Source organism: Vulcaniibacterium thermophilum (assembly GCF_007923255.1).
Classification (GTDB): Bacteria; Pseudomonadota; Gammaproteobacteria; order Xanthomonadales; family Xanthomonadaceae; genus Lysobacter_F; species Lysobacter_F thermophilum.
Map to the genome: position 1 here is coordinate 1 of NZ_VOHJ01000016.1, position 53,721 is coordinate 53,721.

At 71.5% G+C, this 53,721-nt stretch carries 57 protein-coding genes, 1 tRNA gene and 1 pseudogene; 35 read left to right on the plus strand and 24 right to left on the minus strand.

Annotation, left to right across the window (positions count from 1 at the left end; all coding sequences use genetic code 11):
* Together minC and FQY64_RS08025 are read right to left on the minus strand one after the other, a co-directional pair.
* Positions 1-438: pseudogene (gene minC, locus FQY64_RS08020) on the minus strand (septum site-determining protein MinC); the annotation flags it as partial.
* Positions 435-1,040 carry a GNAT family N-acetyltransferase gene (locus FQY64_RS08025; RefSeq protein WP_146473688.1) on the minus strand — a complete coding sequence of 202 codons (606 nt, stop codon included), beginning with the start codon at positions 1,038-1,040 and terminating at the stop codon, positions 435-437. The gene FQY64_RS08025 and the pseudogene minC, both read right to left, overlap by 4 nt.
* A gap of 170 nt (positions 1,041-1,210) precedes the next feature.
* Between FQY64_RS08025 and FQY64_RS08030 the strand changes: the two genes are divergently transcribed.
* The 5 genes from FQY64_RS08030 (at position 1,211) to FQY64_RS08050 (ending at position 5,691) form a co-directional block, all read left to right on the plus strand.
* A complete protein-coding gene (locus FQY64_RS08030; RefSeq protein ID WP_146473690.1) occupies positions 1,211-2,416 on the plus strand; it encodes a sensor histidine kinase in 1,206 nt (401 codons plus the stop codon).
* Positions 2,413-3,078 (plus strand): response regulator, encoded by a 666-nt coding sequence (locus FQY64_RS08035; protein ID WP_146473692.1) that lies wholly within the window; start codon positions 2,413-2,415, stop codon positions 3,076-3,078. Before FQY64_RS08030 ends, FQY64_RS08035 begins: the two co-directional genes overlap by 4 nt.
* 414 nt (positions 3,079-3,492) lie before the next feature.
* Positions 3,493-4,563 (plus strand): polyketide cyclase, encoded by a 1,071-nt coding sequence (locus FQY64_RS08040; RefSeq protein ID WP_146473694.1) that lies wholly within the window; start codon positions 3,493-3,495, stop codon positions 4,561-4,563.
* 73 nt (positions 4,564-4,636) lie between these two features.
* Complete coding sequence (locus tag FQY64_RS08045) at positions 4,637-5,014, plus strand: DUF423 domain-containing protein (RefSeq protein ID WP_146473696.1); 378 nt, start codon at positions 4,637-4,639, stop codon at positions 5,012-5,014.
* 2 nt (positions 5,015-5,016) lie between these two features.
* Positions 5,017-5,691 carry a DNA-3-methyladenine glycosylase family protein gene (locus FQY64_RS08050; RefSeq protein ID WP_146473698.1) on the plus strand — a complete coding sequence of 225 codons (675 nt, stop codon included), beginning with the start codon at positions 5,017-5,019 and terminating at the stop codon, positions 5,689-5,691.
* A 206-nt stretch (positions 5,692-5,897) separates the two neighbouring features.
* Here the strand turns inward: FQY64_RS08050 and FQY64_RS08055 are convergent, their stop codons facing one another.
* The gene (locus FQY64_RS08055; protein WP_146473700.1) at positions 5,898-6,719 is read right to left on the minus strand and encodes a M15 family metallopeptidase; all 822 of its coding nucleotides are present in this window, start codon (positions 6,717-6,719) and stop codon (positions 5,898-5,900) included.
* Positions 6,720-6,837: 118 nt separating this feature from the next.
* Between FQY64_RS08055 and FQY64_RS08060 the strand changes: the two genes are divergently transcribed.
* Positions 6,838-6,913, plus strand: a tRNA-Phe gene (locus FQY64_RS08060).
* A 56-nt stretch (positions 6,914-6,969) separates the two neighbouring features.
* Here FQY64_RS08060 and FQY64_RS08065 read toward each other — a convergent pair.
* From FQY64_RS08065 to FQY64_RS08100, 8 genes are all read right to left on the minus strand, one after another.
* Positions 6,970-7,362 carry a hypothetical protein gene (locus FQY64_RS08065; RefSeq protein WP_146473702.1) on the minus strand — a complete coding sequence of 131 codons (393 nt, stop codon included), beginning with the start codon at positions 7,360-7,362 and terminating at the stop codon, positions 6,970-6,972.
* An 88-nt stretch (positions 7,363-7,450) separates the two neighbouring features.
* Positions 7,451-7,750 carry a hypothetical protein gene (locus FQY64_RS08070; RefSeq protein WP_146473704.1) on the minus strand — a complete coding sequence of 100 codons (300 nt, stop codon included), beginning with the start codon at positions 7,748-7,750 and terminating at the stop codon, positions 7,451-7,453.
* 269 nt (positions 7,751-8,019) lie between these two features.
* Positions 8,020-8,937 carry a peptidylprolyl isomerase gene (locus FQY64_RS08075; RefSeq protein WP_146473706.1) on the minus strand — a complete coding sequence of 306 codons (918 nt, stop codon included), beginning with the start codon at positions 8,935-8,937 and terminating at the stop codon, positions 8,020-8,022.
* A gap of 60 nt (positions 8,938-8,997) precedes the next feature.
* The gene (locus FQY64_RS08080; RefSeq protein ID WP_146473708.1) at positions 8,998-9,216 is read right to left on the minus strand and encodes a DUF6289 family protein; all 219 of its coding nucleotides are present in this window, start codon (positions 9,214-9,216) and stop codon (positions 8,998-9,000) included.
* An 18-nt stretch (positions 9,217-9,234) separates the two neighbouring features.
* The gene (locus FQY64_RS08085) at positions 9,235-9,417 is read right to left on the minus strand and encodes a hypothetical protein (RefSeq protein ID WP_146473709.1); all 183 of its coding nucleotides are present in this window, start codon (positions 9,415-9,417) and stop codon (positions 9,235-9,237) included.
* A gap of 73 nt (positions 9,418-9,490) precedes the next feature.
* A complete protein-coding gene (locus tag FQY64_RS08090) occupies positions 9,491-9,751 on the minus strand; it encodes a TFIIB-type zinc ribbon-containing protein (protein WP_146473711.1) in 261 nt (86 codons plus the stop codon).
* 50 nt (positions 9,752-9,801) lie between these two features.
* On the minus strand, positions 9,802-11,049 hold the full coding sequence (locus FQY64_RS08095; RefSeq protein ID WP_146473713.1) for a polyhydroxyalkanoate depolymerase: 1,248 nt from the start codon (positions 11,047-11,049) through the stop codon (positions 9,802-9,804).
* Positions 11,050-11,122: 73 nt separating this feature from the next.
* Complete coding sequence (locus FQY64_RS08100; RefSeq protein WP_146473816.1) at positions 11,123-11,716, minus strand: class I SAM-dependent DNA methyltransferase; 594 nt, start codon at positions 11,714-11,716, stop codon at positions 11,123-11,125.
* Positions 11,717-11,774: 58 nt separating this feature from the next.
* On the opposite strand from FQY64_RS08100, the gene FQY64_RS08105 reads away from it, so the two are divergent.
* From FQY64_RS08105 to FQY64_RS08185, 17 genes are all read left to right on the plus strand, one after another.
* The gene (locus tag FQY64_RS08105) at positions 11,775-12,227 is read left to right on the plus strand and encodes a CopD family protein (protein WP_146473715.1); all 453 of its coding nucleotides are present in this window, start codon (positions 11,775-11,777) and stop codon (positions 12,225-12,227) included.
* Positions 12,228-12,272: 45 nt separating this feature from the next.
* Positions 12,273-12,806 (plus strand): LPS-assembly lipoprotein LptE, encoded by a 534-nt coding sequence (locus tag FQY64_RS08110; protein WP_146473717.1) that lies wholly within the window; start codon positions 12,273-12,275, stop codon positions 12,804-12,806.
* 1 nt (position 12,807) lies between these two features.
* Complete coding sequence (gene holA, locus FQY64_RS08115; protein WP_146473719.1) at positions 12,808-13,842, plus strand: DNA polymerase III subunit delta; 1,035 nt, start codon at positions 12,808-12,810, stop codon at positions 13,840-13,842.
* Positions 13,839-14,507 carry a nicotinate-nucleotide adenylyltransferase gene (gene nadD / locus FQY64_RS08120; protein WP_146473721.1) on the plus strand — a complete coding sequence of 223 codons (669 nt, stop codon included), beginning with the start codon at positions 13,839-13,841 and terminating at the stop codon, positions 14,505-14,507. Before holA ends, nadD begins: the two co-directional genes overlap by 4 nt.
* 39 nt (positions 14,508-14,546) lie before the next feature.
* Complete coding sequence (gene rsfS, locus FQY64_RS08125) at positions 14,547-14,960, plus strand: ribosome silencing factor (protein WP_146473723.1); 414 nt, start codon at positions 14,547-14,549, stop codon at positions 14,958-14,960.
* Between the two features lie 90 nt (positions 14,961-15,050).
* Positions 15,051-15,464 (plus strand): hypothetical protein, encoded by a 414-nt coding sequence (locus FQY64_RS08130; RefSeq protein WP_146473725.1) that lies wholly within the window; start codon positions 15,051-15,053, stop codon positions 15,462-15,464.
* Positions 15,465-15,718: 254 nt separating this feature from the next.
* Entirely contained in the window at positions 15,719-16,189 is a 471-nt protein-coding gene (gene rlmH, locus FQY64_RS08135; protein WP_146473727.1) for a 23S rRNA (pseudouridine(1915)-N(3))-methyltransferase RlmH, read from the plus strand.
* 88 nt (positions 16,190-16,277) lie between these two features.
* Positions 16,278-17,777: a sodium/proline symporter PutP gene (gene putP / locus FQY64_RS08140; protein WP_146473729.1), complete on the plus strand. Its 1,500-nt coding sequence runs from the start codon at positions 16,278-16,280 to the stop codon at positions 17,775-17,777.
* A gap of 22 nt (positions 17,778-17,799) precedes the next feature.
* Positions 17,800-18,774 (plus strand): tRNA (adenosine(37)-N6)-dimethylallyltransferase MiaA, encoded by a 975-nt coding sequence (gene miaA, locus FQY64_RS08145; RefSeq protein WP_146473731.1) that lies wholly within the window; start codon positions 17,800-17,802, stop codon positions 18,772-18,774.
* Positions 18,775-18,884: 110 nt separating this feature from the next.
* A complete protein-coding gene (gene hfq / locus FQY64_RS08150) occupies positions 18,885-19,178 on the plus strand; it encodes an RNA chaperone Hfq (RefSeq protein WP_146473817.1) in 294 nt (97 codons plus the stop codon).
* A gap of 111 nt (positions 19,179-19,289) precedes the next feature.
* On the plus strand, positions 19,290-20,585 hold the full coding sequence (gene hflX, locus FQY64_RS08155; RefSeq protein WP_146473733.1) for a ribosome rescue GTPase HflX: 1,296 nt from the start codon (positions 19,290-19,292) through the stop codon (positions 20,583-20,585).
* Positions 20,586-20,706: 121 nt separating this feature from the next.
* The gene (gene hflK / locus FQY64_RS08160; protein ID WP_146473735.1) at positions 20,707-21,807 is read left to right on the plus strand and encodes an FtsH protease activity modulator HflK; all 1,101 of its coding nucleotides are present in this window, start codon (positions 20,707-20,709) and stop codon (positions 21,805-21,807) included.
* Entirely contained in the window at positions 21,804-22,667 is an 864-nt protein-coding gene (hflC, locus tag FQY64_RS08165) for a protease modulator HflC (protein ID WP_146473737.1), read from the plus strand. The genes hflK and hflC overlap by 4 nt, the downstream gene beginning before the upstream one ends.
* On the plus strand, positions 22,667-22,855 hold the full coding sequence (locus tag FQY64_RS08170; RefSeq protein WP_146473739.1) for a DUF2065 domain-containing protein: 189 nt from the start codon (positions 22,667-22,669) through the stop codon (positions 22,853-22,855). Before hflC ends, FQY64_RS08170 begins: the two co-directional genes overlap by 1 nt.
* A 411-nt stretch (positions 22,856-23,266) precedes the next feature.
* Entirely contained in the window at positions 23,267-24,559 is a 1,293-nt protein-coding gene (locus FQY64_RS08175) for an adenylosuccinate synthase (RefSeq protein ID WP_146473741.1), read from the plus strand.
* Positions 24,560-24,705: 146 nt separating this feature from the next.
* Entirely contained in the window at positions 24,706-26,115 is a 1,410-nt protein-coding gene (gene gltX / locus FQY64_RS08180; RefSeq protein WP_146473743.1) for a glutamate--tRNA ligase, read from the plus strand.
* Positions 26,116-26,119: 4 nt separating this feature from the next.
* A complete protein-coding gene (locus tag FQY64_RS08185; RefSeq protein ID WP_146473745.1) occupies positions 26,120-26,599 on the plus strand; it encodes a transcriptional repressor in 480 nt (159 codons plus the stop codon).
* 352 nt (positions 26,600-26,951) lie between these two features.
* Here the strand turns inward: FQY64_RS08185 and FQY64_RS08190 are convergent, their stop codons facing one another.
* Positions 26,952-29,108 carry a TonB-dependent receptor gene (locus FQY64_RS08190; RefSeq protein ID WP_146473747.1) on the minus strand — a complete coding sequence of 719 codons (2,157 nt, stop codon included), beginning with the start codon at positions 29,106-29,108 and terminating at the stop codon, positions 26,952-26,954.
* 67 nt (positions 29,109-29,175) lie between these two features.
* On the opposite strand from FQY64_RS08190, the gene FQY64_RS08195 reads away from it, so the two are divergent.
* Complete coding sequence (locus FQY64_RS08195) at positions 29,176-29,571, plus strand: MerC domain-containing protein (RefSeq protein ID WP_146473749.1); 396 nt, start codon at positions 29,176-29,178, stop codon at positions 29,569-29,571.
* Positions 29,572-29,664: 93 nt separating this feature from the next.
* Positions 29,665-29,853: a 30S ribosomal protein THX gene (locus FQY64_RS08200; RefSeq protein WP_146473751.1), complete on the plus strand. Its 189-nt coding sequence runs from the start codon at positions 29,665-29,667 to the stop codon at positions 29,851-29,853.
* A gap of 316 nt (positions 29,854-30,169) precedes the next feature.
* Here FQY64_RS08200 and FQY64_RS08205 read toward each other — a convergent pair whose 3' ends face one another.
* Together FQY64_RS08205 and hutI are read right to left on the minus strand one after the other, a co-directional pair.
* The gene (locus tag FQY64_RS08205; protein ID WP_146473753.1) at positions 30,170-31,369 is read right to left on the minus strand and encodes a dipeptidase; all 1,200 of its coding nucleotides are present in this window, start codon (positions 31,367-31,369) and stop codon (positions 30,170-30,172) included.
* Positions 31,370-31,441: 72 nt separating this feature from the next.
* On the minus strand, positions 31,442-32,665 hold the full coding sequence (gene hutI, locus FQY64_RS08210; RefSeq protein ID WP_146473755.1) for an imidazolonepropionase: 1,224 nt from the start codon (positions 32,663-32,665) through the stop codon (positions 31,442-31,444).
* Between the two features lie 56 nt (positions 32,666-32,721).
* Between hutI and FQY64_RS08215 the strand changes: the two genes are divergently transcribed.
* The 4 genes from FQY64_RS08215 (at position 32,722) to FQY64_RS08230 (ending at position 37,759) form a co-directional block, all read left to right on the plus strand.
* Positions 32,722-33,969, plus strand: a complete 1,248-nt coding sequence (locus FQY64_RS08215; RefSeq protein WP_146473757.1) for a formimidoylglutamate deiminase — start codon at positions 32,722-32,724, stop codon at positions 33,967-33,969.
* A 126-nt stretch (positions 33,970-34,095) separates the two neighbouring features.
* Positions 34,096-35,739, plus strand: a complete 1,644-nt coding sequence (locus FQY64_RS08220; protein WP_146473758.1) for a serine hydrolase — start codon at positions 34,096-34,098, stop codon at positions 35,737-35,739.
* Positions 35,736-37,013, plus strand: coding sequence for a sensor histidine kinase (locus FQY64_RS08225; RefSeq protein ID WP_146473760.1), 1,278 nt, complete (start codon positions 35,736-35,738; stop codon positions 37,011-37,013). Before FQY64_RS08220 ends, FQY64_RS08225 begins: the two co-directional genes overlap by 4 nt.
* Positions 37,010-37,759 (plus strand): LytR/AlgR family response regulator transcription factor, encoded by a 750-nt coding sequence (locus tag FQY64_RS08230; protein WP_146473762.1) that lies wholly within the window; start codon positions 37,010-37,012, stop codon positions 37,757-37,759. Before FQY64_RS08225 ends, FQY64_RS08230 begins: the two co-directional genes overlap by 4 nt.
* Before the next feature lie 2 nt (positions 37,760-37,761).
* Here FQY64_RS08230 and FQY64_RS08235 read toward each other — a convergent pair whose 3' ends face one another.
* The 4 genes from FQY64_RS08235 to FQY64_RS08250 all read right to left on the minus strand — a co-directional run bounded on the left by FQY64_RS08235 (position 37,762) and on the right by FQY64_RS08250 (position 42,165).
* Positions 37,762-38,553, minus strand: a complete 792-nt coding sequence (locus FQY64_RS08235) for an isocitrate lyase/PEP mutase family protein (RefSeq protein ID WP_146473764.1) — start codon at positions 38,551-38,553, stop codon at positions 37,762-37,764.
* Positions 38,554-38,619: 66 nt separating this feature from the next.
* A complete protein-coding gene (locus FQY64_RS08240; protein WP_146473766.1) occupies positions 38,620-39,120 on the minus strand; it encodes a methylated-DNA--[protein]-cysteine S-methyltransferase in 501 nt (166 codons plus the stop codon).
* Positions 39,117-40,613 (minus strand): AlkA N-terminal domain-containing protein, encoded by a 1,497-nt coding sequence (locus FQY64_RS08245; protein WP_146473768.1) that lies wholly within the window; start codon positions 40,611-40,613, stop codon positions 39,117-39,119. The genes FQY64_RS08240 and FQY64_RS08245 overlap by 4 nt, the downstream gene beginning before the upstream one ends.
* 310 nt (positions 40,614-40,923) lie before the next feature.
* Positions 40,924-42,165 (minus strand): alkaline phosphatase family protein, encoded by a 1,242-nt coding sequence (locus FQY64_RS08250; RefSeq protein WP_146473770.1) that lies wholly within the window; start codon positions 42,163-42,165, stop codon positions 40,924-40,926.
* A gap of 143 nt (positions 42,166-42,308) precedes the next feature.
* Here FQY64_RS08250 and FQY64_RS08255 point away from each other — a divergent pair, with 143 nt between their 5' ends.
* The 4 genes from FQY64_RS08255 to FQY64_RS08270 all read left to right on the plus strand — a co-directional run bounded on the left by FQY64_RS08255 (position 42,309) and on the right by FQY64_RS08270 (position 46,443).
* Positions 42,309-42,845 (plus strand): YybH family protein, encoded by a 537-nt coding sequence (locus FQY64_RS08255; RefSeq protein ID WP_146473772.1) that lies wholly within the window; start codon positions 42,309-42,311, stop codon positions 42,843-42,845.
* Between the two features lie 101 nt (positions 42,846-42,946).
* Positions 42,947-43,261, plus strand: coding sequence for a hypothetical protein (locus FQY64_RS08260; RefSeq protein ID WP_146473773.1), 315 nt, complete (start codon positions 42,947-42,949; stop codon positions 43,259-43,261).
* Positions 43,262-43,554: 293 nt separating this feature from the next.
* Positions 43,555-45,231, plus strand: coding sequence for a urocanate hydratase (hutU, locus tag FQY64_RS08265; protein WP_146473775.1), 1,677 nt, complete (start codon positions 43,555-43,557; stop codon positions 45,229-45,231).
* Positions 45,232-45,297: 66 nt separating this feature from the next.
* Positions 45,298-46,443: an AAA family ATPase gene (locus tag FQY64_RS08270; protein WP_146473778.1), complete on the plus strand. Its 1,146-nt coding sequence runs from the start codon at positions 45,298-45,300 to the stop codon at positions 46,441-46,443.
* A gap of 68 nt (positions 46,444-46,511) precedes the next feature.
* On the opposite strand, the gene FQY64_RS15180 is transcribed toward FQY64_RS08270, so the two are convergent.
* The gene (locus FQY64_RS15180) at positions 46,512-46,640 is read right to left on the minus strand and encodes a hypothetical protein (protein ID WP_268245300.1); all 129 of its coding nucleotides are present in this window, start codon (positions 46,638-46,640) and stop codon (positions 46,512-46,514) included.
* Between the two features lie 577 nt (positions 46,641-47,217).
* Here FQY64_RS15180 and FQY64_RS08275 point away from each other — a divergent pair.
* A complete protein-coding gene (locus FQY64_RS08275) occupies positions 47,218-47,820 on the plus strand; it encodes an REP-associated tyrosine transposase (protein WP_229814899.1) in 603 nt (200 codons plus the stop codon).
* Between the two features lie 295 nt (positions 47,821-48,115).
* Here FQY64_RS08275 and FQY64_RS08285 read toward each other — a convergent pair whose 3' ends face one another.
* Positions 48,116-48,592 carry a VOC family protein gene (locus FQY64_RS08285; protein ID WP_146473780.1) on the minus strand — a complete coding sequence of 159 codons (477 nt, stop codon included), beginning with the start codon at positions 48,590-48,592 and terminating at the stop codon, positions 48,116-48,118.
* A 151-nt stretch (positions 48,593-48,743) separates the two neighbouring features.
* Here FQY64_RS08285 and FQY64_RS08290 point away from each other — a divergent pair, with 151 nt between their 5' ends.
* Complete coding sequence (locus FQY64_RS08290) at positions 48,744-49,790, plus strand: hypothetical protein (protein WP_146473782.1); 1,047 nt, start codon at positions 48,744-48,746, stop codon at positions 49,788-49,790.
* On the opposite strand, the gene FQY64_RS08295 is transcribed toward FQY64_RS08290, so the two are convergent.
* From FQY64_RS08295 to FQY64_RS08310, 4 genes are all read right to left on the minus strand, one after another.
* On the minus strand, positions 49,766-49,960 hold the full coding sequence (locus tag FQY64_RS08295; protein ID WP_222431769.1) for a hypothetical protein: 195 nt from the start codon (positions 49,958-49,960) through the stop codon (positions 49,766-49,768). The genes FQY64_RS08290 and FQY64_RS08295 overlap by 25 nt on opposite strands.
* Positions 49,933-50,853, minus strand: a complete 921-nt coding sequence (locus FQY64_RS08300; RefSeq protein ID WP_222431770.1) for a Crp/Fnr family transcriptional regulator — start codon at positions 50,851-50,853, stop codon at positions 49,933-49,935. The genes FQY64_RS08295 and FQY64_RS08300 overlap by 28 nt, the downstream gene beginning before the upstream one ends.
* Before the next feature lie 303 nt (positions 50,854-51,156).
* Entirely contained in the window at positions 51,157-51,561 is a 405-nt protein-coding gene (locus FQY64_RS08305) for a response regulator (protein WP_146473786.1), read from the minus strand.
* The gene (locus tag FQY64_RS08310; protein ID WP_146473788.1) at positions 51,554-53,470 is read right to left on the minus strand and encodes a PAS domain-containing sensor histidine kinase; all 1,917 of its coding nucleotides are present in this window, start codon (positions 53,468-53,470) and stop codon (positions 51,554-51,556) included. The genes FQY64_RS08305 and FQY64_RS08310 overlap by 8 nt, the downstream gene beginning before the upstream one ends.
* Positions 53,471-53,721: the final 251 nt, after the last annotated feature.

Sequence of the window (53,721 nt, forward strand, 5' to 3'; positions counted from 1 at the left end):
CAGCCCCGGTTGCGCGGCGGCGCGCGCCGGCGGCGGCGCGGCGCGCGCGGGGGCCGGTTCGGCCGCCGGCGCAGCGGGCGCCGGCGCCTCGCCCTCGCGCTCGTACTGGGCGCGGAACTTGGCCAGCAACGGCAGCCCCAACGCCTCCGCGAGGCGTTCCGTCTCGCTGGTGCCGTAGGCGAGGGCGACCGGCAGCACGCCGGCGTCGCGCAGGCCGTCGAGCAGCGTGCGCGCCGTGGCCGCGTCGGGCAGACGGGTCAGGCCGCCGAGATCGACGACCACCGCGGCGCGCGCGAACAGCTTCGGCGCGCGCTGCACGCGGCCGCGCATCTCCTCGACCAGGCGCGGCACGTCGAGCACGCGCACCCGCAGGTTGGCGATGCCCACCTGCCCGAACTTCAGCTCGCCGGCCTGTTCGTAATCCGCGGCCACGCTCACGGATGCGTCCCCGTCGACAGTTCCGGCATCGGCGCGGCGACGCGGCGCGGCTGCAGGATCCACGGCACGCGCGGCAGCGCCTCGCCGTAGGTCTCGCGCACCCACTCGTAGCTGCACAGCGGCTTCATCAGCATCGCCGCGCGCAGACCGGTCTCGGGCATCACGTGCTGGCCGACCTCGTGGAAACCGAAGCTGCCGTGGAACAGCAGCGCGGGATCGGCGCCGCCTTCCAGGAACACCTCGCAGGCGATCTGCGGATAGCGCAACTCCGCATAGCTCTGCGCGTCGGCGTAGAACGCCCGCCCCACGCCGCCGCCGCGACGGCGGCTGGCGACCACGATGCGGTCGATGTAGAAGAAGCGGGGATGCCGCTCGCGGAACCAGCGGAAATTGCTGCTGTCGTGATCGGACGCGCTGCCGAAGCCGACCATGAAGCCGGCCATCTGGCCGTCGCGCTCGGCGATGCGGAAGTATTCGGCGCGTTCGTGGAAATAGCGCAGGCGCGCCGCGTCCAGCGGCAGGATGGCCGGGCCGGCGGCGTTGTTGAGGGCCAGTACGGAATCCAGCTCGTGCTCGCGCACGTCGCGGACGACGATCGACATTCCACACTCCGTGAAGAGAACGGCCGTCCGCGGCGGTACGGCCGCGGCATTATCGCACGGCGACCGGCCGGGCCAAGGCCGGGGCCGCCGCGTCCTCGAGCCGAAGCGTTCAGGCGACGGCATGACTTTCGGACGGCTCCGTGCCGGATCGATGGGGCTAGCATGCGGCCATGCTGAGCCGGCTCAACCACATCCGCCTGCTGCGGTACGCCGGGCTGTTCACCTGGGCGATGGTGGGCTGCTGGCTGCTCAACATCTGGCTCGACCCCGGCTACCTGCAGTCCGAATCGCCGGCGGTGCAGACCGAGATGCGGCTGGTGATCCTGCGCTGGGTGATCGCGTACCTGACGTTCGGCGCGGTCTACTGGTGGATCACCCGTTCGCTCGGCCAGCGCCGGCCGGGCTACGTCGACCACGCGCTGCTGCTGCTGCTGACGCTGGCGGCGATCGGCGTGAGCTATTTCTCCAGCACCGGCCTTGCCAGCGTGCTGCTGATGGTGATGGCCGGCCTGTTGCCGTGGCTGCTGCCGCTGCGCGTGGGCGTGGCATGGCTGGTGATCAGCAATCTGGCGATCATCCCGGTGTACGTGAACGCGGTCGATTTCCCGCCGGTGATCGCGGTCGTACAGGCCCTGTTGTACGCCGGCTTCTCGACGTTCGTGTTCGTCACCGCGCTGGTGGCCAAGCAGCAGGCCGAGGCGCGCGAGGAACAGCGCCGGCTGAACGCCGAACTGCGCGCGACCCGCGCGCTGCTGGCGGAAAGCGCGCGGGTGAACGAGCGCACGCGCATCTCGCGCGAGCTGCACGATCTGCTCGGGCATCACCTCACCGCGCTCAGCCTGAATCTGGAAGTCGCCGGCCACCTGAGCGAAGGGCGCGCCAAGGAGCACGTGCAGCAGGCGCACACGCTGGCGCGGCTGCTGCTGACCGACGTGCGCGAGGCGGTCAGCCAGTTGCGCGAGGGCGGCGCGATCGACCTCGGCGCCGCCTTGCGCCCGCTGGCCGAGAACGTGCCGGCGCTGGACATCGCGATGGACATCGAATCGCCGCTCACGCTCGACGACCCCGAGCGCGCGCACGTGCTGCTGCGCTGCACGCAGGAGATCATCACCAACGCCGTCCGCCACGCCGGCGCGCGCCACCTGTGGATCACCGCGCGCCGCGACGCCGACCGCATCGCCATGACGGCGCGCGACGACGGCCGCGGCGCCGACCAGCTCACCGCCGGCAACGGCCTGCGCGGCATGCGCGAACGCCTGCAGCAGTACGGCGGCACACTCGACATCGACACCCGGCCGGGGGCGGGCTTCAGCCTGCACCTGAGCCTGCCGGCCTCGGCCTCCGCCAAGGCGGTCCGCGAAGGAGCCCTGCCATGACCCAGAATCCCGTTCCCGATCCGATCCGCGTCGTCCTGGTCGACGACCAGACCCTGGTGCGCCAGGGCGTGCGCTCGCTGCTGGCGCTCGCCGAGGGCATCGAGGTGGTCGCCGAGGCCGCCGACGGCCGGCAGGCGGTCGAGCTGATCCCGCAGGTGCGTCCGCACGTGGTGCTGATGGACATGCGCATGCCGGTGATGTCGGGCCTGGAGGCGCTGCAGACGCTCGCGCGCACCGGCCAACTGCCGCCGACCATCATCCTCACCACTTTCGACGACGACCAGCTCGTGCTGGCGGGCATCAAGGCCGGCGCCAAGGGCTATCTGCTGAAGGACGTCTCGCTCGAGCAGTTGGTCGGCGCGATCCAGACCGTGGCGGCCGGCGGCTCGCTGGTTCAGCCGGCGGTCACCCAGCGGCTGCTGTCCGGGCTGGAGCACATGCGCAACGAGTTCGTCAGCCTCGACCGCCCGGATCCGCTGACCGAGCGCGAGACCGAGATCCTGCGGCTGATGGCCGGCGGCTTCTCCAACAAGGAAATCGCCAACTCGCTGGGCGTGGCCGAGGGCACGATCAAGAACCACGTCTCCAACATCCTGTCCAAGCTCGGCGTGCGCGACCGCACGCGGGCGGTGCTGAAGGCGTTCGAGTTGCAGTTGGTGTAGCGGCAGGGAACAGGGAACAGGGAACAGGGAACAGGGAACAGGGAACAGGGAACAGGGAACAGGGAACAGGGAACAGGGAACAGGGAACAGGGAACAGGGAACAGGGAACAGGGAACAGGGAACAGGGAACAGGGAAGGGCGGTGCCCGCAACGCGCCGGTGGCCAGCGGGCGTTCCCCGCGTCCCGATCCGTGCCGCACCGGAAGGCAGGGAAGGGCCGAGCGCAGTGGCCGGGAACGTGGCCGCCCTTCCCAAGGCCGCTTCCCGCACCCTTTTCCCTTTTCCCTTCTTCCCTTTTCCCTGCCCCTCTTGACGCCCCCTTGGCGTTTCGCCCGGCAGAGCTTCCTTGCTACGATGGCGGTTCTGCGCCTCGGCCCCCGGGCCCGGGCCGGACCAGGCCCTGGAGAATCCGTTAATGACCCGTTTGATCGAGATCCTGATTTCGCTGGCGATCGTCACCGTGCTGTTCCTGGGCGTGGCCCTGGTGCTCCCCTCCAAGCGCGAGCTGGAGCATTCGGTGGAGACGAACCGCAAGCTCACCATCGTGTTCGATACGATCAACAGCCTGCGTCGCTTCGACGACTGGCATCCGGTGGTGCTGCGCGACCCGAAGGTCAAGATCGAGCTTTCCGGCCCCGAGTCCGGCGTCGGCGCGACCATGAACTACAGCTCGCAGGAGCGCGGCATCGGCGACGGCAGCTGGAAGATCGTCGAGTCGGTCCCGCGCCAGAAGGTGGTCTACGAGATCCAGGACCAGCAGCGCGGCCGCGACAAGCGCATGACTTTCACGCTGACGCCGACCGGCCGCAACAACCGCAACGTCAGGATCACCCAGCATTACTCGGTCGATTACGGCTGGAACCTGCTCGGCCGTTATTCCGGCCTGTACGTGAGCAGCAACGTCGGCGAGGACATGAAGATCGGCCTGCAGCGCCTGTCGAACATGCTGGCCGGCGTGCCGAACTACGACTACGCCGACCTCTACAAGGACAATCCGGCCAACGCGCCGCGCCTGGGCGAGCGCGCCGCCGAGACGCTGCTGACGGTCGCCGCCGCCGTCGAGCGCGACAACGTCAAGGTCCAGAACCAGATGAAGGGCAATCTGGAGTGGATCCGCAAGGTCATGACCGCCAACGGCCTGGAGGCCGCAGGTCCGGTGCGCATCGTCACCAACGAGTTCGGCAGCGAGACCTACTCGTTCGTCGTCGCCCAGCCGGTCCGTCGCGCCGGGGGCGAAGGCGGCAAGGTCGAGGGCATCAAGCTGGAAGGGCCGGTGGAGGTGATCCACAACGAACCCACCCGCATCGCGGTGATGCCGTTCACCGGCCACATGGCCAATCTGCCGGTCGCGCGCGACGCCCTGCGCGCGTGGGCGCTGACCCGCGGCTACGAGACCACCGAGCGTCCGTACGAGAACTGGCTCGATGGCATCGACGCCGGCTTTACCGAGAACGGCCGCTACGAGGTGGTGTGGGCGGTCAAGTAAGCCCCTCCGTCCTGCGAAGACGCGCCGCCCTGCGGCGCGTTTTCGTTTGCGGCATCTGACGCGGAGCATCGCCATGGACTTGCCATCGCCCGCCGCCGGCCGTCCCGCCGCGCACCGCGCGCTCGCCTGCGCCGGCGCGCTGCTCGCCGCCGCGGCCGTCGCGCTGCTGGCGTACGCGGCGCATGCCGCGGGCCCCGCGGCGCAGACGCGCCTGCAGGCCGCGGGATCGATCGCGGCCCTGCACGGCATCGCGCTCGCCGCGCTGGCGCCCGGTGCGGCCACGCGGCCGGCGCGGGTCGCGCTCGGCGGCCTGCTGCTCGGCACGCTGCTGTTCGCGGGCAGTCTGGTCGCCGCGCACGTCTTCGGCTGGCCGACGCGGCTGGCGCCGTTCGGCGGCATGCTCGCGATCCTGTCCTGGCTGCTGTACGCCGCGGCCGTCGCGAGGCGCTGACGATGCCCCGGCATGCGCGCGGATTCGATACCGAGGCCGCCTTCGACCACCTGCGCAGGCGCGACCGCAGGCTGGCGCGCTGGATGGAGCGGCTCGGCCCGATCGCCCCGGACCCGCGCTGGCGGCGGCCGTTCGATCCGGTCGACGCCCTGGCGCGCGCCATCCTCTACCAGCAGCTCTCCGGCAAGGCCGCGGCCACCATCGTGGCGCGCGTGGAGAACGCGATCGGCAGCGACCGCTTCCATTGCGACACGCTGGCGCGCGCGGACGATGCGACGCTGCGCGCGTGCGGCGTGTCGGGCAACAAGCTGCTGGCGTTGCGCGATCTCGCCGCCCGCGAGGCCCGCGGCGAGATCCCCACGTTGCGCCGGATGGCGACGATGGACGAGGACGCGATCGTCGCCGCGCTCACGCCGATCCGCGGCATCGGCCGCTGGACGGTGGAGATGATGCTGATCTTCCGCCTCGGCCGGCCGGACGTGCTGCCGGTGGACGACCTCGGCATCCGCAAGGGCGCGCAGCAGGTCGATCGCCTCGATGCGATGCCGGCGCCGAAGCGGCTGGCCGAGCGCGGCGAGCGGTGGGGCCCCTATCGCAGCTACGCCAGTCTGTACCTGTGGCGCATCGCCGATCTGGCCGCGTCCGCGAAGACGCCGACGCCGCGCTCGCAGGAGTGACGGTGGGGCGGCGCTGGCGCCGCCGAGATTGGAATTGCCGGCGCGAGCGGAATGGGCCCCGGCCTGCGCCGCGGCGACGGGATACGGGCTGCGCCGCCGGAGCGCAGCGAGGATTCGGGATTCCGGATTCGGGATTCGAGATCGCTGAGCTCTGATCGCCCATCCCTGATCCCGAGCCCTGATCCCTGATCCCTGATCGCCAATCCCTAATCCCGAATCCCCGACAAACCAGGCCGCCAGCACCAGTGCCACGGCTCGTAGACGATGCCGTGCGGGTTGTCGCGCGGGTAGCTCATGGCGAAGCCGAACGCGCCGGCGTTCGCGCGCAACCAGGCGAACGCGGGCGTGAGTTCGAACGATTCCTCGGCCGGCGGCTCGCCGGGTGTGCCGATGTCGAGCGCGGCGCCGGAGTGGTGTTCGCTGAAGCCGGGCGCGGCGTTGACGCGCAGGATGGCGTCGACCGTCAGCCCGCGCGCGCGTTTGCGCTCGAAGATGCCGAGTTGGTAGTCGTGGCTGCGATAGCCGCTGATGGCCTCCAGGATCACGCCTTCGCGCGCGGCCGCCTCGCGCATGCGGGCCCAGGCGCGCGCGGCGGGCGAAAGCAGCCACAGCGGCCGGCGGTAGCGGTCGAAGCCGGCGAAGGCGAGGCGGTCGGGTTCCGGCACCAGCGGCAGGCCGGTGCGGGCGCCGTACTCGCCTTCGTCCAGCCCGAGCGCGTGCAGGCGATGCTGCAGGCGCTCCAGCGGCAGCGGATGGGCGGGCTCGGCCCGCAGCCGCGGCAGTGCGGATTCGCGCGCCAGCCGCGCCAGCGCGTCGGCGAGCGCGGGCAGGCGCGGCAGCCGTGGGCGCAGCGGCTGCACGCCGCTGTCGGCGACGGTGGCGAGGTACAGACCATCGCGCTTGCGCCGCGCCAGCCAGCGGGCCTGCGCCAGCCGGCGCATGTCGGCGCCGCGCCGCGCGCGCAGCAGCCAGGCCGGCCAGAGCTCGATCTCCGGAGTGTTCAGCAGAACCATGGGGCGCGCGCGCATCGCGGCAGCGTAGCGGCGCGTGCGCGGCGCCGCCAGCATCGTCGCGGGCCGCATCGGCTTGCCTCGCGCGCATCCGGCCCGTATCATGCGCGGCCTCACTCGGCACGCCGGGTGATGCGGCCAGGTAGCTCAGTTGGTAGAGCAGGGGACTGAAAATCCCCGTGTCGGGGGTTCGATTCCCTCCCTGGCCACCACCGGATACGCGACGCCCCGCATGTGCAGATGCGGGGCGTTTTCGTTTCGGGCGGGCTCAGGCCGCCTCGCTCGGGCGCTGCGGGGCGTGGTGCGTTGCGTGGGCGACGTGCGGCGCGGGGGCGGCGAGCGCCAGCAACGGGTGCACGCGCGCTTCGACGCGGCGCGCGGCGCCTTCGTCCTCGGCGGCGGTGTGCAGGCCGTGCCGTGCGTAGAGCGGTTGCGCGCTCTCGTCGTGACGCGCCGGCACGATGTGGCGGATCAGCACGCGCGCGCCTTCCTCGGCGATCAGCACGGCGATCGGCAGGCCGAGCGCGTTGGAGAAATGGAACGCTTCCGCCTTCGCTGCGCGCGAGGCCTGCACGAGGGTGTCGAAGCGCTCGGCGGCGAGCGGGGTGTCGATGCGGGTGCCGGTGTAGCAGCGTTCCCTGAGTTCGACGCGGTACGGCATGGCGGTCGGTTCGCGGAGGTGGACTGTCGTGAGCGATGCAAGCGGCGTGCCCGTGCGCGGACCGCCGCCGGGGCGATGGGCCGCCGGCTCACTCCCAGCGTTCGTCGCTCTCGAACTCCACCATCACGTCCAGCTCGAACGCGAGCGATTCGACCGCCTCGCGGATCTTGCGCGCGGTGGCGAGATTGGGCGCTTCGATCTCGAGTTCGTGGGTGCCCGGCCCCTGGTCGTCGGGCAGACCGGCCGAGCTCGAATCCTCGTCGTCCATGTGCGGCATGAGGTCGGCCACCTCCTCGACGTGCTCGACGCCGTCCAGGCTGACCAGCAGGTTGCCGATGGCGCGCGCGTCGTCCTCGCTGCCGATCACGCGCATACGCAGCATGGGCATGGGGCTTCCTCCGATGATGCTGTCGTGCTGCAGGCTAGGAAGCGCGAGGCCAAGGAGGCGTGAGGGCGCGGCGCGCACGTTGGACAGCGGCCGGGCCGGCGCGTCTGCGGCGCGCGCCTCAGCCCGCACGCGGGAGAGGGGCGAAGTGCCCGCGGCGGCGTAGGGCGGGACTTGTCCCGCCGCATGGGCAAGGACGCCATGCGCGCCTGCGGCGCGCGCCCTTGCCCTGCCCGCGGCCCGCGGCGCGGCGGACAGGCATCGAGCGAGCCCTACTGCTTCGTCGGCTTCTCGCGCACCGGCAGCGGCACGTTGCAGAGGTCGATGTGACCGGCCGGCGTCTGGTACCACGCGTCGCGGCGGTTGCGGCGCGACTCGACGAGCTCGGCGAACAGCGCGGTGTCGGTGCGCAGCGCCTGCAGCGGGAGGCGTTCGCCCGCCGGCAGCTCGCTCCCGAGGCGGATCGAGCGGATCGGCACGCGCTGCTCGGCCTTCTCGTAGAACCCCAGCGGCCCGGTGCCGCGCGGCAGCACGGAGAGCCGCTCGATGCCGTGCACGACGCGGCCGACCACCGTGATGTTGCGGTCGAGCTGGCGCGGCGACTGCCCGATCACGACGTACAGCTCGCTGCCGTTGCTGGAATCCGGCGCGACGTCGCGGCCGGCGCCGACCGCGCCGTAGCAGTGCGCCAGCCAGGCGATTCCGCGCCTGGGATCGCGCGCGGCCGGAAAGCCCGCGCTGAAGCCGACCTCGGGCGCCCAGCCGTCGACGTCCGGAAGGCGGTCGAACGGAGCGCCCTTGGCGCCGAACGTGAACTCGGCCGGCAGCCTGGCCTTCGCCTCGCCGAGCGGCTTGCGCTTCGCCTCCTCCTCGGCCGGATCGCCCCACTGCACCACGAAGTTGTCCTGGGCGCGGTTGATGCTCAGGCCGTCCCAGTAGCGTCCCTTCGCCAACGCGCGGATGTTGGCGACGTGCTCCGGCGCGGCGTGGGGCGCCAGTTCGATGACGACGCGGCCGCTGTCGAGCTCCAGATAGAGCGTGTTGGCCGGATCGAGGTCGCGCCAGTCGGCGGGTGCGGAGGCGTCGAGGATTTCCTGCATCGAGCGCGCTTTCGCCGGCGCGGCGGGCGGTTGCTGCGCGAACGCGGTGGCGGCGGCGAACAGGGCGGCGGTGAGGACGACGCGGCGCATGCGGAAGGCTCCGGAAGGGCGTGCCCGCAGCATACGGCCGGGCCACCCGCGGCGCACGCCTCAGCGCCGGCAGAGCTGCAGCGAGCGGCTGCGCGTGGTGGCCTGGCCCCATTCGATCGCGGCGGCGTCGCAGCGCCAGCCGCGCGCGCCGACCACGTGGCCGTGCTCGTCGTAATAGAGGGTGATCACGCCCGGCGTGGGACGGGCGAGGGCGAGGGCGAGACCTGCGATCAGCGCGAGCGCGGCGATCGCGGCGGGCCAGAGCAGACGGGCGGGCATTCCGTGCTCCCGCATGCGTCAGTGCGAGCGCGCGCGACCGGAACCCGACTTCTTGCCGCCGCCGTCCTGCTTGTTCACCGTCGCCCAGGCGATGCGCTCGGCGCTCTGCTTCGAGCGGCCGCGTTCGCGCTCGCTCTGCTCGATGTGCTGCGCCTGGCGCTTCTGCTTGTCGGTGTAGGCCGACTTGTCTCCGCGGGGCATGGCGGCCTTCCTCGACCGGCTGGACCGGCGACGGTGTAGCAGCGTCGCCGTCAAGGCGGCGCCAAGCGCCGGGTCAGAAGTCGAACAGGTCGCCGAGCAGGCTCTTGCGCCGCTTGTGCCTGGGGTAATCGCCGTACTGCGCCGACTGGCCGTGCGCGGGCGGCGCGGGCGCGGGGCCGGGGCGCGCGGGCGAACGCTCGGCCGCCGAACGTTCGATGATCTTGTCGAGCTCGCCGCGATCGAGCCACACGCCGCGGCATTGCGGGCAGTAGTCGATCTCGATCCCCTGGCGGTCGGTCATCGACAGCGGGACGTCGCAGTTGGGACACTTCATGGCGGACTCCGGCGGGGGGTGTCCGCGGTTATACCGCACCGTGCCGGAACTCAGCGCGCGGCGTGGCGGGCGATGAACTCGCGCACCTGCGGGTAGACCTGATCGCGCCAGCGCCGGCCGCTGAAGATGCCGTAGTGGCCCGCACCCGCCACCGTCAGGTGGGCGCGGTCGGCCTCGCCGATTCCGGTGCACAGGCGATGCGCGGCGCGGGTCTGGCCCTGGCCCGAGATGTCGTCGAGCTCGCCTTCGATGGTCAGCAGCGCGGTGTCGCGGATGCGTGCGGGATCGACGCGTTCGCCGCGCACGTGCCACTCGCCCTTGGGCAGCAGATGGCGCTGGAACACCACGTCCACCGTCTGCAGGTAGTACTCGGCGGGCAGATCGGCGACCGCGTTGTATTCGTCGTAGAAGCGGCGGTGCGAGGCGGCGTCCTCGAGGTCGCCGCGCACCAGGTGCTGGTAGAAGTCCCAGTGCGACTGGAAATGCCGCTCCGGATTCATCGCCACGAAGCCCATGTGCTGCAGGAAGCCGGGGTACACGCGGCGGCCGCGGCCGGGATAGTTCGGCGGCACGGTGTGGATCAGGTTGGCTTCGAACCACCACAGCGGCTGGCGGGTGGCGAGCGCGTTGACCTGGGTGGGGCTTTCGCGGGTATCGATCGGACCGCCCATCATCACCAGCGAGCGCGGGGTCCGCTCGCCGCGCGCGGCCATCAGCGACACCGCGGCCAGCACCGGCACGGTCGGCTGGCACACGCTCACCACATGCAGCCGCTCCGCGCCGATGTGGCGGATGAACGCCTCGATGTAGGCGACGTAGTCGTCCAGTGTGAACGCGCCCTCGCCGGTGGGCACCATGCGCGCGTCGACCCAGTCGGTGACGTACACCTTGTGGTCGCGCAGCAGGGTGCGCACGGTGTCGCGCAGCAGCGTGGCGTGGTGGCCGGACAGCGGCGCGACCACCAGCACCGGCGGATCGTCGCGCAGGCCGGCCAGTCCGTCGGCGCGGTCGGCGAAGCGCTTGAAGCGCAGCAGGCGGCAGAACGGCTTGCGCAGGACCTCGCGTTCGACCACCGGGTACTCGGCGCCGTCGATGGTCACCGCGTGGATGCCGAAGGCGGGCTTCTCGTACTCCTTGCCCAGCCGGTACAGCAGCTCGTAGCCGGCGGCGAGGCGGGTCGCGCCCGGCAGCGAAGACAGCCAGCTTCCGCCGTCGCCGAACATCTTCGCACTGGCCTCGGCCCAGTAGGTCGCCGGCGCCAGCCAGGCGCGGCCGAGTTCGTGCAGGTGATAGAGCATCCGCGGTCCCCCCGGGCCGATGCACTGCTGCGGCGCAGCGTAGCGGATCGCCGGGGCGGCCGCGTTAACCGCTTCAGCCGCCGCGTTCCAGCGCCGCGGCCTGCGCCGCCAGCGCCGGCCCGAGATACAGGTGCGAACCCAGCGCCACGAACCCGGCACGGGCGAAGCGCTCGCGGTAGAAGCGGGCGGGCCGGGCATGGAAGCCGGCGAGATCGCCTTCGACCTCGTCCTCGCGGGCGAACGTCTCCAGAAACGCCACGCCGCCGCACAACGCGGCCAGTCCCGGCAGGCCGCGATCGAGCTCGCGCGCGGGCAGGTAATGCAGCACGTCGCTGCACACCAGCAGATCGACCGGCGCGCACGGCCGCAGGACGGCGAAATCGGCGAACCGGGCGAAATGCAGATTGCGCCGGGCGCCGAAGCGGGCGATCGCGTATTCGCTGGCGTCGAAGCCGAGGTAGCGCGCATGCGGGCGCAGCTTCAGCAGCGGCGCGCGCCAGACGCCTTCGCCGCAGCCGACGTCCAGCACGGTACGCAGCGGCCGCTCCAGGTGGTATTCGGCGGTCGCCACCGCCAGCGCGACCTTGCGCGCCAGGCGGCGCGCGTCGTGCAGGCCGCGATCGCGGTACCAGCGGTCGAAGTAGGCGCGGTCGTAGGCCTTGGTCATCGGATCGGCAGGCGCGGAAAGGCGTGCCATCCTAATGCGGTCGCCGCGGAGCCGCCCGATGACCGTCTACCTCTGGTTCAAGACCTTCCACTTGGTGTTCGTGATCGCCTGGATGGCCGCGGTGTTCTACCTGCCGCGCATCCTGGTCAACCTCGCCGAAGCGGGCGAGGCGACGGCGGTGCGCGAGCGCCTGCTGCTGATGGCGCGCCGGCTGTACGGCTTCGGCCACTCGATGTTCGGGCTGGCCGTGGCGCTCGGGCTGATCCTGTGGCTGGGCTACCGGGTGCTGCCGAACTTTCCGACGATGGTGGCGGCGGGCAGCGGCTGGATGCACGCCAAGCTCGCGCTGGTGGTCGCGCTGCTGGTCCACTTCGTGACGACCGGACGCTGGATGAAGAACGCCGCCGCCGGCCGGCCGCTGCCTTCGGCGCGCGCCCTGCGCTGGTTCAACGAACTTCCGCTGCCCGCGCTGATCGCGATCGTCTGGCTGGTGCTCGCCAAGCCGTTCTGAGCGCGCGCCTTGCCGCCCGTATCCCGCTCGTCCAGACTCCCGCGCATGATCCGACGCCTCCTCCCCCTCGCGCTCGCCCTGGCCCTGTCGGCCTGCGGTTTCCACCTGCGCAGCGCGCTCACGCTGCCGCCCGACCTCGGCCCGGTGCGCATCGCCTCCGCCGATCCGTACAGTCCGCTCGCCGACGACCTCGCGCAGGCGCTCGAGCGCGCCGGCGCGCAGGGCGCGACCGAGGACGACGCGAACGCCGCCGTGCTCGATCTGATTTCCGAGCGCTGGGGCGATTCGCCCATCTCGGTGGACCAGTTCGGCCGCGCCCAGGAGTTCACCCTGCGCTACGCGGTGGTGTTCGAGCTGCGCCGCGTCGACGGCACCGCGCTGGTGCCGCGCCAGGCGATCGAACTGTCGCGCGACTACGTCGCAAGCCCCACCAACGCGATCGGCACCGAGGGCGAACGCGAGATCCTGCAGCGCGAGCTGCGCCGCGAGATGACCGCCTCCGTCCTGCGCCGCATCGACGCGGTGCTCGTGCGCGGCGCCGCCGGCGCGGCCGCAGGCGACGCCGCGCCGACGCGCTGACATGGAACTCAAGCCCGAGCAGTTGGTCGCCCAGCTCGAATCCGGGCTGCGGCCGGCCTACCTGATCGCGGGCGCCGAACTGCTGCGCGTGCTGGAAGCCGCCGACGCCGTGCGCGCCGCCGCGCGCGCGCAGGGCATCACCGAGCGCGAGGTGCACGAGGCCGAAGGCAACGCGCGCGAACCGGACTGGAATGCGCTCGCGGCGAGCTTCGCCGCCCCGAGCCTGTTCGCCGCGCGCCGGCTGGTCGAGCTGCGGCTGCCGGGCGGCAAGCCGGGCAAGGAGGGCGCGCAGGTCATCGCCGAGTTCTGCGCCAACCCGCCCGCCGACGTGGTGCTGCTGATCACCGCCAACGACTGGAGCCGCCAGCACGGCGGCGCGTGGAGCGAGGCGATCGCGCGCATCGGCGCGGTCGCGGTGGCCTGGCCGATCAAGCCGCACGAACTGCCGGACTGGATCGAACGCCGCCTGCGCGCGCGCGGCCTGCGCGCCGATCGCGACGCGGTGCAACTGCTGGCCGACCGCGTCGAGGGCAATCTGCTGGCGGCGGCGCAGGAGATCGACAAGCTCGCGCTGCTGGCCGACGGCGGGACGCTCGACGTCGCCCGCATGCAGGCGGTGGTGGCCGACGCCGCGCGCTACGACGTGTTCCGGCTGACCGACGCCGCGCTCAACGGCCAGCCCGCACAGGTGTCGCGCATGCTGGCCGGACTGCGCGCCGAGGGCGAGCAGGTACCGGGTCTGCTCGGCATGGTGATCATGGAGCTGCAGCGCACCGCGCAGCTCGCGCGCGCCGCCGCGCGCGGCGCCAATCTCGCCGCCGAATTCCGCGCGCAGCGGGTGTGGGATTCCAAGCAGCCGGTGTACCGCCGCGCGCTGCAGCGGCATCCGGCGCCGCGCTGGGAAGGTTTCGTCGCCGAAGCCGGGCGTGTGGACCGCATCGCCAAGGGCCGCGAGGCCGGCGACGCCTGGCAGGTGCTGGAGCGGCTCCTGCTCGCCGTGGCCGAACCGCGCGCGGTGCGCCTCGCGGCGCCATGAGCGAACCGCTGACGCTGCTCTACGGCGGCACCTTCGACCCGATCCACCTCGGTCACCTCGCCATCGCACGCGCCGCGCGCGATGCCCTGCACGCCACCGTGCGGCTGATGCCGGCCGCCGATCCGCCGCACCGCGCCACGCCCGGCGCTGCCGCCGCGCACCGCGCGCGGATGGTCGAACTGGCCGTCGCCGGCGAGCGGGGCCTGTGCGTGGACCGTCGCGAACTGCGGCGCGACGGCCCGTCCTACAGCGTCGACACCCTGCGCGAGCTGCGCGCCGCGCTCGGCGAGCGAGCGCCGGTCGCGCTGCTGGTCGGGGCCGACAGCTTCCTCGGGCTGCCGGCGTGGAAGGAATGGCGCGCGCTGTTCGCGCTGGCGCATCTGGTGGTCGCCGAACGCCCGGGACGCGCGCTCGAGGACGCGCCGGCGGAGCTGGCGCAGGCCGTCGCCGGCCGCTGGACGGCGTGCGCGGACGATCTGCGCCGGGCGCCCGCCGGACGCCTGTTCCGCCTCGTGCATCCCCTGCATCCGGCGTCCGCCAGCGCGATCCGCGCGGCCATCCGCGAGGGCGGACCCTGGCGCGCGATGGTGCCGCCCGCGGTCGCCGCCTACATCGACCGTCACGCGCTGTACGCCGGCGGGGCCCCACACTCGCCTCCGCTATAATCCCGGGGCGCATTCCGCGCCCGCAGCAGAGCCGCGCACTTGACCAGCCCAGCCCACGTCATCCGCACCCAGCTCCCGAATCCCCCGCCGCCGATCGAGGTCCTGCTGAAGACCGTCCACGCCGCGGTGGAGGACCTGAAGGCCAAGGACGTCGTCGAGATCGACGTGCGCGGCAAGAGCAGCGTCACCGACTTCCTGGTCATCGCCTCCGGCACCTCGACCCGGCACGTCAAATCGATCGCCGACCAGGTCATCAAGTTCGCCAAGAACCTCGACGTGATGCCGCTCGGCGTGGAAGGCGAGCGCGAGGCGGAATGGGTGCTGGTGGATCTGGGCGATGTGGTGGTCCACGTGATGCTACCGCGCGTGCGCGAGTTCTACGCGCTCGAGCGGCTGTGGACGGTGGGCGACCAGCGTCCCGACGAACCGGTCACCGAGGACGACCGGGGGTGACGACAGCCTCGATCCGGATACCGTACAGCTTGACGGGGGGGCGGCAGGTTTTTGAGCGCCGCTTGATGGCGTCATTCAAGGAGGAAGCTCATGAGACAGCATCTGTTTGTTGTTCTGATGGTGTTGGCCGGGGTTCTCCTGGCCGACAGTCCGGCGCGGGCGCAGAACGTCACCAACTGCACCAACGGCTGCTACATCTCGACGTGCAGCAGCGGAGTCTGCACGGTGTGGTACTGCAATTCCGCGGGTTGCCGCATCGTGGGTAGTTACCGGCAACAACCACGGACGGCTTCGACCCCTGTCCAGCCCCGTCAGTTGCCCGAAGGTGGTCCCGCCGCCTTCAATCAGGTCTGCAACATCGACGTTGGCGACAAATGCCCGATCCAGACTTGTGTCGGCGACAAATGCACCGTCTCGATCTTCGATGGGCAGCGTTTCCTTCCCCTGACGCAGACCGAAAACGTCGAGCATCTGATCAGGCGTGCGCCTTCGCCCAGGCCCTAGCTGCGATGTTTCAAGAGGTTGTTCTCCTCTGATCGGTGGTGGACGCTGATGTCGCCAAACGAACAGCGTCCATCCGCGAGGGGGACAACCATGCACAAGAATGCGCGCCTGACCCCGAAGGGTGGCGAGGTCCCGGTCGGTTGTGCGACTGAGGCCGTCCGGGGGCTGTTGGCCCTTGCGGTCGACGGATCGTCGCGGCTGCGCAAGTCCGGCGGGGTTCGTCGGTGTGACCTTGCGGTTGCTACGATGCGTGCATGAGGGCCAAGCTCATCGCCGTCGGCGAACGCGCGCCGGCCTGGGTGGCCGCCGGCTTCGGCGAGTACCGCAAGCGTCTGTCGCACTGGCTGCCGCTGGACCTGGTGGAGATCGAACCCGGCCTGCGCGGCAAGGGACGCGATGCCGCGCGCGCGATGGCGGACGAGGGCGCGCGCGTGCTCGCCGCGTTGCCGAAGCAGGCGATCGTGGTGGCGCTCGACGGCCGCGGACGGGCGTGGTCGTCGGCGCAACTGGCGCAACGGCTCGAACACTGGCGCGCGCAGGGGCGCGACCTCGCGCTGCTGATCGGCGGTCCCGAGGGCCACGCGCCGGACGTGCTGGCGCGCAGCGACGAGCAGTGGTCGCTCGGGCCGATGACGTTGCCGCACATGCTGGTGCGTCTGATCGTCGCCGAGCAGCTCTACCGCGCGGCGGCGATGCTGGCCGGACATCCCTACCATCGCGCCTGAGTCGCGCGCGCGGCGCGGCGGCGCGCCGGCCCTCCGTACCCGGTTCGCGTCCGTTAAGCTTCGGAACCCGCCTCCGACGGAACGTCCGATGACCGCGCAAACGCCCCTGCTGGTGACCTTCGCCGTCTATCTCGCGGCGATGGTGCTGATCGGCTTCGTCGCCTGGCGCGCGACGCGCAGTTTCGACGACTACATCCTCGGCGGCCGCTCGCTCGGCAGCTACGTCACAGCGCTCGCGGCGGGCGCGTCCGACATGAGCGGCTGGCTGCTGATGGGTCTGCCCGGCGCGCTGTATCTGAGCGGCGTGTCGGGGGCATGGATCGCGTTCGGGCTGATCGTCGGTGCGTGGGCGAACTGGAGGTTCGTCGCCGGGCCGCTGCGCGTGTACACGGAGCGCACGCGCAACGCGCTGACGCTGCCGGACTACTTCACCCACCGTTTCGACGACCGCCGGCGCGTGCTGCGCGTGCTGTCGGCGCTGGTGATCCTGGTGTTCTTCGCGGTGTACTGCGCCAGCGGCATCGTCGCCGGCGCGCGCCTGTTCGAGAGCGTGTTCGGCGTGCCCTACGCGCAGGCGCTGTGGTGGGGCGCGGCGGCGACCATCCTGTACACGCTGGTGGGCGGGTTCCTTGCGGTGAGCTGGACCGACACCGTGCAGGCGACGCTGATGATCTTCGCGCTGATCCTGACGCCGATCGTGGTCATCGTCAGCAGCGGCGGGCTCGGCACCAGCCTCGCGCTGATCGGGCAGGCCGATCCGCTCAAGTTCGACTGGTTCAAGGGCGGGCAGCTCGGCGCGATCGGCGTGATCTCCCTGCTGGCCTGGGGCCTGGGCTACTTCGGGCAGCCGCACATCCTGGCGCGCTTCATGGCCGCCGGCAGCCTCGCCACCATTCCCAAGGCGCGCCGGATCGGCATGACCTGGATGATCCTCTGCCTGCTCGGTGCGATGGCGGTCGGCTTCTTCGGCAACGCCTACTACGCGCAGCATCCGGAGCAGGCCGGACCGGTCGCGGAGAACGCCGAGCGCGTGTTCATCGCGCTGGCGCAGCAACTGTTCAATCCGTGGGTGGCCGGCGTGCTGCTGTCGGCGATCCTGGCCGCGGTGATGAGCACGCTGTCGGCGCAACTGCTGGTGTGTTCGAGCGCGCTGACCGAGGACTTCTACCGCGGCTTCCTGCGGCCGAAGGCGGGCCAACGCGAGCTGGTGTGGGTGGGCCGCGCGGCGGTGCTGGGCGTAGCGCTGCTGGCGATCTGGATCGCGCGCGATCCGGACAGCCGTGTGCTCGGACTGGTGGCCTACGCGTGGGCGGGCTTCGGCGCCGCGTTCGGACCGGTGGTGCTGATCTCGCTGTTCTGGAAGCGCATGACCCGCAACGGCGCGCTCGCCGGCATGGTCGCCGGCGCGCTCGGCGTCATGCTGTGGAAGTGGCTGTTCGCCGACACCGGCCTGTACGAGATCATTCCGGGCGTGATCGCCGCGGTGGTGGCGATCGTGGCCGCCAGTCTGCTCGACCGTCCGCCGCCGGCCGACGTGCAGGCGCGCCACGAGCAGGTGCGGCTGACGCTGAAGGAGAACGGCTACTGAGCCGTCGCGCATCGGTGCGGCGATGAACGACGCGCGCCCGCTCGCGATCGCGCTGATGGGCCCGACCGCCTCGGGCAAGAGCGCGCTCGCGCTCGAATGGGCCGAGCGCCTGGGCGGCGAGATCGTCAGCGTCGACTCGGCGCTGGTCTATCGCGGGCTCGATGTCGGCGCCGCCAAGCCGAGCGCCGCCGAACGCGCGCGCGTGCCGCATCATCTGATCGACGTGCGCGAACCGTGGCAGCCGTACTCGGCCGCCGAGTTCGCCGAGGACGCCCGCCGCGCGCTCGAGGCGATCGCCGCGCGCGGGCGCGTGCCGATCCTCGCCGGCGGCACCGGACTTTACTTCCAGGCGCTGCTGCGCGGCCTGGCGCCGATGCCCGAGGCCGATCCGTCGGTGCGCGCGGCGATCGCCCGCGAGGCCGACGAACGCGGCTGGCCCGCCTTGCACGCCGAACTGGCGGCGGTCGATCCCGACGCCGCCGCGCGCATCCAGCCCACCGACCCGCAGCGCATCCAGCGCGCCCTCGAAGTCTGGCGGCTCAGCGGCAGGCCGATCAGCGCCTGGCGCCGCGAAGCGCCGCGCGCCCGCCTGCCGTTCCGGCTGCTGCGGCTGGCGCTGGTGCCGCAGGATCGCGCCTGGCTGCACGAGCGCATCGCCGCGCGCCTGGACGCGATGCTCGCCGACGGCTTCCTCGACGAGGTACGCGTCCTGCGCGCGCTGCCGGCGCTGCGCGCGCATCCGGATCCGCTGTCGCTGCCGGCGTTGCGCGCGGTCGGCTACCGCCAGGCCTGGGAACACCTCGAGGGCCGCTACGGCGCCGACGAGTTCCGCGCCCGCGTGCTGCACGCCACGCGCCAGCTCGCCAAGCGCCAGATCACCTGGCTGCGCGGCGAGCTCGACGTGCGGATGCTCGACCCGCGGCGGCAGGCCGGCGAAATCGAGACGGCGTTCCGCCTCTTCGTCGGCGGTCGCGACGCGCACGTCGCGACGGCGTGAGTTGCGATACCATCGGGACGATCCGCGTCGCGGGGGCGACGAATGGCGATGCGGGCAGGCCGGAGCGCAGCGACCGGCCGGATAACGATAACCATACCTGGGGGAAACCCATGTCCAAGGGACAGTCTTTGCAGGATCCTTTCCTGAACGCCCTGCGCCGTGAGCGCGTTCCGGTGTCCGTCTACCTCGTCAACGGCATCAAGCTGCAGGGCACGATCGAATCGTTCGACCAGTTCGTCGTGCTGCTTCGCAATACCGTCAGCCAGATGGTCTACAAGCACGCGATCTCCACCGTGGTGCCGTCGCGCAACGTGCGCGTCGGTCCGGGCGGCGGCCATGTCCAGGCCGCGCACGACGCCGGCGCCGCGGGCGGCGCCGAGCCGGCCGCCGAAGAGGCCGAATGAACGGCGGCGCGCCGCCCTCTTGCCTCGGCGGCGGCGCGCCCCCATTGCCTCCCCACCCGTAGGGAGGCGCCGCTCCGGCGCCCCGCGTGGCGAAGGAGCCGATCTCCCCCGATGTTCGAACGTTCCCGCAAGGGCGAGCACGCGCTGCTGATCCAGCCCCATGCCGGCGGCCCGCCCGAATCGGACGTGGTCGACGAGTTCATCGACCTGGCGCGCTCGGCCGGCGCGACGGTGGCCGCGGTGATCCCCGCCCGCATCGACCGCCCCAACGCCGCCACCCTGATCGGCAGCGGCAAGCTGGAGGAGGTCAAGGCCGCGGTCGAGGCGACCGGCGCCGATCTGATCCTCGTCAACCATCCGCTCACGCCAGGCCAGGAGCGCAACCTGGAGAAGGCGCTGCAGCGCCGGGTGGTCGACCGCACCGGGCTGATCCTGGACATCTTCGCCCAGCGCGCGCGCAGCCACGAAGGCAAGCTGCAGGTCGAGCTGGCGCAACTGCGCCACATGGCCACGCGGCTGGTGCGCGGCTGGACCCACCTGGAGCGCCAGCGCGGCGGTGCGATCGGCCTGCGCGGCCCAGGCGAGACCCAGCTCGAAACCGACCGCCGCCTGCTGCAGAAGCGCATGGAGCAGCTCCAGAAGCGCCTCGACAAGGTCGAGGTGCAGCGCACGCAGATGAAGCGCGCGCGGCTGCGCAGCGAGCTGCCGCGGGTGGCGCTGGTGGGCTACACCAACGCCGGCAAGTCGACCCTGTTCAACGCGCTCACCGGTGCCGGCGCCTACGCCGCCGACCAGCTCTTCGCCACCCTCGATCCCACCGTGCGGCGCATCGACCTGCCCGGCGGCGGCGCGGTGCTGGCCGACACGGTCGGCTTCGTGCGCGACCTGCCGCACGAGCTGGTGGCCGCGTTCCGCTCGACCCTCTCGGAAGCGCGCGAGGCCGATCTGCTGCTGCACGTGATCGACGCCGCGGACCCGCATCGCGACGAGCGCGTCGGCCAGGTCGACGCGGTGTTGAAGGAGATCGGCGCGGGCGGGATTCCGCAGTTGCTGGTGTTCAACAAGATCGACCGCCTCGGCGAGGATGGCGCGCAACCGCGGCGCGACCGCGCCGGCGAACGCGAGCGCGTCTGGCTGTCGGCGCGCGAGGGCGCGGGGTTGGCGCTGCTGCGCGAGGCGCTGGCCGACGCGCTGCCGCTGCGCAACGTGCAGGGCGCGCTGCGGCTGCCCCCGGAAGCCGCGCGCCTGCGCGCGCGGCTGCACGCGCTCGGCGCGGTACGCACGGAGGAGGCCGACGAGGACGGCTGGCGGATCGAGGTCGATCTGCCCGAGGCCGAAGCGCAGCGCCTGCTGGCGCAGGAGCACGGCGAGGCCCTGCGCGGGCTGCTGCGGGGGCGGGCGTCGTGAGCGCCCGCCGCGCGCCGCCGGCGCCCGCGTCGCGCTTGCTTGAGGGCCTCACGGGGCCCACCTAGAATCCCGCGACCGGTCGCGATCACGCGCACGGCCGCACCTCACACACGGAGCAGGCATGCCCTGGAATCCCCCTGGCAGCGGCAATTCGGGCGACGGCGAACGCCGGACGCCGCGCGCGCGCGGCAACGGTCCCGGCGGGATCGGGCCGATCATCGACCGGCTCCGCGGCCTGTTCGGCGGCGGCAGCCCGCTGCGCTGGGTCGCGCTCGCGGCAGTGCTGTTCCTGCTGTTCAGCAGCTTCGTGCTGGTCACCGAGCAGGAGCGCGGCGTGGTGCTGCGCTTCGGCCAGTTCTCCCGCGTGCTGCAGCCGGGCCCGCACTTCAAGCTGCCGTGGCCGATCGAGCGCGCGATCAAGGTCAATGCCGAGCAGATCAACACCTTCAACGACAACGTGCCGGTGCTGACCCGCGACGAGAACATCGTGCAGGTCGAGATCAACGTGCAGTACCGGGTGAGCGATCCGCGCCTGTTCCTGTTCGGCACGCGCGACGCGCGGCAGGTGCTGGAGCAGGCCGCGCTGAGCGTGGTGCGCGAGCAGGTGGGCCGGTCCAGCCTCGACACCGTGCTCGGCGCGCGGCAGGCGCTCGCCGCCGCGGCGCAGTCGCAGTTGCAGCGCTCGCTCGACGCGTACGGCGCGGGCCTGGCGGTCACCGAACTGAGCCTGCCGAACGCGCGGCCGCCGGAGGAAGTGAAGCCGGCGTTCGACGACGTCAACAGCGCGCAGCAGGACAAGGACCGCCTGATCAGCGAGGCGCAGGCCTACGCGGCGAAGGTGGTGCCCGAGGCGCGCGGCGAGGCCGCGCGCACGCGCACCGTGGCCGACGGCTACAGGACCGCGATGATCGCGCGCGCCACCGGCGACGCGCAGCGCTTCAACGCGTTGGTGGAGCAGTACAAGCAGGCGCCCGAGGTCACCCGCAAGCGTCTGTGGCTGGACGCGGTGCAGCAGATCCTCGCCGGCAACCGCACGATCGTGGGCGCCGATTCGCGCCAGCTTCTGTACGTGCCGATGCCGGCCGGCGCGCGCGGGGCGTCGTCCACCGCGCCGGCGCTGCCGCTGGAGCGCCTGGCGCCGGCGATCGCCACACCGGACGAGAACGACGTCCGCAGCGGACGCACGCCGCGTCCGGCCGGCCGGGAGGAACCGTCGCGATGAAACTGTCCGCCTGGGTCGCCCTTGCGGTGGCCGCCCTGTTCGCCGTGATGGGATCGGTGTTCGTCGTGCCCGAAGGCCACACCGCGATCATCTTCAACCTCGGCCGCGTATCGCGCACCGATCTCGGCCCCGGCCTGCATTTCAAGGTGCCGCTGGTGGAGAGCGTGCGCGTGTTCGACCGCCGCCTGCAGGTGCTGCCGGCCGAGCCCGAGCGCTATCTGACCTCCGAGCGCAAGGACGTGAGCGTGGACTTCTTCGCGGTCGGGCGGATCCAGGACGCGCGCGCGTTCTTCCGCGCCACCGGCGGCGACGAGAAGACCGCCGTCGACCGTCTGGCGCCGATCATCCGCGAGGCGCTGCGCAACGAAATCAACGCGCGCACGCTGCAGCAGGTGGTGTCCGGCAACCGCGCCGAGGTGGTGCAGCGCCAGTTGGATGCGATCAATCGCGCCGCGGCCACGCTCGGCGTGCGCATCGTCGATCTGCGCATCAAGCAGATCGACCTGCCGACCGACAGCCAGGTCATCAAGGACGTCTACCGCCGCATGAGCGCGCAGCGCCAGCAGGTCGCCAGCCGCCTGCGCGCGGAAGGCGAGGAGCAGGCCAACCAGATCCGCGCCAAGGCCGACCGCGACCGCGCCGTGATCCTCGCCGAGGCCGAGCGCGACGCCCAGCGCCTGCGCGGCGAGGGCGACGCCGAGGCCGCCCGCATCTACGCCGAGGCGGCCAACCGCGATCCGGCGTTCTTCGCCTTCCAGCGGAGCCTGGAGGCCTACCGGCAGGCGTTCGCCAACGGCGACACCGTGATCGTGCTCGACAAGGACGACCCGTTCCTGCAGTACATGAAGTCCGACCGCTGATGGCCCGCGAACTGCTGTCGGCGCTGTGTCTGGTCGCCGTGATCGAGGGGCTGTTCCTGTTCGCCGCGCCGAACGGCTGGCGGCGCGCGGCGGAGCAGTTGCACGCCATGCCGAACCGGCAACTGCGGACGTTCGGGGCGATCGTCGTGGCGGCCGGGCTGGGGGCGCTCTGGCTGGTCCGTAGCTGAGCCGTGGCGGGCGGTGGCCCCGCCCCCCGAAAACCCGGATAATGCACAAAAGCCGGCCGGGGTCTTCCCGCCGGCTTTTGTTCGTGTGGCGGTCCGCAGCGTTCGCGACCAGGGAATGGGTCGGTCAGTGGCGGTCATCGGCGCCCGGTGGGGGTGAGGACGAGCGCTTGCGCGGCACGGCCGCGCGCTCGTCCGAACGCCATGCGCGCTGCGCATGGCGGGTCGCCCCGTGTAGAGAAGCAGCAGGACTTGGAGATGCGGTAATGGGTCAGTCAGTGGTGGTGATCGGCGCCCAGTGGGGGTGAGGACGAGCGCTTGCGCGGCACGGCCGCGCGCTCGTCCGAACGCCATGCGCGCTGCGCATGGCGGGTCGCCCCGTGTAGAGAAGCAGCAGGACTTGGAGATGCGGTAATGGGTCAGTCAGTGGTGGTGATCGGCGCCCAGTGGGGCGACGAGGGCAAGGGCAAGATCGTCGATCTGCTCACCGAGAACATCGGCGCCGTGGTGCGCTTCCAGGGCGGCCACAACGCCGGCCACACGCTGGTGATCGGCGGCAAGAAGACCGTGCTGCACCTGATCCCCTCCGGCATCCTGCGCGAGGGCGCGCTGTGCCTGATCGGCAACGGCGTGGTGCTGTCGCCGGCGGCGCTGCGCAAGGAGATCGAGGAGCTGGAGGCCGAGGGCATCGACGTGCGCTCGCGCTTGAAGATCAGCCCGGCCACGCCGCTGATCATGCCGTACCACATCGCGCTCGATCAGGCGCGCGAGAAGGCCGCCGGCGGCAAGGCGATCGGCACCACCGGCCGCGGCATCGGCCCGGCCTACGAGGACAAGGTGGCGCGCCGCGGCATCCGCGTGGCCGACCTGCATTACCCCGAGCAGCTCGCCGAGAAGCTGCGCGTCGCGATGGACTACCACAACTTCGTGCTGACGAAGTATCTGGGGGTCGGGGCGCTCGATTACCGGAAGACGCTCGACGAAGCGCTCGCCTTCGGCGAGTACGTCGAGCCGATGAAGTCCGACGTCGCCGGCATCCTCCACGAGCTGCGCAAGCAGGGCAAGCGCGTGCTGTTCGAAGGCGCGCAGGGTTCGCTGCTGGACATCGACCACGGCACCTATCCGTACGTCACCTCGTCGAACACCACGGTGGGCGGCGCGCTCGCCGGCACCGGCGTGGGCGCCGATGCGATCGATTACGTGCTCGGCATCGCCAAGGCGTACGCCACCCGCGTCGGCGGCGGCCCGTTCCCGACCGAGCTCGACGACGAGATCGGCCAAGGCATCCGCGATCGCGGCCACGAGTACGGCGCGACCACCGGCCGCCCGCGCCGCTGCGGCTGGATGGACATCGTCGCGCTCAAGCGCGCGGTGGCGATCAACGGCATCACCGGCCTGTGCATCACCAAGCTCGACATCCTCGACGGGATGGAGAAGCTGAAGATCTGCATCGCCTACGAGTACCGCGGCAAGCGCACCGAGTACGCGCCACTGGACGCGGCCGGCTGGGAGGAATGCACGCCGGTATACCTCGAGTTCCCGGGCTGGCAGGAAAGCACCGCCGGCATCACCGAGTGGGAGAAACTGCCGGCCGCGGCGCGCGCGTACCTGCGCGCGCTCGAGGAGCTGGCCGGCTGCCCGCTGGCGATCGTCAGCACCGGCCCGGACCGCGACGCCAACATCATCCTGCGCGACCCGTTCGCCTGACACTCCCTCCCCTGCGAAGGCAGGGGAGGGTTGGGGAGGGGTGAGGTCGGATCCAGCGTCACCCCCTCCCGGCCTTCCCCTGCAGAGCAGGGGGAGGGGAAATCGTTTCCTCGCGTCAGCGAGGGCTTCACCCGGAACATCGACGCATGACCTGCCGCACCCGCTTCGCTCCTTCCCCCACCGGCTACCTGCACATCGGCGGCGCCCGCACCGCGCTGTACTGCTGGCTGGAAGCGCGCCGCCGCGGCGGCCAGTTCATCCTGCGCATCGAGGACACCGACCGCGAGCGCAGCACCGACGCCGCCGTGCAGGCGATCCTCGATGGCATGGCCTGGCTGGGCCTTTCGCACGACGAAGGCCCGATCTTCCAGACCGCGCGCATGGAGCGTTACCGCCAGGTGGCGAGCGAGCTGGTGCAGGCCGGCAAGGCGTACTACGCCTACGAGACGCGCGAGGAACTGGAGGCGATGCGCGAGCAGGCGCTCGCCGAGGGCCGCAAGCCCCGCTACGACGGCCGCGCGCGCGAGCTGAACCTGCCCGACCGCGACGACCCCAACAAGGTCATCCGCTTCAAGAACCCGCCGTCGGGCGAAGTCGCGTTCGACGACAAGGTCAAGGGCCGCATCGTCTGGCAGAACGAGGAGCTGGACGATCTGGTCATCGTCCGCTCCGACGGTTTCCCGACCTACAACTTCGCGGTCGTCATCGACGACATCGACATGCGGATCACCGACGTGATCCGCGGCGACGACCACGTCAACAACACGCCGCGCCAGATCAACCTCTACCACGCGCTGGGCGCCACGCCGCCGGCGTTCGCGCACCTGCCGATGATCCTCGACAACGAGGGCAAGAAGCTGTCCAAGCGCACTAACGCGGTGTCGGTGATGGAGTACCGCGACCTCGGCTACCTGCCGCACGCGGTGCTGAACTACCTGGTGCGGCTGGGCTGGTCGCACGGCGACCAGGAGATCTTCTCGATCGAGGAGATGATCCGGCTGTTCCGCATCGACGACGTCAACCAGTCGGCGGCGCGCTTCGACACCGCCAAGCTCGGCTGGCTCAACCAGCACTACCTGAAGACCGACGATCCGCGCGCGGTGGCGAAGCACCTGGTCTGGCACCTCGAGCAGGAGGGCTACGACCTGAGCCGTGGCCCGGATCCGGCCGACGTGGTGGTGGCGCTGCGCGAGCGCGTGCAGACCCTGCGCGAAATGGCCGACCGCGCGCGCGTCTGGTACCACCCGATCGACCGCTACGACGCCGCCGCGCTGACCAAGCACCTCACCTTCGCCGCGCGTGCGCCGCTCGGCGAGGCGCGCGAGCGACTGGCGACCCTGCAGCCGTGGAGCCCGGACGCGATCAACGCGACCCTGCAGGCGATCGCCGCCGACCTCGGCATCGGCATGGGCAAGATCGCCCAGCCCATGCGGGTGGCGATCACCGGCACCCAGGTCAGCCCCGACATCGGCCATACCGTCTATCTGGCCGGCCGCGAGGAAGCGCTGCGGCGGATCGACGCCGCGCTCGAACGCACGCCGGCTGCGGCAGAATGAGCGCATGGCGCCGCACTGCACCGATCCGCACCACCACGTCGACGATGGCGATGCCTTCGTTGCCGAGGTGGAGCGGGCGTGCGAGGCGCGCGGATTGCGGCTGACGCCGATCCGCGCCCACGCGCTGCGCCTGATCGCCGACGCCGGCCGGCCGATCAAGGCCTACGAACTGCTGGACCGGATGAAGGCCACGCACGACGCCGCCGCGCCGCCGACGGTGTACCGCGCGCTCGACTTCCTGCTCGAGCACGGCTTCATCCACAAGCTCGCCTCGATCAACGCGTTCGTCGGTTGCCACCATCCCGGCGGCGCGCAGCACGCGGTGCCGTTCCTGATCTGCGACCGCTGCCAGAACGCGATCGAGCTGGAGGACGAGCGCATCGTCGAGATGCTCGACGCCCGCGCGCGCGATCTCGGCTTCGCGCCGAGCGCGCAGACGCTGGAAGTTCGCGGCGTCTGCGCCGCCTGCGCGCGGCAATCCTGAGCCTGCAGAGCGGCTTCGGCCGCGACCCCTGCTGCCATTGCGGCAGCGACGGCCCCCGCCCGACCGATACGGCCCCGCCCGTCCGATGGGGCTCGGGCGCAAATGGGCCCCGGCATGCGCCGGGGCGACGGGGTTTGGATACAGCGTGCGAACCGGCGGCGAGGCCGCTCACTTCCGCTCGTCACCCGGCGAAGGCTCGCGTCCGTCAGCCCGGCGAACGCCGGGCTCCATTTCGACGGCACTTTGCCGGCCTCCAGCGCAATGGGTCCGGTGCTTGCGCCGCGGCGACGGGGTCGACGGATGCGGGCATCGCTTCAGCACCGGCTCCGATCCTGTCTGCCGGGAATCACCCTCAGAAGAACACGCGCACGCCGAAACTCACGTTGCGCCCCGGCAGCGGCGCGAGATCCTTGAGGAAGGACGTGTGCGGGCGCGCTTCACGGTCGGTGAGGTTGTTGCCGTCGAGGAAGAGCTCCCACGCGTTGCCGCCGGCCGTATCGCGGTGCCAGGCGATGTGCGCATCGACCAGCGTGTAGCCGGCGGTTTCGTCCTCGAAGGCGGCGACGCGGTCCTGCCGGAAATAGCGCACCGCGCCGAGCGCCGCGCGCCAGCCGTCGCGCTCCCAGCGGAGTTCGCCGCCGAGGCGCGGCGCGGCGATGCGCGGCAGGTCGCCGCGCGGCGCCAGCGTCACCGTGTAGTCGTCCGCATGGTCCTCGTGCGGGATGGCGAAGCTCACCGTGCGCGGTTGGCCTCCGGCCAGCCGTCCGCGCACCACATCGCCGAACGCGCGCAGGTTCCAGGCGCCGCTGGCGTTCTCGGCGAAGGTCCAGTCGATCTCCGCTTCGGCGCCGCTGAAGCGCGCGTCGCTCTGCGTCCACGCGCGCGCCGGCGTGTCGTCCTCGACGATGCCGGTGTCGGCGAGATAGATGAAGTCGGCGTACCGCACGTGGTAGATCGAGGCGCCAACGCGCAGCCGCTCGCCGTGCCAGTGCAGGCCCAGCTCGGCACGGTTCGCCGTTTCCACATCCAGCGCGGGATCGCCGAACTCGAAGCTCTGCGTGGCCACGTGCAGGCCGTCGGAGTACAGCTCCTCGGCGCCGGGCGTGCGCTGCGCGTGGTCGAGGCCGAAGGTCAGGTGCAGGCGCTCGTCGAAGTGCCAGCGCAGCGAGGCGGAGACGCTGGTGGCGTCGAAGCGGCGCGGGGCGCCGGCGATGTCGGCATCGACCTCGTTGCGGTCGCGGCGCAGGCCGAGCTCCAGGCCGAGCGGGCCGAACTCGCGCTGGCCGACCCAGAACACGCCGACATCGCGCGAACGCGATCCCGGCACGAACGCTTCCTCGCCGATGGCGACGAAGTCGCGGTCGACCCATTGCGCGCCGAACGCGCCGCTCCAGCCGCCCCAGTCGTGCACCAGTTCGACGCGACCCTCGAGGGTGTCGTTGTCGAACACGGTGCCGACGTCGTCGCCTTCGAACTCGGTATGGGTGTACTCGGTGCGCGCCAGCTTGACCCGCAGACTCTCGAACACGCCGAGCCCGTCCAGGCCGCCGCGCAGCTCGGCGCGATGCTGCTCCAGCGCGATGCGCACGCCGCCTTCGCCGTGCGCGGCTTCCTCGCCTTCGCCGTCGTCCTCCTCATGGCCGTGCGCATGGCCGGGGACGCCGTAACGGGTGTCGAACAGACCGTAGCTCGCGCCGAGGAAGCCGCGCTCGCCGGTCCACGACACGCCGAGCGCGCCGCTGCTGGTGCGCACGGCGCTGTTGGGCAGACGGCCGCGCAGGGCGGGGTCCGGCGTCTCGCCTTCCTCCGCGAGCAGGCGCGCGCTTTCGGCGTAGCCGGGGATGTCGTAATCGCCGGTCTCGCGCTGCAGCGCGTCGAAATGCACGTTCAGGCCGTAATCGGTGGCGCCGTCGAGCCGGACCATGCCGGTGCGTTCGTCGTTGACGGTGCCGCCGCGCAGTTCGGCACGCCCGCCGAACGGCCGATCGGGCGCCTGCTCGGGAATGCGGCCATCGACCACGTTGACCGCGCCGCCGATCGCGCCGCTGCCGTAGAGCAGCGTGGCCGGCCCCTTGAGCACTTCGATCTGGTCGGCCAGGAACGGCTCGATGCTCACCGCGTGATCGACGCTGACCGTGGAAACGTCGCCGGAGGACAGGCCGCCGCTCAGCACCTGCACGCGCGCGCCTTCCAGGCCGCGCACGATCGGGCGGCCCACGCCGGGGCCGAAGTAGGACGACTGCACGCCCGGCAGCCGCTCGACGGTGGCGCCGAGCGAGTTCGCCTTGCGTTCGTCCAGACGCTCGCCGGCCAGCACCTCGACCGGGCGCGTCAGCTCTTCCGCCGTGTGCCGCAGCGGGCTGGCGGTCACCACGACGTGGTCCAGCTCGGTGGGACTCGTGTGGCGCGGATCGTCCTGCGGAGCCGGCGCGGCGACCGCGGGCAGCGCAAGGGACAGGGCGAGGAACAGGGCGGTGCGGGACGGCGTCAAGGGAGTCCTCATCGGCATGGGGTACACTGCGGGTCGACAAGGGAATGTTATAATGTTTCAAAAGCGATCGCCCCCAACGAAAGTCATGCCCGCTCCCTCCGCCCTCCGCCGCGCCGATCGCGTGGGCTTCGCCGCCTCGTTCCTGTGCGCGGTGCACTGTGCGCTGCTGCCGGTCGCGCTCGCGCTGGCGCCGTCGCTGGGTCTCACGCTGGGCGGGTGGATCGATTTCGACCAGGCGTTCGTGGTGTTCGCCACGCTGCTGGGGGCGACCACGCTGACGCTCGGCTGGCGCCGTCACCGCCTGTTCGGCGCCTGGGCGTTGCTGCTGCCGGGGCTGGCGCTGGTGTGGCTCGGCGCGTTCACACCGCTGCACGACCACACGCTGACCCACGTGCTGGTGATGACCGTCGGCGGCCTGCTGCTGGCCGGCGCGCATCTGATGAACATCCGCCTGTCCCATGCGGTGGCGCGACGGGACTGAGCGCGCCGGGGGCTCCGTGGCGCGGGCGTGATAACATTCGCCGCTTTCCGGCCTGAGCGCCGCACCCGCATCACGTACCGAGGAATCACGCACATGGGCAAGGGCGACCGCAAGACCGCCAAGGGCAAGCGTTACAACTCCAGCTACGGCAACGCCCGGCCGAAGTCGCCGGCGGCCCGGAAGGCCGCGGGCGCGGCCGCGCCGGTCGCCAAGAAGGCCGCGGCGAAGACCGCCGCCAAGGCGCCGGCCAAGAAGGTCGTCGCGAAGAAGACCGCCGGCTGAGTCCTCTCGCCGCGGCGCACGTGCGAAGCCCCGCTCCGGCGGGGCTTCGTCGTTTCAGGCGGCTACGACGCCGATCCTGTGTGAACCCCTCCCCCCGCTTGCAGGGGGGTGTTTCCTCCCCCTGCTTGCAGGGGGAGGTTGGGAGGGGGTAAAGCCGGTCGCCGACCGACGCGGGCTGCCGACACAACCCCTCCCCAGCCCTCCCCTGCACGCAGGGGAGGGAGTGTCTCCTCCCCCTGCTTGCAGGGGGCGAGGCGGGTGCCTTGCCTGACGCAGGAATCAGGCGCGCTCACCGCCCTTCGGCGGGCCTGAGGTCTCAGCGTTTTTCCGCGCGCGCCTCGACCTCGCGCCAGACGCGCAGCAGGTTGCCGCCCAGGATCTTGCGCAGGCGCTCGTCGGAGTAGCCGCGCTGGCGCAGCGCCTCGATCAGGTTCGGGTAGTCGGCCACCGATTTCAGCCCGACCGGCAGCGCGCCGCCGACGCCGTCGAAATCCGAGCCGATGCCGACGTGGTCCTCGCCCAGCAGCTTCACCGCATGGTCGATCTGGGCCACCACCTGCTCGATGCGGGTTTCCGGCTTCGGATGCGCGGCGTCCCATTCCGCGTCGAACTGCGCGAGCGTCTTCGCCGGCGTCTCGCCGCGCGCCCTGGCGGCCTCGAGTTCGCGCTGGAACGCCGCCAGCGCGCGGAAGTAAGCGGTGGTGTCGGCGGCTGCGCGGGCATCGATGAAGCCGCTGCCGAACACGATCTGCACCACGCCGCCGTTCTTGGCGATCGCTTTCGCCAGCGCGTCGCTCAGGTTGCGCTCGAAGCCCGGAGTGAAGCGCCGCATGCCGGAATGGCTGGCGATCACCGGCGCCTTCGTCACCCGCAGCACGTCGCGCACCGCATCGTCGGACAGATGCGACACGTCGACCATGATGCCGAGCCGGTTCATCTCCTTGACGACCTGCTCGCCGAACGGGCTGAGGCCGCCGTGCGGGCGATCCAGCGAATACGAGCCGTCGGCGATGCGGTTGCTGTGGCTGTGCGCGAGGGTGACGTAGCGCACGCCGCGGCGATGGAAGACTTCGAGCTGCGCCAGATCGTCGCCGATCGGCGCGCCGTTCTCCATCCCGAGCGCGAGCAGCACGCGGCGGTTCTGGCTCAGGCGCTCGACGTCGGCCGGCGAGCGCAGCAGCGCGAACCGGTCGGGATGACGCGCGGCGAGCGCCTCGACCGCATCGATCTGCATGTGCGCCTTCTGCCGCGCGGTACCGGCGGCGTCGTCCTCCGGCGAGGTGTAGATCGACATGAACGCGACATCGAGCCCGCCCTGGCGCGCGCGCGGGTAGTCGAACTCGACGCCCGGCGCATCCACGCCGAGGTCGCGCCATTGCTTCATCAGCTCGCTCGGGGCGTCGATGTGGGTGTCGACGATGATCGCCTCGCGCGCGAAGCGCTGCGCCGCGCTCAGCGGCTCGTCGGCATGGGCGGTGGCGGCGATCAGCAGGAGGCTGGCGAGGGCGGTGCGCATTGCGTCGCTCCGGGATGGGCTGGAGCGAGCATAGCCGAGGGCGCGTGCGTGGCCGGCGGTGTCCGGATGTGCCTACAGCGGTTCCTGCAGTCGGTGGCCGCCTGCATAGACCGCTTCGGCCCACCGGCCGCCGAGCCAGTAGCACAGCTCGGCCGGGTGCCGGATGTTCCACTGCACGAAGTCCGCGCGCATGCCCACGCGCAGCGCGCCGCGGTCGGCGAGGCCGAGCGCGCGCGCGGCGTGCACGGTGGCGCCGCGCAGTGCCTCCTCCGGGGTGAGGCGGAAATGCGTGCAGGCGAGCTGCATCGCCTGCCGCAGCGACAGCAGCGGCGAGGTGCCGGGATTGCAGTCGGTCGCCACCGCCATCGGCACGCCGTGCGCGCGGAACAGGTCCAGCGGCGGCAGCTTCGTTTCGCGCAGCACGTGGAACGCGCCCGGCAGCAGCACCGCGACCGTGCCGGCCTGCGCCATCGCGCGCACGCCGGCTTCACTGGTGTGTTCGACGTGGTCGGCCGACAGCCCGCCGAACTCCGCCACCAGCGCCGCGCCTTCGAGATCGCTGAGCTGGTCGGCGTGCAGCTTCACCGGCAGCCCGAGCGTGCGCGCGGCCTCGAACAGGCGGCGGGTCTGATCTGGCGAGAAGCCGATGCCCTCGCAGAACGCGTCGACCGCATCGACCAGTCCCTCGGCATGCAGCCGCGGCAGCCAGTCGATCGCGGCGTCGATGTAGTCGTCGGCACGGCCGGCGTATTCCGGCGGCAGCGCATGCGCGGCAAGGTAGCTGGTGCGCACCGCGATCCCGAGCGCCTCGCCGATCCGCCGCGCCACGCGCAGCATCCTGCGCTCGCTGGCGAAGTCGAGGCCGTAGCCCGACTTGATCTCGAGCGCGGTGACGCCGTCGGCCACCAGCATCCGCGCGCGGGCGATCGACTGCGCAAGCAGCGCGTCCTCGTCGGCCTCGCGGGTGGCGCGCACGGTCGAGAGGATGCCGCCGCCGGCGCGCGCGATCGCCTCGTAGCTGGCGCCCTGCAGGCGCATCTCGAACTCCGCCGCGCGGTCGCCGGCGAACACCAGGTGGGTGTGGCAGTCGATCAGGCCGGGCGTGATCCAGCCGTCGGCCTCGATTACTTCGCGCGCCAGCGCGTGCGGATCGCCGGGCAGCGCGGTGCGCGGGCCGACGAACGTCAGCACGCCGTCGCGCCAGCCGAGCGCGCCGTCGCGGATCTCGCCGTAGCCGGCGGGCGCATCGAGGGTGGCGAGCGAGGCGCCGAGCAGGAGGCCTTCGAAGTGCGTCATGGCGGCGATTCTACGGGGCATTGCCGCGCCACCGCCCCGACGCGCGAGAATGCGCCATGCACGCCACCACCCCCCTTGTCGCCACCACCGCCGACGGCCGCTGGACGCTGCCCGGCATCGCCAACCTGCACTCGCACGCCTTCCAGCGCGCGATGGCCGGACTGGCCGAGCGCCAGACCGACCCCGCCGACAGCTTCTGGACCTGGCGCGAGACGATGTACCGCTTCGCCGCGCGCTTCGATCCGGACACCCTGCACGCGGTCGCCGCGCAGCTCTACGCGGAGATGCTCGAGGCCGGCTACACCGCGGTCTGCGAGTTCCACTATCTGCACCACGACCGCGACGGCAGCCCGTACGCCGACCGCGCGGCGATGTCGCGCGCGCTGATCGCCGCCGCGCGCGAGACCGGCATCCGGCTCACGCTGCTGCCGGTGCTGTACATGAGCGGCGGCTTCGACGGCCGCGCGCTGGGCGAGCGCCAGCGCCGCTTCGCGCACGACGTCGACGAGTACCTGCACCTGCTCGATCTGTTGCGCGACGAGGAGGACGAACGCGTGCGCCTCGGCTGCGCGCTGCACAGCCTGCGCGCGGTGCCGCCGGAGGCGATGCGCGCGGTGCTCGACGCGCTGCCGCACGGGATGCGCGTGCACATCCACATCGCCGAGCAGGTGGCGGAAGTGGACGAGTGCGTGGCGCTGCGCGGCGCGCGGCCGGTCGAATGGCTGCTCGCCAATGCCGAAGTCGACGCGCGCTGGACGCTGGTGCACGCCACCCATCTGAGCGAGGCGGAAGTGCAGGGCCTCGCGCGTTCGGGCGCGACGGTGGCGATCTGCCCGACCACCGAGGCGAACCTCGGCGACGGCCTGTTCCCGCTGCGCCCATTCCTCGATGCCGGTGGGCGCTGGGGCATCGGTTCGGATTCGCACGTGTCGGTGTCGCCGGTGGAGGAACTGCGCTGGCTGGAATACGGCCAGCGCCTGGTGACGCGCCGGCGCAACATCGCGGTGGCCGACTCGCCGAGCGTGGGCGAGTCGCTGCTGCGCGGCGTGGTCGACAGCGCCGCGCAGGCCACCGGTTTCGACGACCTCGCGCGCGACCGCATCGTGCTGGACGCGGCTGCGCCGGCGCTGGCGGGCGCCACCGCGCAGGACGTGATCGACCGCTGGGTGTTCGCCGGCAACCGGCCGCTGGTGGAGACGGTGGAGGTTGGCGGCGAGCGCGTCGTCGAGGACGGGCGCCATCGCGATGCCGGCCGGATCGCCGCGCGTTACCGGCAGGCGATGGAACGCCTGCTGTCCGACTGAGCGGGCAGGCGGTTCGCGCCGTCCACGTGCGCGTTCGCGTCCGCGGTACGGGCGTCCGTCGCAAACCGGCGCGCGCGCAGGCGCCGCGCGCCACGCTGGACGTCCCCGAACCGCAAGGAATCCGCCGTGACCTGCAACCCCCTGCTGCTCGCTTCCCTGCTCGCCGCCAGCCTGCCCGCGCACGCGATGAGCGGCGGGGAACTCGCCGCCGCGCTCGACAAGCGCCTGCGCGGCGACCGTACCGGCGCCTGCGTCGCCGCCGCGGTGATCGAGGACGGCCAGGTCAGCCGCGCGTTCGTCTGTGCCGATCCGCGCGCCCGTCGGCTCGACGAGCGCAGCGCGCTGGAGATCGGTTCGGTGACCAAGACGATGACCGCCACGCTGCTGGCGCAACTGATCGGCGAGGGCAAGGCTTCCCTCGACGACCCGCTGGCCAAGTACCTGCCGCCCGGCACGCGCGTGCCGGAGTTCGACGGGCAGCCGATCCGGCTGCGCCATCTCGTCACCCACACCTCGGGCCTGCCGGCGCTGCCGCCGGACATGCCGATCGCCGATCCCGACGACCCTTACGCGCAACTCGCGCCCGAGGCATTGCTGGCCGCCCTGCAGAAGACCACGCTCGGCCGCGCCCCCGGCACGCAGGTGGAATACTCCAACTACGCGATGATGCTGCTGTCCTACGCGGTGGCGCGCACCGCGGGAAGCGATTTCGAGAGCGCGCTCGATGCGCGCCTGTTCCGGCCGCTCGGCATGCATGGCGCGTACGTGCGCCGGAACCCCGCGGGCGTGCGGCCGGCGAAAGGCCATCTGCCGAACGGCCGGGTCACGCCGGCGTGGACGATCCACCCCGAGCTGTCGGGTGTCGGCGGCGTGCGTGCCACGCTCGACGACATGGTGCGTTACGTGCAGGCGCAGTTGGGCGGCAGCGGCGATCCGGCGCTCGATGCGGCGATCCGGATGACGCAGGCGCCCATCCCGCTGCCCGACGGCCGCCCCGGCGCCATGAACTGGATGCGCCAGCCGTGGGCGAACGGCACGCTGTACGCGCACGAGGGCGGCACGGGCGGCTTCTCGTCGCTGGTGGCGTTCGTGCCGGAGCAGAAGCGCGGCGTGGTGATCCTTTCCGATACCGCGTTGACGTCGCTGGGCGGTCTCGGCGCGATCGCCATGCACCTGCTCGATCCGTCGGTGCCGCTGCCGCCGCCGCGCAAGGCGGCGCGCGCGCCGCTCGAACTGCTCGACGCGCTCGCGGGCGAATACGTGCTGGGCGAGGCTCTGCGGGTGAAGCTGTGGCACCGCAAGGGCGTGCTATACGGGCAGGCGCAGGGACAGCCGGTGTTCGAGTTCGGCTATGACGATGCCGGCGATTTCTTCCCGTTGAAGCTCGATGCGCTGCTGTCGCCGCGGCGGCAGGCCGATGGCCGCTACGGCTTCGTCTGGAGCCAGGGCGGTGGCGAGATGACCGCACGGCGCGTCGAGCCCGCGCCCGCCCGCGCGCCGTACGCGATGACGCCCGAAGCGCTGCAGGCGTATGTCGGCCGCTATCCGCTGATGCCCGGCTTCGCGCTTGCCGTGAGCGTGCGCGACGGGCGCCTGCACGTGCAGGGCACCGGCCAAGCCCCGCTGCCGGTGGATCCGGTCGGGAAGGACGTGTTCGTGGCCGACGCGGTCGGCGCCGAGCTGCGTTTCGAGCGCGACGCCTCCGGCGGCGTGGTCGCGGTCACCCTGGTGCAGCATGGACAGCGTCTGCGCGGAGAGCGGGAGCGGTGAACGATCGCGATCCCTTGCGGGAGCGGCTGCCGCCCGACGTCGTGGTGGGCGGTGGCCTGCCGTGGAGCCGCTACCGCCAGTACCCCGTCTTCAGCCTGCCGTGGCTGCGCGGACGCACGCTGCTGTTCGCCGCGGTGATCGCGGCGATGGCGCTGCTGTCCGGCTTCGGCATCGGCTTCGTCGCGCGCGATTACCGCATCGGCGCGCTGGTGGCCGCCCACACGTTCGCCGCGTTCCTGCTGATGGCGGCGGCCGGACCTGCGCTGGCGACGTGGGTACGGCATCGCCGCTGGCCGCTGCGGCGCGAGCGCACCGGCGTGGTCGTGGCCGTGCTGCTGGGCATCGGCGCGAGTTTCTTCGCCGACGAATGGGCCTCGGCGTACATCGATCGCCAGGTCGAGGCGGCGTTGCCTGCGCGCGATGCGGGGCGCGTGGAGGTGCACTTCGGTGCGCCGCGCGGCGCCGCGCCGGGCGCGGCCGAGGTCCGCCGGCGGCCGCAGTCGGCGCCGCCGCTGGAGCGCGCGCTGGCGCTGAGCGTGAACGTGCTCGTACTGCTGGTGATCTACGGCCTGTTCGGCGGCGGACTGGCGCTTCGCGCCTACTTCGGCGAACAGCGCCGCTGGGAGGACAGCCGACGCGATCGCGAACTGGCCGCACTGCGCGAACAGAAGCGCGGCGCCGAGCTGCGCCTCGGCGTCCTGCAGGCGCAGGTCGAGCCGCACTTCCTGTTCAACACCCTCGCCGCGGTGCGCGCGCTGGTCCGCGAGCGGCCGGCGCAGGCGGAGGAAACGCTCGACGCGCTGGTGGCCTACCTGCGCGCCAGCATTCCCCGCATGCGCGATCGCGTCGGCGTGCTCGACGGCACCCTCGGCGATCAGGTCGACCTGTGCGCGCACTATCTCGACGTGATGCGCGTGCGCACCGGCGGCCGCCTGCGCTACGCCATCGACGTCGTCGCACCGCTGCGCGCGCTGCCGTTTCCGCCGCTGCTGCTGATCACGCTGGTCGAGAACGCGGTGAAGCATGGCGTCGAACCCAAACCCGGGCCGGGCTGTGTCGAACTGCAGGCCGAGCAGCGCGCTGGCCGGCTGCACGTGCGCGTGCTCGACGACGGCGTCGGGCTGCGGCCGGATGCACTGTCGACCGGGATGGGCCTGGCCAACGTGCGCGAGCAGCTCGCCGCGCTGTACGGGGCGCGCGCTGCCCTGCGCCTGCGCAGGCGCGCGCCGCAGGGCACACTGGCGGAACTGGAGCTGCCGCTGGAGGGGGCATGACCGCGGTTTCCGCCCTGATCGCCGAGGACGAGGCTCCGCAGCGGGAAGCGCTTCGCGCGATGCTGGCGGCGCTGTGGCCGCAGCTCGAGCTGCGCGTGTGCGAGGACGGCATCGCCGCGCTGGAAGCGGTGGCGGCATGGCGTCCGGCGGTCGCCTTCCTCGACGTCCGCATGCCCGGTGTGACCGGACTGGACGTGGCGCGCGCGGTCGCCGGCTACGGCGGGCTGGTGGCGTTCACCACCGCCTACGAAGAACACGCCGTGCGCGCGTTCGAGGCCGGCGCGGTCGACTACGTGCTCAAGCCGGTGACCCGCGAGCGGCTGGCGCGGACCGTCGAGCGCCTGCGCGCGCGCCTGCAGTCCGGCGCGTCCGCGCCCGCCCTGGAGGCCCTGGAGGCGGCGCTGAAGCCGCGCGGCGAACGCCTGATCCGGTGGATCACCGCCAGCATCGGCGACAGCGTGCGCATGATCGGCATCGACGAGGTGATCTACTTCCAGGCGCAGGACAAGTACGTGCGCGTGGTGACGCCCGAAGGCGAGGCGCCGATCCGGCGGCCGCTGCGCGAACTGCTCGACGGGCTCGACCCGGACGTGTTCTGGCAGGTGCACCGCGGCATCGTCGTGCGTGTGGCCTCGATCGAACGGGTCCGCAAGGACGAACTCGGCCGCCACGTTCTCCATCTGCGGGGGCGCGACGAGCGGTTGCCGGTCAGCAGCGCGTTCCTGCACCGTTTCCGCGGCATGTGAGGTCAGGCGAACAACCCGTTGAGCGTGGCGAAATCCAGCCCCGGCTCGAACAGCGGCGCCGGATCGCCGCCCAGCCAGGCGGCGGCGGCCCGCTGCGCGGCGGTGTAGGCGCGGTAGAACAGCCACGGGCCGAGGCTGATCCGGCACACGCCGGCGGCGTGCAGCGCGTCGATCGACGCCATGCCCGGGCGCGCCATGACGTTCAGCCGCAGGGCCACCGCCTGCGCGATCGCGCGGGCCGCTTCGGCGTCCAGCAGACCCGGCACGAAGCCGCCGTCGGCGCCCGCCTCGCGATAGCGATGCAGCCGCGCGGCCGTCTCGCGCACCGCCGCGTCGCCCTCGGCCAGTCCGCGCAGGTACACGTCGGTGCGCGCATTGACGAACAGCGGCGTTGCGCGCAGGCGCGCGCGGATGGCGCGGATCTTCGCCGCCAGACGTTCCGGATCGCCGCTGCCGTCCTCCAGGTTGATGCCGACCGCGCCGGCGTGCGCGACCGCCTCCGCCAGCGCCGCCACCGCCTCCGGATCGTCGCTGTAGCCGTCCTCGATGTCGGCGGTCACCGGCACGCGCACCACGCGCACGATGTCGGCCAACGAGGACAGCAGCGCCTCGCGCGGCAGCGCGCCGCCGTCGGCATATCCGCGCGACCACGCCACCGCGGCGCTGCTGGTGGCGATCGCGGGGGCGCCGGCCTCCTGCAGCAGGCGCGCGCTCGCGGCGTCCCAGGCGTTGGCCAGCAGCAGCGGGCGTGGGCCTTCGTGCAGTTCGGCGAAGCGGGCGTGCAGTGCGGACATGAAGAGCTCCCTGAGGTGTCGAAGAGGGACGCGGCGTCGGACGCGACGCTCGCGTGTGTGCCTGGTTCACCCGAACAGGCCCGCCGCGCGCGGCAGCGCGCCTTCCAGTTCGAGCAGGAAACGCTTCACCGGCAACCCGCCGCCGAAGCCGGTGAGGCTGCCGTCGCTGCCGATCACGCGATGGCACGGCAACACGATCGGCAGCGGGTTGCGGCCGTTCGCGGCGCCGACCGCGCGCGTGGCGCTGGGCCGTCCGACCGCCTGCGCGAGCCGCGCGTAGCTCCACGTCTCGCCGTAGCCGATCCGCGCCAGCGTGCGCCACACCTGCACCTGGAACGGCGTGCCCTGCGGCGCGAGCGGCAGCTCGAACGCGCGGCGCGCGCCGGCGAAGTATTCGCGCAACTGCGCTTCCGCCGCGTCCAGCAGGGGATGATCGCCCTCGCGCCAGTCGGCGCCGCGCCGGTGCGCATGGCGCGGCGCGTCGAACTCGATCAGGCGCAGGCCGTCGTCGCCTGCGGCCAGCAGCAGCGGGCCGACCGGGCTTGCGAGCGTGCGGTGGACGATCATGCCGGGCTCCGCTTGCGGTCGCGTTGCAGCAGCGTGTTCTGGCGCCAGAGCTGGATCACCGCATACGCGCGCCACGGCCGCCACTCCGCCGCTTCCGCTTCCGCCGCGCGCGCGGTGCCGCCGAGCGCGCGCTTGAGCACCAGATCGTCGGCCGGAAACGCGTCCGGATGGCCGAGCGCGCGCAGCGCCATGTAGTGCGCGGTCCACGGCCCGATCCCGGGTAGCGCCACCCAGCGCGCGACGAAGTCCTCCAGCGTGCGCTCGGCACGGAAATCGGCGCGCCCCTCCAGCAACGCGCGGGCGACCTCGCGCACGGTGGCGGCGCGCGTGCGGGTGAGGCCGATCGCGGTGAGATCGGCATCGGCCAGCGTGTCCGGCGTGGCGAACAGATGCGTGAGGCCGGGCGCGAAGGCGGACGGAAGGCGCGCGCCGAAACGCTCGGCGATGCGCGCGGCGAACGTGCGCGCGGCCGGTACGCTGACCTGCTGTCCGAGGATCGCGCGCACGGCGATCTCGAAGCCGTCCCAGCCGCTCGGGATGCGCAGTCCCGGTCGCCGCCGCACCAGCGCGCGCAGCGTCGGATGCACCGACAGCGCATCGCCGATCGCATGCGGATCGGCGTCCAGATCGAACATGCGCCGCACGCGGTTCACGGTGTCGAGCAGACGCACGGCGGGTACGCCATGCAGTTCCAGCCGCAATGCCGGCTCCTCGCCCGGCCATGCGCTCACCCGCAGCCAGCCGGGCGCGTCGCTGCTGCCGATCGCGCGCAGATAGGCATCGCCGGAGACATGCTCCACGCCGGGCAGCGCGCGGCCGTGCAGGAAGTCGAGCATCGCCGCGAAGTCGTACGGCGGCCGGTAGCCGAGGCGCAGCGTCAGCGTATCGCCGCTCGCGGCAGGTTCGCGCTTGCGCAGATCGCGCGGCGCCATGCGGTAGGCCGCCTGGAACGCATCGTTGAAGCGCCGCACGCTGCCGAACCCCGCCGCCAGCGCGATCGCGGTGATCGGCAGCGCGGTTTCGGTAAGAAGCTGCTTGGCGAACAGCAGGCGTCGCGTGCCGTGCACCTGGCTCGGCGCGGCGCCGAGATGCTCGACGAACAGCCGGCGCAGATGGCGCTCGCCCACGTGCAGTTGCGCGGCCAGCGAAGCCAGCGGCTTCTCCGCCAGCGCGCCGGCGTCGATCAGCGCCAGCGCGCGCGCCACGATCGCATCGCCGCGCCGCCAGCTTCCGTTTTCCGGCGACAGTTCCGGGCGGCAGCGCAGGCACGGCCGGAACCCCGCCGCTTCCGCGGCGGCGGCGTTCGCGAAGTAGACGACGTTCGCGGCCTTCGGCGCCGGTGCCGGGCAGACCGGGCGGCAGTAGATGCCGGTGCTGGTGACCGCGGTGAAGAAGCGTCCGTCGAAACGCGCATCGCGGCTCAGCCGCGCCTGTTCGCACACCCGCGGATCGGGCAGGGCGAGCGGGGCATCGGGCTGCAGCGCGGCATTCATGGGGGCAGGCTAGCACCGCCCGTTCGCGCGGACTGGCCGGATTCGGACATCGATGCGGGGCGCCGCCGCTGCGTGAAGACCCGCTGCGCCGGAACCATGGGAACGTGTCGGGTTGGACGTCGGGGCAGTGCCGGAGCCACCGCGCATCGTTCCCGCGATCCTTCGGCAGGCTCAGGTCCCTCCACAGGCTCAGGATGAGCGAAGCGACGGGAACCCACGGACTTCGTACCGCGCAGCTTCGGCTGGCCTCCTCACGCCCATGCGGCCAGAGGCAGCAAGCGCAGGCGCCTCATCCGCGAAGGCCGCCCGCTCAGCCGTTGTCCGCCAGCGCCGGCAGCAGCGGCGCGATCGATCCATCGTTCGGCGCTTCGCGCACCCCCAGCAGCCGCGCCAGCAACGGATACACGTGCACGTTGTCGAACGCCGGCAGCACCGCGCCGCGGCGGAACGCGGGTCCGTGCGCGACGAACAGCGCGCGCATCGACGGCAGCGCCGGGTCGTAGCCGTGCGAACCGCGCGTGCGGTTCGGCCGCCGCGCGATCGCCTCGCGCGGTTTCGCGTCCCAGCCTTCGTCCATCTGGCAGACGATGGCCGGCACGCGCGGATGGCGGCCGTAATGCCAGCGCGCCGGCAGCTCGTGCTTGCGCCAACACTGGTAATGCGCGTGGCGGCCGAGCAGTCGCCGTTCCGCCGCCGCCTCGCGGCCGGGGCGCGGCGCGAAACCCACCGACTGGCCGTCGGTCACCGGCTCGGCGTCCTCGAACGACACCATGTCCTCCAGCGCCACCACCTGACCCGGCGGGACGGCGGCCATGCCGTGGTCCGACACGATCACCAGATTCACCGCATCCAGCTGCCCGCGTGCGCGCAGCGTGTCGGCCAACCGGCCGATCGCGCGGTCCAGCCGGGCCAGCATCGCGTGCGCTTCGTGCGAATCCGGGCCGAACTCGTGCGCGGTCTTGTCGAGCTGCTCGAAATACAGCGTCACCAGCCGTGGCCGCGTCGCTTCCGGCTCGGCCAGCCAGCCGAGCACGCGGTCGACGCGGACGTCGATCGGCACGTCATAGCTGAACTCGTACCACCGCTGCGGCTGCACACCGCCGATCTTCGCCTCGCTGCCGGGCCAGAACATGGTCGCGGTGGGCATGCCGGCCTTCTCCGCGGCGACCCAGATCGGCTCGCCGCCCCACCAGGCGGCATTCGCCACCGCCTCGCGATCGTGCAGCGAAAAGCGCCCCAACTGCGGGTCGCGCATGGTGTTCTGCACCAGCCCGTGGCGGTCCGGACGCAGTCCGGTCACCAGCGTGTAGTGGTTGGGGAACGTCAGCGACGGATACGACGGCGTCATCCCCTGCGCGCGCACGCCGGCGCGGGCGAGGCGGTACAGGTGGGGCGTCCGCTCCGGCGTGAGGTCATCGGCGCGGAAGCCGTCCACCGAGATCAGCACGACCGGCACGCGGGCGGCCGGCGACGGGCGGGGCGTCGCGGTCGAGCAGGCGACGAGCAGGCAGGCGAGCAGAGCGGCGAAGGCCGCAGCGATCGATCGGGACATGCCCGGATGATAGCCAGCCGGGTCGACGCCGGCTTTGCATCGCGCGGCCGCTGCGCTCGGGCCAACGCGCCGCGGCGTGACTTCCGGCCCTGCCTGCCGCAGCCGCGCGCGCCAACACTGCGGATCCGCTCCGGAGTCCCGCCATGTCCGTCCGCCTTGCCCTCGCGCTCGTCCTGTCCGCGATCGCCGCGCCCGCCGCGGCGCAGCAGGCCGCGCCGCCGCCGAAGCTCACCGCCGAGGAATGCGCGGTGTGGGCGCGCGAACTCGGCTTCGCCCGCGCACTCGCCGAGCACGACGCCGCCGCGTTCGCCGGACACCTGCACGAAGGCGCCGCGTTCGGCGTCAAGCAGCCGCAGCCGCAGCGCGGCCGCGAGGCGATCGCCCTCGCGTGGGCTCCGCTGATCGAAGGCAAGACCATCCGGCTGGAGTGGTACCCGACCATGGTCGTGATCGGCGGCGAGCCGGACATCGCCATGTCCACCGGGCCCGCGCTCTACGAGGACCTGCGCCCCGGCGCCAACCCGCGCTACCGGCTGGGCGGTTTCCAGTCGGTCTGGAAGCGCGGCGAGGACGGCGTCTGGCGCGTGCTGTTCGACGATGGCCCCCGCCCGCAGCCGGCCGACGAGGCCGCCGCCGCCGCGTTCCGCGCCCACCGCCGTGAGGCCTGCCCGCAAGGCTGACGACGTCCTGAACCGCCGCGCATCCGCCCGCGTGCGGGCCCATGCGCGCGCGCAACGGCGGGTGTACGGTGGCCGCGCGAATCCCGCCCGAGGTGACGACCATGACCCGCCCGCTTCCGCATCTTCTCGTGCTTGCGCTGGGCCTTGCGGCCGCGTCCGCCGCGGTCGCGGCCGAGCCGCCCGAGCCCGCCGCCGCGCCCGAGGCCGAAGCCGGGCGCGCGGTCGAACAGGACCGCGACGTCGACCGCAATTGCCTGCGCCACACCGGCTCGCTGCTGCTGCACAGCCGCCGCGCGCGCGCTGAGAAGCGCTGCGCGCCCGCGTTCGGCCGCGTCTACACCCAGGACGATCTGCGCATGACCGGCGCGGTGGACATCGCCGACGCGCTGCGACGGCTCGATCCGGCGATCCGCTGAGCACGCCGCAGAAGCTCCGCTCTGCCGAGCGTCGAGCCTGTCGAAGGGGCGAGGAGCGGGCGGCCACCGCTGCCGCCCGTCCACCGTTCGCGCCGAGCCCGTCGACGGGCGAACCCCGCGACTTCTCACCCGCTCGCCCTCGGCTGGCCGAAGGGCGAATCCCACGATCCCGCACGCCACCCGTGGTTCGACGGGAAGGGCCCTGCTCCTCCTCGTCCACCCCCGGGGCCCACCACACCCCCGCGCCCGCGGCGATAATCGCGGCATCCCCTTTGCAGCACAGGACCGAGCCGATGCCCACCCGCGTCGACCCCTCCCGCGTCATCCGCGCGCCGCGCGGCGCCGAAAGGACCTGCAAGTCGTGGCTCACCGAAGCCGCGTATCGCATGATCCAGAACAACCTCGACCCCGAGGTCGCCGAGAACCCGGCCGAGCTCGTGGTCTACGGCGGCATCGGCCGCGCCGCGCGCGACTGGGAATGCTTCGACGCCATCCTGAAGTCGCTGCGCGAGTTGAACGACGACGAGACGCTGCTGATCCAGTCCGGCAAGCCGGTCGGCATCTTCCCCACGCACCCCGACGCGCCGCGCGTGCTGCTGGCCAACTCCAACCTGGTGCCGCACTGGGCCACCTGGGAGCACTTCAACGAGCTCGACCGCAAGGGCCTGATGATGTACGGCCAGATGACCGCGGGCTCGTGGATCTACATCGGCTCGCAGGGCATCGTGCAGGGCACCTACGAGACGTTCGTCGAGATGGGCCGCCAGCATTACGGCGGCGATCTCACCGGCAGGTGGATCCTCACCGCGGGCCTCGGCGGCATGGGCGGCGCGCAGCCGCTGGCCGCGTCGCTCGCCGGCGCGTGCAGCCTCACCATCGAATGCCAGCAGAGCCGCATCGACTTCCGCCTGCGCACGCGCTACGTCGACGAGCAGGCCACCGACCTCGACGACGCGCTCGCGCGCATCGCCAAGTACACGAAGGCGGGGCAGGCCAAGTCGATCGCGCTGCTCGGCAACGCCGCCGAAGTGCTGCCGGAACTCGTGCGCCGCGGCGTGCGCCCGGATGCGGTCACCGACCAGACCAGCGCGCACGATCCCGTGCATGGCTACCTGCCGGTCGGCTGGACGGTGGAGCAGTGGCTCGCCGAGCAGAAGGCGAACCCCGAGCGCGTGCGCGATGCCGCCAAGCGGTCGATGCGCGTGCACGTCGAAGCCATGCTCGCGTTCAAGGCGATGGGCGTGCCGGTGTTCGACTACGGCAACAACATCCGCCAGATGGCGTTCGACGAAGGCTGCCGCAACGCGTTCGACTTCCCCGGCTTCGTGCCCGCCTACGTGCGCCCGCTGTTCTGCCGCGGCATCGGCCCGTTCCGCTGGGTCGCGCTGTCCGGCGATCCGGAGGACATCTACAGGACCGACGCCAAGGTGAAGGAGCTGATCCCCGACGATCCGCACCTGCACCGCTGGCTCGACATGGCGCGCGAGCGCATCGCGTTCCAGGGCCTGCCCGCGCGCATCTGCTGGGTCGGCCTCGGCCAGCGCCACAAGCTCGCGCTCGCGTTCAACGAGATGGTGCGCAACGGCGAACTGAAGGCGCCCATCGTGATCGGCCGCGACCACCTCGATTCCGGCAGCGTCGCCTCGCCGAACCGCGAGACCGAGGCGATGAAGGACGGCTCGGATGCGGTCAGCGACTGGCCGCTGCTCAACGCCATGCTCAACGTCGCCGGCGGGGCGACGTGGGTGAGCCTGCACCACGGCGGTGGCGTCGGCATGGGCTACAGCCAGCACAGCGGCGTGGTCATCGTCTGCGACGGCAGCGACGCCGCCGACCGCCGTCTTGCGCGCGTGCTGTGGAACGACCCCGGCACCGGCGTGATGCGGCACGCCGATGCGGGCTACGAGATCGCGCAGCGGTGCGCGAAAGAGCAGGGGCTGAAGTTGCCGATGATCGAGGTTGACGGATAAGACGCACTCCGCGCATCCCGCAATATATGGTATGACCGCTTAATTCGCCGGCTACCTGAGGTCGACATGTACATCTCTCGCTTCCGATTGCGCAACTGGAAGAATTTTCAATCTGTCGATACTCGTCTAGGTGGGCGCGCGTTCGTCATTGGTCCCAACGCTTCCGGAAAATCGAACCTCCTGGATGGGTTTCGTTTTCTGCGTGATGTCGCTCGCGACGGCTTGAAAAAGGCCGTAGATGATCAGCGTGGCGGCATTTCGGCCATCCGGTGCTTGGCCGCGCGTAGGCACAGCCATATCGAGCTTCTGGTTGAGCTGCGGGAGGCTCCTTCCGCGGATGGTCCGCCTGACTGGGAATATGAGCTCGTCGTTAATCAGGACAATAACAAGCGGCCGCAGGTTATCCGCGAGGTTGTGCGTAAGGGGGGGGCGCCAGTTCTCATGCGCCCGGACGAATCGGATGAGGCGGATCCCCAGCGTCGAACTCAAACTGCGCTGGAGCAGATTTCATTAAACAAAGAATTTCGTGCGGTCGCCGAATTCTTTGACTCCATATCGTATCAGCATCTGCTTCCGCAGGTTGTGCGTGATCCCCGTAGTTTTACCTCGGGGGTTGTTTCTAATGATCCGTTCGGCCGGGATTTTTTGCTTCGAATATTGCAGACGCGCGCGGACATCAGGAAGTCTCGTTTGGAAAAGATCAGGCGTGCGCTCGCCGTAGCGGTACCGCAGTTGGTCGATTTGGATGCCGAGATGGACAAATCGGGCGTCCCACACCTTTGGGGTGCCTATGAGCACTGGCGCCCTAACGCGGCGCGCCAGAACGAGAGTCAATTTTCCGACGGTACTCTCCGACTTCTCGGGTTGCTTTGGTCTATGTTTGAGGGTGGCGGTCCGCTCTTGTTGGAAGAGCCAGAAATCTCACTCCATCCTGATGTGGTGCGACAGATTCCTCGGCTCTTCGACAAGATTCAGAGAGAGCGAAAGATTGCGCGGCAACTGATCGTCTCTACTCACTCGGAGGACCTGCTTTCGGACCCTTCGATTGCTTTGGAGGAGATTGTGCTCCTCGTGCCCTCTGCGGAGGGTACGGAGATCGTGACGCCGACGGGTGCGGACTTTGCCGCGGTTAAATCGGGCCTCCGCCCCGCGGATGTCATGCTTCCGAAAGCTGCACCGAAGTCGGTCGAGCAGCTCACGCTTGCGTTTTAGCCATGGAAGTCGAGCTGCTGGTCGAGGGATACACAGACGAAGTATTTATGCGGCATTGTCTTGCTGCGTTAGGTCTTCGGGTCGGCGTTGTATACGGAAAGCGTGGTATCGCCTATGTGCGCGAACGCGCCCAGGGGTTTTGTGCGCGCGGGCATTACACGCCAATTTTGGTGCTTGCCGATCTTGTCGATATGCATGCCCCATGTCCGGCGGTGGCTCGGAGCCTTCTGGCGTCATCAATCCCGCATCTCGCGATGATTAGGTTTGCGGTACCAGAGGTCGAGTCCTGGCTTCTCGCCTCTCGGTCTGAACTTGCCGCCTATCTACGAGTCTCGATTTCACGGGTGCCAACTGCTCCGGACGAGCTACAAGACGCTAAACAGGTGCTTGTGAATTTGGCACGCGGCAGTACTAGTGGCCGCATTCGGGATATGTTCGTCCCTCGGCCTAATTCGAGTGCATCGGTAGGGTCCGGTTACGTTGAAGGCTTCTGTGAGTTTATGGCTCACCACTGGCGGCTGAGCTCGGCGCTTGCGACATCGCCTAGCCTTGCTCGTCTTGTTGAAAGGGTGAGGGAGCGGTTCGGTTCTTCGCCAGTGCACTAAGGGCGACGCATGCGCCGCACGCTCGCGCGGGCTACCACCGCGCGGCCTCGATAGCCCGGTTGGCGCTGATAACGCGCGTAAGGCGGGTTGAAACCCGCCCTACGTCACGTGGGCCACCGGAGGTAGGGCGGGTCTTGACCCGCCGTTGGCGAGCGGGGTGTTGTCCGACGTGCGGCTGCGGGATCGGCCGATGGCGTCTGGCGGACACACGTTCCACGCTCGCGTCATGCCGAATTACCGACGCGTCCGGGTGCCGGGCGGTACCTACTTCTTCACCGTCAATCTGCTGGAGCGCCACCGGCGCCTGCTGGTCGAGCACATCGACGTGCTGCGCCTGGCGTTTGCCGAGGCGCGTGCGGCGCGGCCGTTCTTCGTGGTCGCCGCGGTGGTGCTGCCCGACCATCTGCATTGCGTCTGGACGTTGCCGCCGGGGGATGCCGACAACGCGACCCGCTGGCGACACATCAAGACCGCGTTCGCCCGCGCGTTGCCACCCGCCGAGCGGCGTTCGCCGCGTCGCGTGGCGAAGGGCGAGCGGGGCGTGTGGCAGCGACGCTATTGGGAGCATTTGATCCGCGACGAGCGGGATCTCGCCGCGCATGTCGATTACGTGCACTTCAACCCGGTCAAGCATGGGCACGCCGCCTGCGCGGCTGCGTGGCCGTATTCGAGCGTGCATCGGTATGTGGCGCGTGGCGATCTCGCGGCCGACTGGGGAGTGGCTGGCGAGGCGGCCGGTGACGGGGGCGAGCGGGGCGCGCATGGGCGGTAAGGCGGGTCAAGACCCGCCCTACCGCCGCTGGGAGTGGCTGGCGAGGCGGCCGGTGGCGGGGGCGAGCGGGGCGCGCATGGGCGGTAAGGCGGGTCAAGACCCGCCCTACCGCCGTCGGGGAGTGGCTGGCGAGGCGGCCGGTGGCGGGGGCGAACGGGCGCGCGGGGGCGTGCGTGAGGCGGGTCAAGACCCGCCCTACCGCCGTCGGGGAGTGGTTGGCGAGGCGGCCGGTCGCGGGGGCGAGCGGGGCGCGCATGGGCGGTAAGGCGGGTCAAGACCCGCCCTACTCCCGGCCTCACCCGCGCCGGGCGGCCTCGATGGCGGCGATGTCGATCTTGCGCATCTGCATCATCGCTTCGAACGCGCGCTTGGCGGCGGCCGGGTCGGGGTCGGCGATGGCGGCGGTGAGCGCGCGCGGGGTGATCTGCCAGGAGATGCCCCAGCGGTCCTTGCACCAGCCGCAGGCGCTTTCCTCGCCGCCGTTGCCGACGATGGCGTTCCACAGGCGGTCGGTTTCGGCCTGGTCGTCGGTCGCCACCTGGAACGAGAACGCCTCGCTGTGCCGGAACGCCGGGCCGCCGTTGAGGCCCAGGCAGGGAAGGCCCATCACGGTGAACTCGACGGTGAGCACGTCGCCCTGCTTGCCGGAGGGGTAGTCGCCGGGGGCGCGGTGGACCGCGTGCACGGCGCTGTCGGGGAAGGTCTGTGCGTAGAAGGTGGCGGCGTCCAGCGCGGTGCCGTCGTACCACAGGCAGATGCGGTTCTTGTCCATCGGGTTCTCCTTCGGTTGGGGTGACTGCTCCCTGCGACGAACGGGCGGGGCGGAAATCGACGCCGCGTTCGGGCGACGGGCGGTCGCCGCCGTTGCGACGCTCCCCGCTCCGCCGGCATCTCCGTGCGCATCGTTCACGACGGGAGCCGTCATGGCCGCAGCGACAGGACAGGAACGCGCGCGCCGGGTGCGCGGCTGGGGCATGGTGCTGGCGCTGATGGCGGCGGTGGCGCAGGCGCAGTCGCCGATGGAACGGGACGACCGCACGGTCGAGCGGCTGCGCGCCGAAGGCGTCCGGCACGAGTCCGGCCAAGTGGTGCTGTGGACGCTGCCCGGCGAGATGCCGGCGGAACGCGCGCAGGCGCTGGCACAAACGCTGGACCGCACCGCAGCGGCGGTGTCGGCGCTCCTGGGCCGCCGGCTGGATACCGCGCACTACGCCGACGACCGGCTGCACGTGTTCGTCGCTTCCGGCATCGGTGCCTCGCACGTGTACGCCGGATACGACCACATGGCGCACGACCGGCCGTATCTGTTCTTCGACCTGCGCAAGGTCCGGCGCGGCGACGCGCCGTTCGCGCACGAGCTGGCCCACGTGCTGGTGTGGCGCTTCGGCTCGCATTCGCTGCGCGAGGGGCTGGCGACGTACGTCGAGCTGGAACTGGCCGCGCGCGGCGAAGCCTCGGCCTCGGGGCTGTTCGGCATGCACGATGCGGACAGCGCGGAGTCGCGCGCGGCGGCGATCGCGCGCAGCGATGCGGGGTTGCGCGTGCTGCCCTGGATCGGGCGCAACGGGCACGCCGACGCGGCGGTCACCTCGCTCGAGGACGAATCCTCGCGCGAGGCGTACTACGTGCTGTCGCAGTCGTTCGTCCGTTATCTGGTGACGTCGCTCGGCCTTGCCACCGTGCTCGACGTGCATGCGGATGCCGACCCGGAAGCCGCGCTGCGTGCGCGCAGCGGAAAGCCGCTGGAGGCATGGCGCGAGGCGTGGTGGTCGGCGCTTCGCGCGTCGCGTGGCCGACCCCGGTCGCGTCGGCGGGTCTTGACCCGCCGCGCGGGGCGTTGGGCTTCGCCTTCGGCTCAGCCCAACCTACGCATTCGACCCCGTCGCGTCGGGCGGGTCCTGACCCGCCGCGGGGGCGTTGGGCTTCGCCTTCGGCTCAGCCCAACCTACGAGCTCGATCCCGTCGCGTAGGACGGGTCCTGACCCGCCGCGGTGCCCTGCGCGTCGGACGCGGGTTGCAGCAGGCGGGCGACCTCGTCGGCGCTCAGCAGCGCGTAGTCGTGCGCGTCGAGCTCGGGCGCCAGGCGCGCCCAATGCCGGGCGTGGCCATCGCTCAACCGCAGCCGGCGCAGGAAGCGCATCGGGCCGAGCCGGCGTTCGAGCTCGACCGCCGGCTGCAGGCAATCCGGCACGGCGACGTATACGCCCGACCGTGCGCGATACAACGCGAGGTCCATTCCACGCCTCTTCGCCGAGGGGTAGGGCACGTTAGGACGCCGCAGGCGCGCCTTCCGTGCGGAACCCCACACAGCGCTAGTCGGCAACCGTGCCGAGCAGGCGCTCGTACTCGCGGTGCAGGATCGAATAGCACTCGCAACTGCGTCCGGCGAGCGCATCGCGGTCGAGCAGACGGATGCGGCCGGCGGCTGCAGCGCAGCGCGCCCGCGCCCTGCAGGCGCCGCGCGATCTCCGAGATGCCTTCGCGGCGCACCCCCAGCAGGTTGGCGATCGCTTCCTGGGTGAGCCGCAGCTCCTCGCCCGGCACGCGGTCGAACGCCAGCAGCAGCCACTTGCTGAACTGCCGCTCGAGCGAGTGGTGGCGGTTGCAGATCACCGCCTGCGCCATCTGCGACAGCATCAGTTGCGTGTAGCGCAGGATCATCAACTGGAACGCGCCGCCGCGTTGGAACTCGCGCTGCACCACGTCGTCCTTCAGCACGTAGCCCTCGCCGGCGATCTGCACTTCGCCGCGCGTGGGCGTGCTGGTCGAGTCCACCAGCACCGACACGCCGACCACGCCTTCGTTGCCGACCATCGCGATCTCGCCGGTGGTGCCGTCCTCCATCACGTACAGCAGCGAGACCACGCCGCTGCAGGGAAAATAGATGTGGCTGTTGCGCAGGTCGGATGCGTACAGCACCTTGCCGACCGGCAATTCGATCCGTTGCAGATGGGGCTGCAGCCGCGCGCGGACGTCGGCGGGCAGGCGGTCAAGCAGACGGTTGCTGGATCTCCACCTCGGAGATGAGGCCATGCGCGGCAGCGCTCCCTGTCGAACGGATCATTCTCGGTCGCAGGGTCAGGGACGTATGTACGCAAGCGCACATAGGGCGGTGGTTCCGCGTGGCCGTGGGGCGTCGCCCCCAGCAGGCCCCTCCGAATGATGGGTAGGAGGGCTGGGGCAGCCTGCGCGCTTGGTGCGACGATTGCAAGCGGTGGCGCGTGAAGAGTGATCGCCGAGGGCCGGTTCCGTCTTCGCTGTGCGTCGTCACGCGTTGCCGATGACCCGTGGAGGAGCGGCTTCAGCCGCGCCCGATGGTCGCGGCCGCAGCCGCGCCTACGAGGGGTGGGCGGTGGAGGAGGTGTCGCCGCGCGTCTGCAGCAGCGGCATCAGTTGCGCCATCTCCACCGGCTTCTCGCAGCGGGGGATGTCGCCGAACTCGGCCGGTAGCGCCCAGGCGTCGTAGCCGGTGGCGAACACCACCGGCACGCCGCGGCGGCGCAGTTCCTCGACCACCGGGAACACCACGCCGCCCTGCAGGTTGACGTCGAGCACCGCGCCGTCGAGCGAGCCGTCGGCGCGCGCGAGCGCGAGCGCGGCTTCGACCGTGGGCGCCGGGCCGATCACGTCGGCGCCTTCCTCCTGCAGCCTTCGGCACAGCTCGCTGGCCATCAGGTATTCGTCCTCGGCCACCAGGATGTGGCGTCCGTGCAGGGACTGCGAGGGCGTGCGGTCAGGCATGCGGCGGCTCCGGTCGACGTTCCGAGATCGGCAGGGTGATCGTGCAGCAGACGCCTTCGCCGTCGAGCCGGTACGTCACCTGTGCGCCGAGCTGGTAGGGCAGGGCGCGTTCGATCAGTTCACGACCGTAGCCGAGGCGGCGCGACGGCGGCGCGAGCGGCACCCCGCCTTCGCGCCAGACCACGCGCAGGCGCGGCTTGCCGTCCGGGCCGTCGATCACGTCCCAGGTCACCTCCAGCCAACCCTCGGGGCGCGACAGGCCGCCGTACTTGAGCGCGTTGGTCGCCAGCTCGTGCAGCGCCAGCGCGAAGGTCTGGATGGTCGAGGAGCGCAGCGGGATGCCGTCCGGTCCGGACAGGCGGATGCGCGGGCCGGGGCCGTCGCCGACGCCGTGGCCCGACAGTTCGGTGCGCAGCAGATCGTCGAAGCAGATCCGCTGGCCCTCGTCCAGCCGTGACAGCAGGCTGTTGACGCGCGCCAGTGCGGCGAGGCGGTCGCGGAAACGATCGCCGAAGTCCTCCAGCGATGTGCTGCTGGCCAGAGTGCGGTCGGCGATCGAGCGGATCACCGCGATCAGGTTGCGGGTGCGGTGCTGCAGCTCGCTCACCAGCACGTTCAGGCGCGCCGAGGTCTCCCTCTGTTCGGTGACGTCCTTGGCGAATCCGGCGATGCGCTGCACGCGGCCGCTGGCGTCCAGCAGCGGGAAGTCGGTGTTCTCGATCCAGCGGGTGTGGCCGTCCGGCATCTGCAACCGGAACTCGTGGCGGACCGGTTCGCCGTGGCGCACGCGCTCGACCGCGGCCATCGCCGCGCGCCTGTCGTCGGGATGGATGAGGTCGGACCATTCGCCCACGCCTTCGCCGAGCTGCTGCTCGCGCGGGCGCTCGTAGACCTGCTCGAACGCCGGGCTGAGGTATTCCATGCGCAGGCTCGGCGCGTCGCGGATCCACAGCACATCGGGCGATGCCTCGGCGAACTGGCGGAAGCGCTGCTCGCTCAGCCGCAGCGCCTCCTCGGCCTGCCGGCGCGCGGTGATGTCCTTGGCGGTGCCCAGCCACTCCACGATCCGGCCCTGCTGGTCGTAGATCGGCAGCGCGCGCGAGGACACCCAGCGCACGCTGCCGTCCGGTCGGCGCACGCGGTGCTCGAACTCGAACATCGAGCGGGTGGCGAGCGCCTGCCGGATGCGCTCGCGCATCGGCTCGCGGTCCTCGGGATGGATGAAGCGCGCCATCCAGTCCTCCAGCGGCGCCGGGGTGTAGTGCAGCAGATCGGGGCTGTCGGCTTCGCCGGCCGACCAGTCGGGGCTCATGCGGAAGATGACGTCGGAACTGGCGGCCACGAACGCGCGGTAGCGCTCTTCGCTGGTATGGAGGGCTTCCTCGGTGCGGCGGATCTTCTCCAGCGGCGTGGTCTCCACCGCCGTCAGCAGCACGCCGCCGATCTCGCCGTCGTCGTCGCGCACCGGGCCGTAGCCGAGTCGGAACCAGGCCTCCTCGGGCCCACCGTCGCGCTCGATGGTCAGCTTCTGGCTGTCGAACGCGTACGACTCGCCGCGCTGCAGGACACCTTCCAGCAGCGGCGCGTCGAAATGCCACGCCTCGGGCCAGCAGTCGCGCATCGGCTGTCCCAGTCCGGCGGGGTGCCTGCGTCCCATCAGCGCGCGGTAGCCGTCGTTGTAGATCTGCACCAGCGCCGGGCCCCACAGCAGGCTCATCGGCACCGGCGCGGCCACGACCTCGGCGGCGACCGTGCGCAGGCTGCAGGACCAGGCGTGGATCGGGCCGAGCGGCGTGGCGTCCCAGTCCCTCGCGCGGCACAGCGCGGCGAGCTCGCTTTCGCCCCCGAACAGCCGCACGGCGAGCGCGCTGTCGTCGGCGTCCGCGGGGGTGGGGCGGGGGCTGTTCATGCGGGCGCGCCGGTCCCCGGCGGTGCCAGGGCGATGGCGCCAGCCTAGGCGGCGGCATTGGCGACGGGCGTCAAAGCGGCCGTGCGACCGGGTGCGCGCCGTCGCTTGCGGGTCTGCGACGGACGCGGGCGGGGCGCGGCCCGCCGGGACGCGGCGTTGTCGATCCGGCGCCGGCCCGTTCGTCGAAAAGGCACACGCGCGCGGCGAGGCCGCCGCGTACTCTCCACCGCCGCCGCACAGGGAACCGACCG

Bases quoted from the DNA above. Each gene is read 5' to 3' on its own strand.
- FQY64_RS08025 (WP_146473688.1), bottom strand. From the start codon at position 1,040: ATGTCGATCGTCGTCCGCGACGTGCGCGAGCACGAGCTGGATTCCGTA.
- FQY64_RS08030 (WP_146473690.1), top strand. From the start codon at position 1,211: ATGCTGAGCCGGCTCAACCACATCCGCCTGCTGCGGTACGCCGGGCTG.
- FQY64_RS08035 (WP_146473692.1), top strand. From the start codon at position 2,413: ATGACCCAGAATCCCGTTCCCGATCCGATCCGCGTCGTCCTGGTCGAC.
- FQY64_RS08040 (WP_146473694.1), top strand. From the start codon at position 3,493: ATGACCCGTTTGATCGAGATCCTGATTTCGCTGGCGATCGTCACCGTG.
- FQY64_RS08045 (WP_146473696.1), top strand. From the start codon at position 4,637: ATGGACTTGCCATCGCCCGCCGCCGGCCGTCCCGCCGCGCACCGCGCG.
- FQY64_RS08050 (WP_146473698.1), top strand. From the start codon at position 5,017: ATGCCCCGGCATGCGCGCGGATTCGATACCGAGGCCGCCTTCGACCAC.
- FQY64_RS08055 (WP_146473700.1), bottom strand. From the start codon at position 6,719: ATGCGCGCGCGCCCCATGGTTCTGCTGAACACTCCGGAGATCGAGCTC.
- FQY64_RS08065 (WP_146473702.1), bottom strand. From the start codon at position 7,362: ATGCCGTACCGCGTCGAACTCAGGGAACGCTGCTACACCGGCACCCGC.
- FQY64_RS08070 (WP_146473704.1), bottom strand. From the start codon at position 7,750: ATGCCCATGCTGCGTATGCGCGTGATCGGCAGCGAGGACGACGCGCGC.
- FQY64_RS08075 (WP_146473706.1), bottom strand. From the start codon at position 8,937: ATGCGCCGCGTCGTCCTCACCGCCGCCCTGTTCGCCGCCGCCACCGCG.
- FQY64_RS08080 (WP_146473708.1), bottom strand. From the start codon at position 9,216: ATGCCCGCCCGTCTGCTCTGGCCCGCCGCGATCGCCGCGCTCGCGCTG.
- FQY64_RS08085 (WP_146473709.1), bottom strand. From the start codon at position 9,417: ATGCCCCGCGGAGACAAGTCGGCCTACACCGACAAGCAGAAGCGCCAG.
- FQY64_RS08090 (WP_146473711.1), bottom strand. From the start codon at position 9,751: ATGAAGTGTCCCAACTGCGACGTCCCGCTGTCGATGACCGACCGCCAG.
- FQY64_RS08095 (WP_146473713.1), bottom strand. From the start codon at position 11,049: ATGCTCTATCACCTGCACGAACTCGGCCGCGCCTGGCTGGCGCCGGCG.
- FQY64_RS08100 (WP_146473816.1), bottom strand. From the start codon at position 11,716: ATGACCAAGGCCTACGACCGCGCCTACTTCGACCGCTGGTACCGCGAT.
- FQY64_RS08105 (WP_146473715.1), top strand. From the start codon at position 11,775: ATGACCGTCTACCTCTGGTTCAAGACCTTCCACTTGGTGTTCGTGATC.
- FQY64_RS08110 (WP_146473717.1), top strand. From the start codon at position 12,273: ATGATCCGACGCCTCCTCCCCCTCGCGCTCGCCCTGGCCCTGTCGGCC.
- holA (WP_146473719.1), top strand. From the start codon at position 12,808: ATGGAACTCAAGCCCGAGCAGTTGGTCGCCCAGCTCGAATCCGGGCTG.
- nadD (WP_146473721.1), top strand. From the start codon at position 13,839: ATGAGCGAACCGCTGACGCTGCTCTACGGCGGCACCTTCGACCCGATC.
- FQY64_RS08130 (WP_146473725.1), top strand. From the start codon at position 15,051: ATGAGACAGCATCTGTTTGTTGTTCTGATGGTGTTGGCCGGGGTTCTC.
- rlmH (WP_146473727.1), top strand. From the start codon at position 15,719: ATGAGGGCCAAGCTCATCGCCGTCGGCGAACGCGCGCCGGCCTGGGTG.
- putP (WP_146473729.1), top strand. From the start codon at position 16,278: ATGACCGCGCAAACGCCCCTGCTGGTGACCTTCGCCGTCTATCTCGCG.
- miaA (WP_146473731.1), top strand. From the start codon at position 17,800: ATGAACGACGCGCGCCCGCTCGCGATCGCGCTGATGGGCCCGACCGCC.
- hfq (WP_146473817.1), top strand. From the start codon at position 18,885: ATGTCCAAGGGACAGTCTTTGCAGGATCCTTTCCTGAACGCCCTGCGC.
- hflX (WP_146473733.1), top strand. From the start codon at position 19,290: ATGTTCGAACGTTCCCGCAAGGGCGAGCACGCGCTGCTGATCCAGCCC.
- hflK (WP_146473735.1), top strand. From the start codon at position 20,707: ATGCCCTGGAATCCCCCTGGCAGCGGCAATTCGGGCGACGGCGAACGC.
- hflC (WP_146473737.1), top strand. From the start codon at position 21,804: ATGAAACTGTCCGCCTGGGTCGCCCTTGCGGTGGCCGCCCTGTTCGCC.
- FQY64_RS08170 (WP_146473739.1), top strand. From the start codon at position 22,667: ATGGCCCGCGAACTGCTGTCGGCGCTGTGTCTGGTCGCCGTGATCGAG.
- FQY64_RS08175 (WP_146473741.1), top strand. From the start codon at position 23,267: ATGGGTCAGTCAGTGGTGGTGATCGGCGCCCAGTGGGGCGACGAGGGC.
- gltX (WP_146473743.1), top strand. From the start codon at position 24,706: ATGACCTGCCGCACCCGCTTCGCTCCTTCCCCCACCGGCTACCTGCAC.
- FQY64_RS08185 (WP_146473745.1), top strand. From the start codon at position 26,120: ATGGCGCCGCACTGCACCGATCCGCACCACCACGTCGACGATGGCGAT.
- FQY64_RS08190 (WP_146473747.1), bottom strand. From the start codon at position 29,108: ATGCCGATGAGGACTCCCTTGACGCCGTCCCGCACCGCCCTGTTCCTC.
- FQY64_RS08195 (WP_146473749.1), top strand. From the start codon at position 29,176: ATGCCCGCTCCCTCCGCCCTCCGCCGCGCCGATCGCGTGGGCTTCGCC.
- FQY64_RS08200 (WP_146473751.1), top strand. From the start codon at position 29,665: ATGGGCAAGGGCGACCGCAAGACCGCCAAGGGCAAGCGTTACAACTCC.
- FQY64_RS08205 (WP_146473753.1), bottom strand. From the start codon at position 31,369: ATGCGCACCGCCCTCGCCAGCCTCCTGCTGATCGCCGCCACCGCCCAT.
- hutI (WP_146473755.1), bottom strand. From the start codon at position 32,665: ATGACGCACTTCGAAGGCCTCCTGCTCGGCGCCTCGCTCGCCACCCTC.
- FQY64_RS08215 (WP_146473757.1), top strand. From the start codon at position 32,722: ATGCACGCCACCACCCCCCTTGTCGCCACCACCGCCGACGGCCGCTGG.
- FQY64_RS08230 (WP_146473762.1), top strand. From the start codon at position 37,010: ATGACCGCGGTTTCCGCCCTGATCGCCGAGGACGAGGCTCCGCAGCGG.
- FQY64_RS08235 (WP_146473764.1), bottom strand. From the start codon at position 38,553: ATGTCCGCACTGCACGCCCGCTTCGCCGAACTGCACGAAGGCCCACGC.
- FQY64_RS08240 (WP_146473766.1), bottom strand. From the start codon at position 39,120: ATGATCGTCCACCGCACGCTCGCAAGCCCGGTCGGCCCGCTGCTGCTG.
- FQY64_RS08245 (WP_146473768.1), bottom strand. From the start codon at position 40,613: ATGAATGCCGCGCTGCAGCCCGATGCCCCGCTCGCCCTGCCCGATCCG.
- FQY64_RS08250 (WP_146473770.1), bottom strand. From the start codon at position 42,165: ATGTCCCGATCGATCGCTGCGGCCTTCGCCGCTCTGCTCGCCTGCCTG.
- FQY64_RS08255 (WP_146473772.1), top strand. From the start codon at position 42,309: ATGTCCGTCCGCCTTGCCCTCGCGCTCGTCCTGTCCGCGATCGCCGCG.
- FQY64_RS08260 (WP_146473773.1), top strand. From the start codon at position 42,947: ATGACCCGCCCGCTTCCGCATCTTCTCGTGCTTGCGCTGGGCCTTGCG.
- hutU (WP_146473775.1), top strand. From the start codon at position 43,555: ATGCCCACCCGCGTCGACCCCTCCCGCGTCATCCGCGCGCCGCGCGGC.
- FQY64_RS08270 (WP_146473778.1), top strand. From the start codon at position 45,298: ATGTACATCTCTCGCTTCCGATTGCGCAACTGGAAGAATTTTCAATCT.
- FQY64_RS15180 (WP_268245300.1), bottom strand. From the start codon at position 46,640: ATGCATATCGACAAGATCGGCAAGCACCAAAATTGGCGTGTAATGCCC.
- FQY64_RS08285 (WP_146473780.1), bottom strand. From the start codon at position 48,592: ATGGACAAGAACCGCATCTGCCTGTGGTACGACGGCACCGCGCTGGAC.
- FQY64_RS08290 (WP_146473782.1), top strand. From the start codon at position 48,744: ATGGCCGCAGCGACAGGACAGGAACGCGCGCGCCGGGTGCGCGGCTGG.
- FQY64_RS08295 (WP_222431769.1), bottom strand. From the start codon at position 49,960: ATGCGCTTCCTGCGCCGGCTGCGGTTGAGCGATGGCCACGCCCGGCAT.
- FQY64_RS08300 (WP_222431770.1), bottom strand. From the start codon at position 50,853: ATGGCCTCATCTCCGAGGTGGAGATCCAGCAACCGTCTGCTTGACCGC.
- FQY64_RS08305 (WP_146473786.1), bottom strand. From the start codon at position 51,561: ATGCCTGACCGCACGCCCTCGCAGTCCCTGCACGGACGCCACATCCTG.
- FQY64_RS08310 (WP_146473788.1), bottom strand. From the start codon at position 53,470: ATGAACAGCCCCCGCCCCACCCCCGCGGACGCCGACGACAGCGCGCTC.